This window comes from Carnobacterium sp. (assembly GCF_040274425.1).
Window position 1 is genome coordinate 1 of the sequence record NZ_JBEMBC010000005.1, and the last position, 57,671, is coordinate 57,671.

Here is a 57,671-nt window from a genome sequence, read left to right on the forward strand (position 1 = left end):
CCGGCGTGGCGGAACTGGTAGACGCGCTGGACTCAAAATCCTGTGCCCGCGAGGGCGTGCCGGTTCGATTCCGGCCGCCGGTATACTAAAGAGCACCAAGAACGATTTCGTTCTTGGTGCTCTTTTTTTGTTTGAAAAAAATTAGTGCTCAAATTTCACTTTTCTAACATCTTTGATGGTACAGAGAATCATCTTTTTTTGTAATATAAGGATACTTTATTCATTATTTTTATGCTATCTGTTATGATGATGGTGTAAATATCGAATGTTTTCTTTTGATGTAAGCGTTTGGATGTTCGAGTAAATTCTATTGATTATATGTATAGTCCGTTCAATTTATCACCCAAAAAGGAGAGGATAATATGTCAACAAAATCTACTTTTTCAAAAGCCGAAATTAGGAAAAACAACCCTCTATTTTCGCCATTACGTGTGGTAGTAGAAACAACTATGTATGGGAACAATATTAATGAAGTGGGAACGATTGAAGAAGCATACTTACTGGCTAAAGAATCAATGCATACTGTTGTAACAGATTTATTAGTTAAACATCCAGAAAAATTAGGTTTACCATTTGGAGCGAAAGTTCTGGTTGAGAATGGCGGAGCTGTAGTAGGGCGTACAGCCGCAGCAAAGCGTATTCTAGGAGAAAATCCTGAAGAAGATGCTAAATTGGCTCCAATCATTCGAGAAGCTATTTATCAAGGTGAAAATAACATGCGCTATAAAGGAACAGCCTATGTTGGTTTAGATCCTGAATTTATGGTGAAAGCTCATTTGAGTGTACCTGTTGGCCAAGAAAACAACTTATATTCTTGGTTATTAAATTTTCAAATTTGTAATGAATTGTACGACGAAATGTATCTCGAATCAAGACCAATAAACGAAGGCGATATCTTTATTTATCAAGATCCAGAATGGCACCATCCGGATTATCCGATGGGACTGGCTTATTTTGATTCAAAGCATAACACAGCGGTCATTTTAGGCATGAATTATTTTGGAGAGTTAAAGAAAGCAACGTTAACACTTGCTTGGGGTACAGCTCACCGATTAGGATACGTTGCATGTCATGGTGGACAAAAAAAATTCACCTTATCTAATGGAAAAAATTATGTTTCAGCATTCTTTGGACTATCCGGATCAGGAAAGTCTACATTAACACATGCTAAACATGAACATAAATATGAAGTGGAAGTTTTGCATGATGATGCATTCATTATTTCCTTAAAAAATGGTTCATCTATTGCATTAGAACCCGCTTATTTTGATAAAACACAAGATTACCCTTCGGACCATGTTGAAGTTGATTATTTTGTGACGGTACAAAATGTAGCTGTCACGCTAGATGAAAATGGCGATAAAGTTTTACTGACAGAAGATTTACGTAATGGTAACGGTAGAACTATAAAATCACGTTACTCTACTTCAAATCGTGTAGATAAATTTGATGAACCCATAGATGCGATTTATTGGATTATGAAAGATGACAGTTTGCCACCTGTAATCAAAGTAACTGACCCGATACTTGCTGCAACATTTGGCGCTACTCTAGCTACGAAACGTTCCACAGCTGAACGTTTGAAAAAAGGAATCGATGTCAATAAACTTGTGATTGAACCGTATGCAAATCCATTTCGTATTTATCCGCTTGAAGAAGACTATCATCATTTTAAAGCATTATTTACTGACCAAAATATTGATTGTTATATTTTAAATACAGGCTATTTTGGAGAAAAAAAGGTAACTGCAACGGTCACGTTAAGCAGTATTGAATCAATCGTTGAGGAAACAGCAGAATTTAAACCTTTTGGAACCCTAAATGATTTGAGTTACCTAGTGGTTGATGGATATGAGCCCGAATTTGACGATCAAGAGTATCATCAGTTGGTTCAAGAACGTCTAAACATGCGAGTAGCTTATATTCAAGAACAAAAGGAAAAAAATCAAATGAATGTTTTACCAGACGAAGCATTAGAAGTCATGCAAGCATTGATTGAATAAAAAGATAGCACTTGCATTAAAGGTCAGTTGTTTTATTTGTTTTACCTAATCCTTTTCATTTACTAGAAAGGAGTATGCAAAAATGGAAGAACATACGGTTGAAATTACGGAAACCGTTTTGAGAGATGCTCATCAAAGTTTGATGGCTACAAGAATGTCGACGCAAGAAATGTTGCCTATTATTGAAAAAATGGATCAGGTCGGGTACTATTCACTGGAATGCTGGGGAGGAGCTACTTTTGATGCTGCGATTCGTTTTCTAAATGAAGATCCATGGGAAAGGTTAAGAGCCATCAAAGAAAGAGCACCGCATACAAAGTTACAAATGCTGTTAAGAGGCCAGAATCTATTGGGATATCGACATTATGCAGATGATATTGTAGAAAAGTTTGTTGAAAAAGCTAGTGAAAATGGCATAGATATTTTTAGGATTTTTGATGCATTAAATGATTCTAGAAATTTGGAAGCATCTTTAAAGGCAGTAAAAAAATATGGAAAACATGCCCAATTGACCATTTGTTATACTATAAGCGAAGTACACACAATAGAGTATTATACTCAGCTAGCTCAAGAGTTGGAAAAAATGGGCGCAGATTCGATTTGTATAAAAGACATGGCTGGTATATTAACACCATTTGTGGCAAAGGAACTTGTGCACGCGCTGAAAAGCGTTCTTACTGTACCGCTTAGTTTGCACACTCATGCTACGAGCGGTGTTTCGCAAATGACGTATTTAATGGCTGTTGAAGCTGGTGTAGATATGATTGACACTGCTATTTCACCTTTTTCAGAGGGAACTAGTCAACCGCCTACTGAATCAATGGCTATTGCATTAAATGAAGGATTTGCAGCAACAAAATTAAATCTCCAACTGTTGGAGGAAATTGCTGATTATTTTAAACCTATTCGAGATAAGTATCTAGCTAATCAGCAATTGGATCCAAAAATGATGACTGTAGACCCGAAAGCACTGTTGTATCAAGTTCCTGGAGGGATGTTATCAAATCTGTATTCACAATTAAAACAAGCCAATGCGACTGAAAAATATGAAGCTGTCTTGAAGGAAGTCCCGCAAGTTCGCAAAGATTTAGGATATCCACCATTGGTAACGCCTATGAGTCAAATGGTGGGCACGCAAGCGGTCTTTAACGTCCTAGCGGGAGAGCGTTACAAGATGGTTCCAAATGAAATCAAAGAGTATTTACATGGTTCATATGGACGTCCGCCAATGCCAATCAGCGATGATTTTAGAAAGAAAATTATTCATAATGAACCAGTTATCACGGATCGACCAGCTGATCACCTTCAACCAGAATTTGAACGTTTGAAAAAAGAGATAGGAAAGAGTGCTAAAACGGATGAAGACGTATTAACATTTGCATTATTTCCACAAGTTGGAAAAGAGTTTCTAATCAAAAAATACTTGACCCAAAAAGCTGATCAAAAACAAGAGACCATAGATGAAGAACAAACAATTAGAATATCTGGCTATCTTTAAAAAATGAGGTGAGGAAATGGAAAGTTTTTCTTATTTGGATATAGTTGTGGTTGCCGTTGTTGGATTTTTAGTCTTATTTGTACTGCTTATTGGATGGCAATTGTTTCGTCAGCTGATTCAATTGCGATCAAATCAACATAAAGTCAATCATCAAACAGAAACATCTGTCCAAACAAACAAAGATGTCCCAACACTTGATGATAAGGATGAAGATGAAGAAACAAAAATAATTGCAGTTTTAATGGCATTGATTCTAGCCAATGAAGATCGACAAGATAGGAGCTATCAAGTAACAAAAATTGAGCGAATTCGATAAAGGGAGTGCGCTGATGAAAAATTATGAGATAACAGTAAATGGCAGAGTATATCAGGTTTCAGTAAAGGAAATTGAAAGGAAACAGGATAAAAATATAGAAAATGAACCTGCAAGCTCTGCCAAAAACAACACGAGTCAATTGGATGGAGTAATGATTACATCTCCTATGCCAGGAAGGATTTTGTCTGTTAAGGTACAAAAAAATCAATCCGTAAAAGCTGGAGAAACAGTCTGTTTATTAGAAGCAATGAAGATGGAGAATGAAATTGTAGCGCCAGTTGATGGTGTCGTCTCACAAATAAAGGCTCAATCTAATCAATCGGTAGAAGCTGGAGAAGTTTTAATCTTGATTACTCCAAATTAAGGATAAATTATTTCCGTTTCAAATTCCTAGTGAGGGAGGAGATTTTTTGAGTACTTTTTTTTCTGGCTTACTCTCCATTTCAATTGGACAAATCATTATGATGGTCATTGGGGCATGTTTAATGTACCTAGGCATTAAGAAAAAATACGAACCGACTTTGCTGGTTCCTATGGGAATTGGAACACTGTTGGTTAATTTTCCACAATCTGGCTTGATTACTCAACTAGTAAATAATCAAGAACAAGAGGGCATTCTCAATGTTTTGTTTGATTTTGGTATTGCGACAGAGGTATTTCCGTTGTTGATTTTTATTGGGATTGGAGCGATGATCGACTTTGGACCATTGCTGCAAAAACCGATTTTATTGCTATTTGGAGCTTCTGCTCAATTTGGGATCTTCTTTACTATTTTAGTTGCGATTATTTTTGGTTTTGATATTTTAGAAGCTGCTTCGATCGGCATTATCGGCGCGGCAGATGGACCTACCTCTATTTTTGTAGCATTGCAATTAGCCCCACAATTATTAGGTCCTATTACCATAGCCGCGTATTCTTATATGGCTTTGGTGCCTATCATCCAACCATTAGCGATTAAAGCTGTAACAACAAAGAAAGAACGGTTGATACGGATGCACTACACCTCATCATCTATCTCAAAAACAGTTCGTATTCTTTTTCCTATTGTTGTTATCATTGTATCCGGATTTATAGCGCCAGTTTCTTTACCATTAGTTGGGTTTTTAATGTTTGGAAACTTGCTAAGCGAATGTGGGGTCTTAGATCGATTAAGTCATACTGCTCAAAATGAGTTAGTAAACATTGTTAGTATCTTACTAGGTTTAACCATTTCAGTTAAAATGACGGCAGAATTATTTTTAACTGTAGATTCGTTATTAATCATTGGATTTGGTTTGATTGCATTTATTATGGATACCGTTGCTGGGGTACTATTTGCCAAATTTATTAATCTGTTTCGTAAAGAAAAAATTAACCCTATGATCGGCGCGGCTGGTATTTCTGCATTTCCAATGTCTGCTCGAGTCATCCAAAAAATGGCTCAAGAAGAAGACAAAGAAAATTTTGTCTTGATGCATGCGGCAGGAGCAAATGTTTCAGGACAGATTGCTTCGGTAATTGCCGGAGGTCTATTACTAGCTTACTTTTCATAAAGTTTTAAGAAGAGAGTGGTGAAAAGATGTTTGATATTGACTATACAGCCTTACAACAAGGTTTGGAATTAATGGGGTATGGAATGTTTGGTATTTTTATGGTATTAGGGATTCTTTTCTTAGCTTGTACGGGTTTAGTCAAATGGTTTTCCAATAAGAATTGAGGAAAGCAATACAGAGTTCATCTCGAACTTTGTTTTGCTTTCTTAATTGTTCTTCGCTATACTTTTTTAGAAGAGTAAAAGCGAAAGGAGACAAAGATATGAAACAGTCAGCAGAAGAGTTAAAAAAATATTATGATTACTTAAAAATAAGTTATGACAAATATGTAGCGCATCCTTTGAATTTAAATATAAAAAGAGGCATACCGAGTAAGGAACAATTACAATTATCAGAACCAATGTTGGACGTATTTTCTTCCTCATCAGATTTTATGAGTCAAGGCAACGTAGATATTCGCAATTATGGAGAATTAACTGGTATTTTTGAAGCTAAAAAGTTGTTTTCTGAACTTTTAGAAACCGACTTGGATGAGATTTTGATTGGAGGAAACTCTAGTTTAAGTTTAATGCACTTAGCAATCACTTCTCATCTATTTTCCAGAAAGAAAGAGCATCTTTCTAACGAAACAATTAAGTTTTTATGTCCCAGCCCAGGATATGATCGTCATTTTTCAATGACAGAAAACTTAGGCATTGAAATGATATCGATCGAATTAAAAGAAGATGGACCTGATATGGATGAAGTAGAAAGACTTGTAAAGAATGATGCTGCTATAAAAGGAATTTGGTGTGTTCCTACTTATAGTAATCCAACAGGTATAACCTACTCAGATGAAGTGGTTGACCGCTTAGCTAATATGAAGACAGCAGCAGAGGATTTCATGGTTCTTTGGGACAATGCCTATCTTGTGCATCATTTGACGAAAGATAAACATTCAGCTAAAAATCTATTAACTGCTTGTAAAGCTGCCGGGAATCCAAATCGTGCATGGATGTTTTGTTCAACATCAAAAATCACTTTTCCAGGTGCTGGTGTATCAGCTTTAGGAGCCAGTAAACGTAATATTGACATAGTGGCAAAAGAACTTTCTTTTCAAACTATTGGATTTGATAAAATCAATCAAATGCGTCATGTGAAGTTTTTAAAAAATAAAAACCACATTTCTGAACATATGGAAAACCATGCACATATTTTAAAACCAAAATTTGATTTGATCAATCAGAAATTAACCATTTATTTTGCGGATAAAAACTATGTAAAGTGGACAGAACCAAAAGGCGGTTATTTTGTTCATTTAACTACCAAAGTTGGATGTGCAACTGATATCGTCCATGCATTAGCTGAAATTGGTGTTGCCGTAACAGAAGCAGGTGCAACCTATCCATACGGTAATAATCCTAAAGATAACAGCATTCGCTTGGCACCAACACCGGTATCATTAGAGGATTTAGATGCAGCAATGGATGCCATTTGTTTATGTATTGAATTTGTTAGTTTGAAAAAAGAATTATCTTTGTAAAAAAGGAAACAATAAAGGGTAACTTTTGTTATATTGATTCTAAAAATGTAGAATGATAGTAGAGGTAAATGAAGTCTAAATTTTTTTAATAGGTAGCTTCAATTTTAGTTTTATCACAGAAAGGAAGATGACAGATGTCAAAAGGAACATTTTTATTTGGAGCAGCAATAGGAGGAGCGGCAGCATATGTAGCAGCTTACTTATTCGCACCTAAATCTGGAGAAGAGTATCAGTTAGAGCTGAGAGATAAAGCAGAAACGCTTAAAGAATCTTCTAGCGATTACATGTCGATTGCTAAAGAACGTGGCGGAGATTTTAAAGCCATTGCAACAGATGCAGCAGTTGGTTTGAAAACAGATATGCAATTGGTCTCAAAACAATTAGCAGAACAACTTAAAATGGACTCTCAAATTCTAAAGGCAGATTTGAAAGATGTTAAGAATGGCGTACCCGGAAGCAAAGAAAATTTAAAAGCTAATTTAAGTGAGGCTGTAAACGAAGCAAAATATACTGCAGTAAGTTTGAAAGATCAAGTTAGTCAAACAACTTCAGAAGCAAAAGATATTTCAAAAGCGGTTGTGGATGAAGCAAAAATGGAAATTGATGAAACTAAAGCTGAAAATAATCCAGTAGATACTTTTTAAAGAATGGCATATAAAAAGATAAGACACTTGTGATAGGAAAAGCTCATCACAAGTGTCTTGTTTTTTTATTGTCGAGTGCCATCTTTTTTATAAATAATGACTTCAGAGTCTTTATTTGCAGCAATTTCTTTAGCTCGATTTACGGCATCGGTTTTTTTATCAAATGTATCACTGGCTCGTTTGGCTTCTTTTGTTTTGACCGACCAATGATCGTCTTCATAAAAAACTTCAACAGGATTATCTAATAACTTGGGATTAGCACTTGAAGTATCGTGCTGATCATTTTTTTTAGGGTTGTTTTCTTTATCAAAAGCTTCTTTTTCGTCTTTAGAAGCATCTTCCATCCACGATTTAGCTTGCGAGATCGCAATTGGAATCGCACGGTCATCTTCATATCCATTAGCTAAAAGAGCATTAGCAATTTCAATTGTTTTTTTTCGTAACAGTGGGTCAAAATTTTTTAATGAAGCAGGGTAGTCATTCATATCCCATGGCATAAAAATTAGCCTCCTTTTAAATGTTTGTTTAAGTCTGTTATACCACTCTTCGATTAATCAAACAAATAAAAAGATTGAATGACTATTTTTATAGTAATTATGAAATAATCGGTTAATAATGGTATATTGTTAGATGGGTATTTAAACATTGTACTGGATAAGAAGGTAAATACTATCTTACATGAAAGAAGGCTATATATGAAGAAAATAGAAGCAGCTGCATTGTTTATGAAAGAAAATAGCGAGATGTTCCAGTGTCCAATTTGTGAAGAAGCATTTAGTGATATGAATGGAAATAGTTTAAGTTGTATAAATGGACATCTTTTTGATATTTCAAAAAAAGGTACACTTTATTTCTTATTAAAAGGAACAAAAAATGAGTATGACAAAGAAATGTTGTCTTCACGATTTAACATTGCAACTGCAGGCTTATTTCATCCCTTATTAGATGAACTTTATCTAAGCATTGCTGAAAAAGAAAATGGACATACTTTAGATGTTGGCTGTGGAGAAGGTTCTCAACTAGATTATTTAACAGAGTTAGGGTTAAAAGGCCAAAAAATTGGCTTTGATATCTCTAAAGATGCTATTCAATTAGCAGCTACTCATTTTTCTAGTGCCTTTTGGTGTGTTGCGGATTTAGCACAATCACCGTTTGCTACACAACAGTACGATACGATATTAAATATTTTTTCACCTTCAAATTACAAAGAATTTGATCGTCTTTTAAAAAAAGGCGGCCAAGTGATTAAAGTGGTTCCTGAAAAAGAGTATTTGATTGAATTAAGACAATTGCTTTACCGTGATCAAGAAGAAAAGCAAACTTACTCGAATGAGGTCGTGATTGCGAAATTTAAAGAACATTTTCCATCAATGGAAATAAAAAAAATCAAGTATTCATTTGATTTAACGCCATCATTATTTGCAGACCTAATGAAGATGACACCATTAAGTTGGGGCGCAAGTCCAGAGTCTAAAGAATATGCCATGGATCATCCATTAAAAAAAGTCACCATTGATGTTTGTGTCTTAATTGGACAAAAATAAGTGCATTGTGAACGAATTGTGAACTTTTGTGCTAATATATACCGTTTTCATGAATAATCTCAGCCGCAGACACTTGCAACAATACCACAGCGATGTTATATTACCTATAAGTTCTTAAACGTCATTCGTTTTTATCAGGAATCCATCAGATTTTGATAAAAGTTAATGAATTGTAATAGGCTTAACTAACGTATCGTTTCGCAGTGCTGGACACCGAAGCGATGCGTTTTTTTGTGCTCTTTTTTACCTCGTTGGTCTATCTTTTAGTGTAGTTGAATTTTTACGAAAGATTTTTTGTCTTTAAAGTGAAAATACGCTAAAATAGACGAGAAGATTGAGTTTATGGGAGTGAATCTTATGGTTGGGGAAGCAACTTCATTAAAAGAAAAAATTATTGAAGAAAGTAAACGAATTGGAATAGATAAAATTGGATTTACAACCGCCGATCCATTTGATGAACTAGAAGAAAAATTAGAGAAGCAGCAAGAACTTGGGCATCATTCTGGTTTTGAACATAAAGTCATCAAAGAACGGATCTACCCAGAGTTGATATTTAAAAATCCTCGTTCGATTATTTCGATTGCTTTAGCTTATCCTACAAAAATGGATGCTCCACCGCCTCGGGTGAAGGGAGAACGCCGTGGAGAATTTGCACGAGCTTCTTGGGGAACCGATTATCATGATATCTTACGGGGAAAAATGGATCAATTGATTGCATATATCCGTAGTGAAGCGGGAGAAGTAGCTACGTATAAACCCATGGTTGACACCGGAGAACTAGTAGATGTAGCTGTTGCGCAGCGAGCAGGTTTAGGTTTTATCGGAAAAAATGGTTTACTGATCACCGAAGAATTTGGTTCCTATGTTTACTTAGCAGAAATTATTACGAACCTTGATTTTTCAGCAGATACTCCTGTCCCTTTTGGATGCGGAGATTGTACGCGTTGTGTGGATGCTTGCCCTACCGGAGCGTTACTGGGTGATGGACGAATCAATGCTAAACAATGTCTCTCATACCAAACCCAGACAAAAGGGATGATGGAAGAACAATTCAGACGGAAAATGGGGCATGTTATTTATGGATGTGACATTTGTCAAATTGTCTGTCCTTATAATAAAGGGAAAAATGCTCTTTTTCATCCTGAGATGGAACCAGATCCTGAGAGTGTTATGCCAAAGCTCAAACCATTGCTGACCATCAGTAATCGTGATTTTAAAGAACGATTTGGTCATATGTCCGGTTCGTGGCGTGGGAAAAAACCACTGCAACGTAATGCCATTATTGCATTAGGAAACTACCGAGACAAATCGGCTTTACCAGATTTATTGCGCTGCATTGATGAAGATGTTCGACCTGTGATCCGAGGAACAGCAGCTTGGTCAATAGCAAAAATCGTTTCTGCTAGAGATGAATTGGTCATTGAATTTCTAGAAGAGGCATTAACAAAAGAAGAAGACAAAGAAGCCTATTATGAAATACAACAGGCTATTGAGACGATTAAAAGTAAAAGAGAGAAAAAAAGATAATTTATTTGAAAGTTATTTTAGGAGGAACTTGATTAACATGGCAAACCATATTGCTTTATTTGAACCGCAGATACCTGCAAATACAGGAAACATAGCTCGAACATGTGCAGCAACAAATACACATTTGCATTTGATCGAACCTTTAGGATTTCAAACGGATGATAAACATCTAAAAAGAGCCGGATTGGATTATTGGAACGAAGTCCATATCACGTACCATAAAAATTTAGCAGCATTTATGGAAGTCGCACAAAATGGTCAGTTGCATTTGATCACAAAATTTGGTCATCGTGTCTATAGTGACGTTGATTATGCAACTACTGAAGGCGATCATTATTTTCTTTTTGGCAAAGAAACAACTGGTTTACCAGAAGAATTTATGCGCGAACACGAAGAGGATTGTTTGCGTATTCCAATGAACGACGAGCACGTACGTTCATTGAATTTATCCAATACAGCAGCTATCTTAATCTATGAAGCTCTTCGTCAGCAAGATTTCAAAGGGATGGAATTAGCTCATCATTATGATAACGACAAACTGGATTAATGATAACCTTAAGGATCAAATTTATTTGATCCTTATTTGTTGAATAAATGACAATGATTATCCTAAAGGTAAAGCTTTTCTTAATATTGCTTAAATAGGACAATGTAGTTTGATAATCTTTTTTGCAAGAATTATAATGAATAAGAATGCATCCCTATAAGTTAAGGAGAGGTTTAATTTATGCCAAGATTTAAAACTGATGACCCCATTGTTATTGTTGGAGCAGCACGTACACCAATTGGTGCTTATTTAGGAGGATTAAAAACGGTTCCTACAGGAGAGCTAGGAGCAATTGCGCTCAAAGAGGCCATTAAACGTGCTGGACTGACGAATGAAGAGATAGATGAAGTCATTGCTGGACAAGCAATGGGAACACAAGAGGAAAGCAATATTGGGCGTGTCATAGGATTGAAGGCGGGCTTGAGACAACAATCAACGGGAATGACGGTAAATCGCATTTGTGGTTCAGGTATTCAATCCGCTATTTCAGCAGCGCAAGAATTGATGACAATGGATGTTGATTTTATTGCTGCTGGTGGAGTAGAAAGTTTGTCTCGCTCAGAATATTATTTGCCACTTGAATCGAGATGGGAAGGCTTTAAAGCCGGAAACTTTAATATTATTGATGCAAACTTAGCACTTCATATGCATGCTCAACCCAATGCTGAATACCCTGAAGTTCATCACATGGGAGATACTGCAGAAAAAATTGCTGAAAAGTATACAATTACTAGAGAAGAACAAGATGCTTATGCGATGGATAGTCAACGCAAAGCCGCACAAGCCAGTGAAAGCGGACGTCTTGCTCAAGAGATTATTTCAGTTGAAGTTAAAGGACGCAAAGGCAACATAACTGTCATTGATGCAGATGAACACCCTAGGCCAGGAACAAATATGGAGAGCTTAGCTAGGTTAAAACCGGCTTTTCGTAAAGATGGCAAGGGTACGATCACTGCAGGGAATGCTTCTGGATTAAATGATGGGGCAGCTTTTGAGATTTTTACTAAAGCTTCTATTGCTAAAGAGCGCGGACTAGATGTAATGGCTAAAATCGTTGATTTTGCAATAGCTGGGTGTGACCCAAATGTAATGGGATTGGGCCCTGTTTATGCGATCAATAAAGTTTTGGCTCAAAATGATTTGAAACTTGAAGATATCGATATTTTAGAAATCAATGAAGCTTTTGCCGCTCAAATACTGGGTTGTATGAAAGAATTAGGCATTGAATCTGGTTCAAAAGTGTACAATCGATTGAATCCAAATGGTGGAGCTGTAGCGTTAGGTCATCCTTTGGGAATGTCTGGGGCCCGTATCATTACTTCACTTTGTTATGAATTTAAAAACCATCCTGAAAAAAAATATGCCATTGCATCAGCTTGCATTGGCGGCGGTCAAGGAATCGCTTTATTATTAGAGAATGGATCTGTTTAAAGATGAATGAAAAAAGACTTGTAAAAAGATGTCGCGAATCATTAGTGGTTCAAACACATAGCATCTTCCCAAATCAATTGAACAATCACGGAACATTATTTGGAGGAGAGCTTATGAGTATGCTGGATGTCGCAGCTTCGATTGCCGTGACCAGGCATGCTCGTACACAATCCGTAACAGCTTCAACGGATTCAGTAGATTTTTTGCATCCAATTCAACGAAATGATGCTATTACTATTGAAGCCTATGTTTCAGGTGTTGGAAAATCATCTGTAGAAGTTTTTTGTAAAGTTATCGGAGAGAATTTACTTACCGGAGAACAATATTTAGCGGTCACAGCTTTTTTAACATTTGTGGCCTTTAAAACCGATAAAAGTAAAGCGATTGTACCTTTGATCGAACCTGAAACTGAAGAAGAATCATTTATCTGCAATGGGTACGAAGAGCGGAATAAAAATCGCTTTATTAAAAGAGAATTCAACAAACAATTTGCTCAAAAGATTACATTAACGAACTCTTGGATGGATGAAGATTAAAAAATAAACAAACAAAAGGGATCAAGACAAAATAAAATGTCTTGATCCCTTTTTGTTGTTTATTACATTTGATCGGGTGCTTGAACACCTAATAATCTTAGATCTTCCTTTAAAATGGTTGCAACAGATTGAACGAGTGCTAAACGAGCAGGTTTTTGAGCATCGTCAGCAAGTACTTTACTATTTGCATAATATTTATTGAACGCTTGAGCTAAATGAATAGCGTGTTTAGCGATAACTGAAGGTTCAAATTTTTCATAGGCACGTTGAACATCATCTGGGTAACTTTCTAGCAATTTGATAATTTCCCAGCTATAAGTATCATCTAAAGGATAGTCAACGGTTGTATCGATCCCAGCAATCCCTGATTTTCTTAAGATACTCATTGCACGAGCTCTTGTGTATTGAACGTAAGGACCTGTTTCTCCTTCAAAACGAACAACTTCTTCAATAGTAAAGTCAAAATTGTTTAAACGATCATTTTTTAAATCGTGGAAGACAACAGCACCAATACCAACTTGGTCAGCAATGATTTCTTTATTTGGCAAATCTGTATTTTTCTCTTCAATTTGTTCAAGTGCTGATGCAACAGCATCATCTAAAACTTCTTCAAGTAAAACGATTTTTCCTTTACGTGTAGACAATTTTTTACCGCCTTGTGTAATCAAACCAAATGGAATGTGGTGCATATCATCTGACCAGTCATAACCCATTTCTTTTAACACGGCTTTTAATTGTTTAAAGTGATTGCTTTGTTCATTACCAACTGCATAGAGAGACATTGCAAAATCATACGTGCGTTTACGATAGATAGCTGCAGCTAAATCACGCGTGATGTACAATGTTGCGCCATCAGATTTTTTGATCAATGCAGGATTTAAGTTGTATTTTTCTAAATCAACAATAGTAGCACCATCATTAACCGTTAACACATTTTTTTCTTCCAGTAATTCCATAACTTCTTGCATTTTGTCGTTATAGAAAGCTTCTCCATCAAAAGAATCAAAAGTAATGTTTAAACGTTCGTAGACATGATTAAACTCTTTAAGAGACTCTTCACGGAACCATTTCCATAATTTTTGAGCTTCTTGATCGCCATCTTCTAATTTTTTAAACCATTCGCGAGCTTCATCATCTAATTCGGGTTTTTCTTCTGCTTCTTCATGGAATTTTACATATAAGCGTAAAAGTTCGACAATTGGATCTTTTTTTACAGCTTCTTCACTGCCCCAAAGTTTATAACCAACGATCAATTTCCCAAATTGAGTTCCCCAGTCTCCAAGATGATTGATTTTAATAGGTTTAAAACCTACTTTTGTTAGAATATTTGCTAACGCATTTCCGATAACAGTCGAGCGTAGGTGGCCCATTGAAATGGGTTTGGCAATATTGGGTGATGACATATCAATAGGAACATTTCTGTTTCCACCAATCTCAGCATCTCCATAGTGAGGGCCTTTTTCAAGAATTTCTTTTAATACGGCCGCACTAACTTCCTTTTTATTTAAAAAGAAGTTTAGATAAGGTCCAACGACCTCAACTTTTTCAACAATAGGTGAATGAACCGTTCCTCCTAAATCAGTTGCAATTTGTTGTGGAGCTTTACGAAAAGCTTTTGCTAAAGCGAAGGCAGGGAACGCAATATCACCATGTTCTGCAGATTTTGGATTCTCTAATAAACTGACAATTTTTTCAATTGGTAATGCATCACCAATTTGCTCTTTTAAAGCTTGTGCAACACCTAATTTATAATCCATATTTTTTCCTCCTAGATGAACGTCTTTTGACGATCAAAATTTAGTATTTTAGACATAAAAAAAACGCCCAATTTTGATTCTATGCTAATCAAAAAAGAGACGAGGTTTTCCCGCGGTACCACTCTTGTTGCTTCGTCCAATGACGAAACCACTTGTTTTTAGATAACGGCAAACAAAACCGAATGAGCTGATGGATACAGGTAAACTGTATTTTAAACCAGCTTTATTCTCTCCGAAGTGCGGTTCCTGAAAGTTTACATTGTTGGCTTACACCGTCCCAACTCGCTTGAAATGTTTCTTAACAGTACTCTTTTCATCATAGAGCAGATATAGTTGAACTTTATTTATTATAGCAAATTGTTTAGGAGAATACCAATCTTTTTAGATAATAGAATTTTTATTCACCTTTTTGTAAAAATATCGTAAAATATAAGCGTATACATCAATTGTTTGGTATACTACAAAGGAAGAATCGTTAAATTAGAAGGAGGCCTTGCAGTATGAAAAAATCAAATCGACAATTAGCAATCAAACAAATCATCACAAATCACGACATTGCTACACAAGAAGAGTTGTTGCATTATCTCAAACAAGAAGGGGTTGAGGCTACACAAGCAACCATTTCTAGAGATATCAAAGAGATGCATTTAGTAAAAACAACATCATCCAATGGTAACGTTAAGTATACGATATTCCAAAACAATCGAATGTCTAATGAGGAAAAGCTACAATCTACATTAGGAGATGTTGTGATTCGATTGACTCAAGTACAGTTTACGAATGTATTAATGACTATACCGGGTAACGCACATGTGGTGGCAGCATTGTTAGATGCCATTGATTTTCCAGAAATGGTTGGTACTGTAGGCGGCAATGACACTTGTTTAATTATTTCAAAAGATGAAGAAGATGCTAAAAAAATGCATGAGTACTTAAAAAGATGGGTCGAAGCGTAATCTTTAAAATTTCATAGGGAGTGGATGGATTGTGAAGTCTGAATTTAATTTAGCTTCGTTACAAAATGGATCTGACATTCGTGGGATAGCTATAAAAACGTCAGATCATGAAGTAACCTTAACAAATGAAATAATTGAAAAAATAGCTTATGGGTATGCTGTATGGCTAAAAGAAGTAAAAAAATTAGCTATAGAAGATGACAAAAAGCCACTGACCGTTTCTGTAGGTCATGATAGCCGATTGTCAGCTGATCGGATCAAAGCAGTCTTCATAGAAGGACTGAACAATGCAGGAGTAAATGTGGTCGATGTAGGATTGTCTACTACGCCTGCGATGTTTATGTCTACGCAGTATGACTCTTATAACTGTGATAGTGCTGTTATGATAACCGCTAGCCACTTACCATTTGAATACAATGGATTGAAGTTTTTCACTAAAGATGGTGGGGCGGAACACGAAGATATCGACTTTATTTTGCAACAGGCAGACTGGGAAAACGTTACTTGGGAAAACAACCAAGGAAAAGTTTCAACGGCTCCATTGTTGAATGATTATGCGAAAGATTTGGTAAACAAAATTCGAATCGGAATCAATGATCAAGACCAGTATGAAAAACCGTTGACCGGTCGCCATATTATTGTAGATGCAGGAAATGGGGCAGGAGGTTTTTTTGCTGAAAAAGTATTGGTTCCATTAGGTGCGGATATCAAAGGCAGCCAATTTTTAGATCCAGATGGTCATTTTCCTAATCATATTCCGAATCCTGATAATAAAGAAGCGATGAAGAGTATCCAAGAAGCCGTTCTGCAACACAATGCAGATATGGGTGTTATTTTTGATACAGACGTAGATCGTTCAGCCTTAGTAGACCGTAAAGGCGACACGCTGAATCGAAACAATTTAATTGCTGTTATTTCAGCTATTTTGATAAACGAAAATCCTGGTACGACAATTGTGACCAGTTCGGCTACTTCAGAACACCTAAAATCGTTTATTACTTCTTTAGGGGGGAAACAAGACCGTTACATTACAGGATATCGGAATGTCATCAATCGTGCGATCCAATTGAATAAAGAAGGTGTAACAACCAGCTTGGCTATTGAAACAAGCGGACATGCAGCACTTGAAGAAAATTATTTTTTAGATGATGGCGCATACTTAGTTGCAAAAATATTAATGGCCGATGCAAATTTAAAAAAAGATGGAAAAGACTTCTCTGATTTAATCACAACTTTAAAACAACCTGTTGAAACAGATGAAGTACGGTTTAAAATTTTGCCAGAAGATATCCTTGCGACTGGTAAGAAGGTTATGGAAGACTTCAGTCGTTTTATTGAAAAAGAATCCGATTTGTCAATTGAACCTGCCAATTTAGAGGGTGTACGCGTAAACACCTCTGGACAATATGGTACTGGGTGGATGTTGTTGCGTATGAGTTTACATGAACCTTTACTGGTTTTGAATATCGAGAGCGATCAAGCTGGGTCCATTAAAAAGTTAAGAGAAAAAATAAAAGACTTTTTTTATGAACAAGTTGACTTAGATTCGTCTCGCTTGTAAATACCAGTCAAAATGGTTTAAACTTATTAATGTAAAAATGATAGCGAAGGAAGTGTAGTAAATGGGTGAACCGTTAGTAGAAAGTATTGAATTATACAATGGAGTCAAAATTCCTAAATTAGGTTTAGGATTATTTTTAATGAAAAATGAAGCTGAATTAGTGGATGCTGTTAAATATGCAGTCGAAGTCGGTTACCGTCATTTTGATACAGCTAAAATTTACGGCAATGAAGAATATTTAGCCCGTGGATTAAAAGAAGCAGGAATCAAAAGAGAAGAAGTCTTTATTACTTCTAAAGTATGGAATTACGATCAAGGTTATGAACAAACAAAAGTAGCATTTCAAGAAAGTCTAGATCGTCTAGACACAGATTATTTAGATTTGTATTTAATTCACTGGGCTGCTCCAAAATATGTTGAAACATGGAAAGCCATTGTTGAATTGTATGAAGAAGGAAAAATCAAAGCGATTGGAGTGTCTAACTTCCAAATCCATCACCTTGAGGAACTTAAAAATCAAGGATTGATGCAACCAATGATCAACCAAATTGAAACACATCCAGAATTCCCGCAAAACGAATTGCATGAATATATGAAAGCAAATGGCATTATTCATGAAGCATGGGGTCCTTTAGGACAAGGGAAATCTGACCTCTTAAACCATCCAATACTATTGGAGATCGGTCAAAAATATTTCAAGACTCCTGCACAAGTTATTATCCGTTGGCATTTAGAACGAGGAGAAGTTGTTATTCCAAAATCAGTTCATGACAATCGTATTTTAGAAAATAGTGATGTATTCAACTTTTCTTTAACAACAGAAGAGATGGAACAAATTAACTCATTAGAAACTGGAATAAGATATGGTAGTGATCCTGATGATCAAGAAAGATTGTTAGAAACATCCGTTAGACCAGTATAATAAAAAAATAGACGAAAGCAAATTCTGCTTTCGTCTATTTTTTTATCTATATTGATATGATTATTTAGGTGTACTCGGGTTCCAATACCAGCTAAAGCCGTCTTTTGCTAACAAGGCATCACTTTCTGTCGGACCCATAGAGCCACTTGGATAGCTTGGAAGATTCGTCTTATCTTGGTCCCATTCATTACGAATAACATCAACAAATTTCCAAGAAGAAGCTACTTCATCCCAGTGCGTAAAGTTCGTTGCGTCTCCATTTAAACAATCAAAAATCAGCTTTTCATAAGCTTCAGGGCTATTTGCAACTGTTTCAACTGAATGTATGTGTTTAAGGTCAAAGGTTTCTGTTTCTAAACCGATGCCAGCTTTTTTAGTATTTAATTGAAGAGAGAATCCTTCAGTTGGTTGAATGAAAATGGTCAATACATTCGGTGGCAATTCTTCTTCAACATCTTCACTAAACAAGTTTAAAGGAACATTTTTAAAGACAACATTGATTTGGGTGCCTTTTTCGGCCATTCGTTTACCCGTTCGAATATAGAAGGGAACGCCTTTCCAACGGAATGTATCAATCAACACTTTACCTGCGACAAACGTTTCGGTTTGAGAATCTTCTGCAACGTTCACTTCATTTTGGTACTTGTTCAATAAACTATCTTTATTAGTGCCAACATCGTATTGGGCACGAACAAAATTTTCTTTCACTTCTTCAGGATTGAAAAGGCGAACAGCTCGTAACGCTTTAATTTTTTCATTGCGAATGTCTATGTCTGTAAGTTTGGCAGGAGGCTCCATTGCCAGAAGAGAGACGATTTGCAAGATATGATTTTGTACCATATCTCTTAAAGCACCGCTTTTATCATAATAACCACCGCGTTCTTCAACCCCTAGAGATTCACTCAATGTAATTTGAATATTATCAATGTAGCGATTATTCCACATAGATTCAATCATGTTATTTGCAAAGCGTACAGTAGAAATATTTTGTACCATTTCTTTGCCAAGATAATGATCTATACGGAAAATTTGATTTTCATCGAATACTTCTCGGAGTTGTTCATTTAAAATAGAGGCACTCTCATAATCATGACCAAACGGTTTTTCAATAATCAAACGATTGAATCCATTAGTTGATACCAATCCTTGTTGGTTTAATTGTTGTGTGATCGTGCCAAAAAAGTTAGGAGACATAGCTAAATAAAATAAACGATTGCCATTAATCTGGTAACGGTCATCTAATTCTTCGGCTAATTTTTTTAAGTTAACGTAATGTTCTGCATCATTAACATTATGTGATTGATAGTAGAAGTGACTGGCAAACTCAGTTGCAGCTTCTTCGGAAATAACTAGGTCACTTATCGTTTCTTTGATAATTTCTCGATAATAATCATTCGTCCATTCTCTTCTAGCAGTTCCAATCACAGCAAAATGTTCTTTCAAAAATCCTTTTTTATATAAGCGATAAAGAGATGGATACAATTTTCTCTTTGCTAAATCTCCGGTTCCTCCAAAGATTGTAAATAAAACATTCTGTTCAGTTGTCATCTATCTTTATACCCCTCTTCTAGAACAAAGACGTTCATCTTTTCTAAAACTATTGTACTGGTTTCTGCTTTTAGAATCAATCATTCATTGATTCTTTCTTTTAAAAAGTAAGAGCTCTTATTACACATTTTAAGTTTGTGCAATTAACAGTATACAATAGTACACAAAGAATGACGAATTGCTAGTTTAAAAATGGTAGAAATTTTATCCTTAATTTAGTGCAATAATACACATTGTTGTACTAAATTAAGTTGTTGACAATGGCTTCAAAATTACTATAATAAAGGATGTTAATCAAAACTTACAATTAAATAAACCTATCGAATAGGGGAGTAGCTAACATATATCATGTGTTTAAATCAACTAGTCTGTGTTAGTAAAACACTGGTTTAAACTTAAAAAGCAAGACCTATGCGTAATTTATAAGATTGCGTATAGGGCTTGCTTTTTTTGCACTGTTGTAAACTATACATATGAACACGGAAGGAACGGAACAGAAAAATGGAAAACAAATTAACCATTAAACAAAAAAAGAGGTTATCAATTTCTGGCTTGTTAGTAACCTTAGGTGTTGTCTATGGAGATATTGGAACTTCTCCATTATACGTTATGAAAGCTTTAATAGAAGGTAATGGAGGGCTTGCTTCCGTTTCGGATGAGTTTATTTATGGGGCTTTATCTTTAGTGTTTTGGACACTTACGTTATTAACGACGATTAAATATGTAATGATCGCTCTAAGAGCTGACAACCATGGAGAAGGCGGTATTTTTTCGCTTTATGCTTTAATTAGAAAAAAAGCTATTTGGCTAATTATACCGGCCATTATAGGAGGGGCTGCCCTTTTAGCGGATGGGATCTTAACACCAGCGGTTACAGTTACGACCGCAATTGAAGGATTAAGAACGATTCCGGTTTATGTTGCAATTTTTGGAACTGGTCAACAAACAGTGATTATGATCACGCTTATTATTATTACTTTTTTATTCTTGATTCAGCGATTTGGAACGGAATTAATCGGCAAATTGTTTGGCCCGTTAATGTTTCTTTGGTTCTTTATGATTGGAACAATCGGATTAGTGAATGTATTGGGAAATTTGGATATTTTCCGTTCACTTTCACCTGCTTACGGGGTTAAATTTTTATTTAGTGAAAATAACAAGGCCGGATTCTTAATATTAGGAAGTGTATTCCTAGCAACCACCGGGGCGGAAGCTTTATATTCTGACTTAGGCCATGTGGGTCGTAAAAATATCTACTTAACTTGGCCATATGTTAAAATTTGTTTGTTACTAAGCTACCTTGGACAAGGTGCATGGCTTTTAAAAGTAAAAGATAATGAAAAATTTCAAGCAATAGAGGGTTTTAATCCTTTTTTTGAAATAATGCCTGATTGGTTCAAGATGATAGGGGTAGCTGCAGCAACTTTAGCAGCCATTATTGCTTCGCAAGCGTTAATATCAGGATCCTATACATTAGTTTCTGAAGCCATCAAGTTAAAATTATTGCCACGTTTGAAAACCATTTATCCATCAAGTTCTAAAGGTCAATTGTATATTCCAGTTGTCAATACTATTCTATGGTTATCTTGTTTAGGAGTTGTCTTATATTTCAGAAATTCGGAACACATGGAGTCAGCTTATGGTTTAGCCATTACGATTACAATGTTAATGACGACCATTCTTTTATTTAATTACTTACTTGCTAAAAATATCCCTAAGTTATTAGCAGGAATGGTGATTATCTTCTTCGGTGTCCTTGAACTTATATTTTTCATTTCAAGTGTTTCGAAATTCTTCCATGGGGGATTTGTAACCATTATTATTGCGGCCGTTATTTTAATGGTTATGGTCGTATGGCACAAAGCAAATAAAATTGAAAAAAACTTTGTAAAAGAAGTGAGGATTGAAGACTATAAAGAACATTTAAGAAATATAAAAGATGAAAAATCCATTCCACTTTATGCTACTAATCTGGTTTATCTAACTAGCAAAGAAACTTCTGGAATGATAGACAATGAAGTTATCTATTCTATATTTGATAAACAACCAAAACGGGCGGACGTTTATTGGTTTGTAAATGTTCTTGTAACGGATCAACCAAGAACTATGGAATACACTGTAGAAACATTTGATACGAATTTTATTGTTAAAGTTCAACTGCTTCTTGGCTTTAGAGTTCCGCAACAAGTGAGCACCTATTTAAGACAAGTAGTTATAGATCTCATGATGGATGGAACGATTGAAAAACAACCCCAACGTTGGTCCACTAATAAATTTAATCAAAATATTGGAGATTTTTGTTTTGTATTGGTCCGAGAAGAGTTATCAGTTGAAACGGAGCTTTCAAATAAAAGTCGGTTTATTATGTCAATAAAATTAGCAATCAAAAAAGTCTCTGTTTCTCCAATAAAATGGTTTGGGCTTGAATACACCGATGTAAAAATTGAACACGTACCTTTATTGCTTGGAAATCGTAAAAAAACAAAATTGAAACGAGTAAATGTAAAAAAATAAGGAAGCATGCAAACAAAAAAGCTTACGGAAGAAAGTAAAGTTCTACGTAAGCCTTTTTGTTTGCTTTCATATAAAAGAGGTTTTTGAAAGCAAAATATATTTAAGTAACGAATCCTTCGTATTTATGGTATAATACAAAAGATGCAAAAGAGTATCAAGAGAAATGAGGCGATAAAATGGAACATACCTTTGAAAAGTTTGGGTTACAACCCTTTTTAATTGACGCAATAAATGAAATTGGTTTTACAAAACCAACGGAAGTACAAGAAAAGCTTATACCAGCTATTAAAAGCGGGAAAAGTGTTATTGGTCAATCACAAACGGGTTCAGGAAAAACTCATACATTTTTACTTCCATTAATAAACAAAATTGATCCATCACGCAAAGAAGTGCAAGTGGTGATCACTTCTCCTAGTAGAGAATTAGCAGAACAAATTTATCAAGCAGCACTTCAATTAGTTGAAAAAGCTCCTACTAAAATTATTGTACAAAATTTCGTAGGTGGAACAGATAAAAAACGACAAATGGCTAAATTAGCTGGAGTTCAACCACATATTGTGATCGGAACACCTGGGAGAATTTTAGATTTAGTAACTGAAAAAGCTCTATTGATTTATACGTCTCCAGTCTTGGTTATTGACGAAGCAGACATGACTTTAGATATGGGATTTTTAACAGATGTTGATCAAATCGCAAGTAAATTACCTGAAAAGTTGCAAATGCTTGTTTTCTCAGCAACTATACCTATTAAATTACAACCGTTTTTGAAAAAATATATGTCTAATCCTTTATTTGAACAAATTCAACCTAAAGAAATTATTTCACCAACAATTGAAAACTGGCTTATTTCTACAAAAGGAAAAGATAGAATTGACGTTATTTATGAATTGTTGACGATTGGACAACCGTATTTGGTTATGATTTTTGCAAATACTAAAACTAAAGTTGATGAATTAGCAGATGGTCTTAAATCTAGAGGAATCAAAGTAGCTAAAATTCATGGAGATATTCCTCCACGTGAAAGAAAACGTGTCATGAAGCAAGTACAAAATCTTGAATATCAATTTGTCGTTGCGACTGATTTAGCTGCACGCGGTATTGACATTGAAGGTGTTTCGCATGTGATCAATGCTGAGATTCCAAGAGACCTTAGCTTCTTTATTCACCGTGTTGGTAGAACTGGAAGAAACAATCTTAAAGGGACAGCCATCACTTTGTATGCTCCAAGCGATGAAAACTTAATTGTAGATATTGAAAAATTAGGGATTCCTTTTGAACCAAAAATGATCCAAAAGGGTGAAATAGTTGATACGTATGATCGTAAACGTCGTACAACTCGTGAAAATACTGCTACTGATAAAATTGATCCTAAACTAAAAAGTATGATAAGTAAGACCAAGAAAAAAGTTAAACCAGGATACAAGAAAAAAATGTCTCGTGTCATCAAAGAGAGTGGCTTGAAACAACGTCGTGTTGAACGTCGTAGTCAAGCTAATGCTATCAAAAAAGCAAACAAGAAAAAATAATTGCAAAAAAGGAGTTGAGAATCATTCTCAACTCCTTTTTACTATCTTTTTTTAGGATAGAAGTTTCGTTTTAGGTAGTGCTCGAATGGCTAAATAATAGATGAATAAAGTTACAATTGTCTTAATTTCCAGTTGAAAAGCAGGTATTAAATTAAAACTATTTAATAGTGCGATGAATAGAGTTGGCAATGTAGAAGCAACTAGGACGATTTTCCAATTATCGCCAAATTTTAACTTTCTTCCGGTAAGGATAGAGAGGATGTTTGCAAATAAAGTGTATAGTAAAGTATACAAAAATGTAATAAAAAGAGTAGACAACCATACAAGAATAAAGGTAATAAGTGGCAAATTAATACCAAATGCTTGAACATTTAAAATAAGGTCAATAAATGTTTCACTTGTTAAGCCGTTTAGCTGAGTATATGGCAATTGAATAGGGTAATCTGGAAGAACAAAATAAAGGCTGTCTTCTAAAAAAGCAATTCCCAATAAGTTTGCAACTAGATCTTGTTCTACGTCTTCAATGGTTCTTTCTCCGTTTGGATCAAATGTAAAGATAATCGAATTCGTTTGATAAATATAACTCTTTACAGGCTCAGTTGTAACAAGTTGATTATTTTCTATTTTAAAAGGCGGGATACTTTCCGCAATAATTTGACCATCTCGACTAAAATTATTGATTATTTGATTGCTTTGTATCCAAATTGGAATAGTTGCGATAAAAGCGATAAACAAAAAATAAAGAAATACTTTTCCTTTTTTCAACGTGATAGCTTGTGCTAGCTTTTCTGGATGAAACAATGAATCTTTAACTAATTTTATGAGTTGAATAGTAATCTCTCCTGACTTGATCTAACAAATGAATTTTCTATTACGTACTAAATAATGCTTAATTTTATTGTAGCGGTTAAATTTAATAAACTCAATAGGCTACAGGTACTAAAAAGTAATTGTGTTATTTTTTTAAAATAACTATCTGAATACTTTGTGTTTTTTATTGAAAGGTGTTACATTTATTAGGGAAAGCTTAAAAAAAGATAAATGGAGGAATTGATTATGACATACGAATTACCAAACTTACCTTATGCATATGATGCATTAGAACCACATATCGATCAAGCAACTATGGAGTTTCATCATGATAAACATCATGCGACATATGTTGAAAAAACAAATGCTGCTCTTGAAAAATACCCAGAGTTAGCAGAAAAATCAATCGAAGAATTAGTAGCGGGTTTAAATTCAGTTCCTGAAGAAATCCGTACAGCTATCCGTAACAATGGTGGTGGACATGCTAACCATAGTTTCTTCTGGGAAATTCTTTCACCAAATGGTGGCGGAGAACCAACTGGAGCTTTAAAAGAAGATATTGAAGCAACTTTTGGAAGTTTTGATAAATTTAAAGAAGCAATCGAAACTGCTGGAGCTGGCCAATTTGGTTCAGGTTGGGCATGGTTAGTACTTAACAATGGTAAATTAGAAGTAACTTCAACAGCTAATCAAGATTCTCCATTAACAGATGGGAAAACAACACTTTTCGGAGTAGATGTTTGGGAACATGCATACTACTTAAACTACCAAAACAAACGCCCTGCTTATTTAAAAGCAGTTTGGAATGTTGTTAACTGGAATGAAGTAGCAAAACGTTACGAAGCAGCTAAATAAATTTTTGATTTAAAAAGACAAGCACTCATGTGTTTGTCTTTTTTTTTAAAAGAATCTTACGTTACGAAGTTTTGTAATCGTTTTCTTTTGTGGTAAAATTAAGGTGTGAAAATAGGAGCACCTTAATCAGTGAGGAGTGGTGAAATGAGTAAACGGTTCATCGGTGTCTATCCGTCTATAGAATCATTGATAGAAAAAATAAACAAACTTTTAGGAGAGGGACAAGACATCAACCAAATGACACTCGTTACAAATAAAGACAGAGAAGATGTTTTACATGAATTCCAAATGGCTGTTCCACTTTACGAAAATCGCCCAATTCTGTTAGAAAAGACAACTTGGCTAGTTCACCACACAGAAACTGATGATATTTTCTCGTTAGAAAAATATGGACTATCTATTAAAGAAGAGCAAGTCCAATATAATCAAGCAATGTCTGAATTAACGTATGTTTTGTTGCTAGGTGAGAATCCAGATAAGGATTATTGGTATCCAAAAAAACGCTTAGGCCAACCTATTACAGATATTGAAGGAAATAAAGAGTTTAATCATCAATCTGATTTTATCAACTCGGGGTCAGCGAATAGCGATATCAGCAGTCCACGGTATAATGGTACGTACAATAATCAACCATGGTTTTCACCGGATTCAGATGATGATACCACCAGACGATGAAAATTTTTTAATGCTTTTAAAAAAGTAATCTTTTATTAGAAAAAAGAGACCCTGTTCCGTTTTAGGAACGGGGTCTCTTTAATTTCTGGAAAAATAGGCATGCTTGTAGCCATGTAAAGGATTCAATGTGAATGACAAAACGTTAACGTTTCAACGATTGCGATTTTTTTGATACTTGAAAGTCTGAAGATAATTTTAAGATTATACAATTAAAACACCTAACATATTGGCGATAACCAGAGCTTGTCCAGCGTTTAGTTTGCATCCTTTTACTAAATCAATGGATACAGATAAGTTTTCAAATTCAGAATCGCTAAAATTTAATCCGTTGAGGTTAGTTTGCATAATAGACAGTTGATTTAATTGACACCTTACAAAATCTAGTTTTTTCCAAGTAACTTCAAAAAACTCACTTTCGACCAGTGAACAATCTTGGAAACGAACTTGCTTCATTGAAGCATAATTGAAAGAACTATAATTCCCGATACAATGATCAAACTGAGCGTCAACAATAGACGATTCAGCAAAGTTGGTGCCCAGAAATTTCGTATCTTTGAACGTCGTACGATGGAAGATAGCCCCAATCCATTCATTGTTACTAATGTTGCATCCTTCAAACGTAACATCTAAACATTCAAAACGAGTAAATTGGCAATGTTCAAAGGTCACATTAACGAAAGAAACATGTTGGAAGCAGATGTTTTCTAGCTGCTTATTGGACAGGGTACAGTCTCTAAATTGACAATTTGTGTAGTAAGCTTCATGATCGATTTCATCAAAATGCGAAGCTGTTAGATTGGCAGGTATTCTAGGTTGAGCTATTTTTATTGATGCATTCATTGGTTTCCACCTTTAAGATTTTTTTTAAAGAAAAGACTTGTTACAAAAAGTAGCATTGTCGAAATGAGCGTTAAAATAGTTCCTTCAAAAAATAAGGGTGTCGTATAATTAAATTCAACAACGTGTTTACCTTCAGCGATAGGAATAACTAATAAACTGTCTAAAGCTTTCTTTGTTTGGATAGGAATACCATCAACTTTAACAGACCAGCCTTCACTATACGGAATAGTAGTCATTAAGACTTTCTGGTCTTGTTGAATGTCTACAGTGCCTTTAAAAGACGTGTTGCTATATTCTTCGATGGCTATGCCACCAGCTTTTAAAGATTGGATAGCTGACTCAAATGCGGTTGAATTTAAACGATACAGTTGAAAGTCTTTTAAGCGTATCGTAGATTCTTCTAATTCAATTTTAAACGTGAGCGTATCTCCTTTATTTTGACTGGCAATATTTAAAACTAATTGATCTCTATATGTCTCATATTGAGTGAACGGTTCTCCATTTAAAAATAAGTTAACGTCTTCTTCTTTAATATTTGGGCTAAGCGTTAAATAGAAGGAGTCATTCGTTTCCGGTGTAAATTGAAAACTCACGGATGCATCGTTATTCAAAACTTGTTTCCGGTAAATCTTCTCGTTAAGAGCATCAGAAAGGGTCACATTTTGGTATACGGTACTATCAAAATCGCTAGGCACAAAGAACTGCTCTGTGACACGATTATCGGTCAAAGCTTGTAAAATTGCTTCTTGTAACTGAATCGGCTGATCCTCTACTAAAGAAACAGCTAGGATAGAGTCAGAACTTCCAAAAGCAATTGGTAAGGCATTGGGATTTTCGTAAATAAACGTCTTATCAGTTTCGCCAATTTGTGTATAAGAGCGTAAATCAGGTTTTGTCTGCATGGCATTTAGTTTAAATTCCTCTTTTTTAGTATCTGAAACAGAAGGAATCAGTAAAGAATCTATTAATGAAGGTACTTGTTGGGTCCGACTAAAAGAATCTTTTAATCGAGTACTTTTGACGCCTAAAGGTTGGTTGGTTTCTGCAAGATAAAGATCATTTTTTTCGCTCATGTAATATTGAATATTAAATAAAGCATCAGTTACCAGCGTTCCGTTAGAATAGGCAAGAAAACCATCTCCTACAGGAAAACCAAGACTACCAAATAAGGCAGGTATTGTTCGCTCAAAAGTTGAACTGAAATGAGTTACACTCGGATAGTCAGCTTGAAAGCTATCATTTTTTGTTCGTAAAAATGTTTTTTCGACTCGATAAAAATTATCATCCATATCTTGTATGGCATCAATACTATCATCCAGCCCGGTTTGGTAAACCGTAAAGCTGTCTTGATCGACATAACTCAAACGAGATAAGTCTATTTGGGCATTTACACCCATTTCTACTGCGGTGAGAAGAAAGAGTGCAGCAGGTAGCCAAGTGTATTGTTGTGGTTTGATAATGAAGAAAAAGATAACCATACAGGTAAAAAGAACCGTTAAAATAATTTGTTCTGTATAAATAAAATCAAACTCACCATTATAGACGTAAAAGCTTACTAAGGCTGTTAATAGCATGCTGACAAGTGTACTAATAGGCCGCATGCCTTCATAGTGCATAAAACTTCTAAATCCATTGATTAACATAAAGAAGCAAACCACAAACGAAAAGCGATAAGGGTACCAGATAGGGTACTGCATAGCATGCCAGATTTTGTTGAAAGCTTCTAAATTCATAGAAACAACAAATAGAAACATCATTACTAAGGCGGTCAATCGTTCTTTTTTTGAAAAGTAACGGTTAAAGAAATAACAAAAGAATGAGACAAGCGCTAAGCTGCCAATAAATAAATTAGGATAACCAGAAGGCATTTGATCAAAATTAAAAGCGCCAATAAATAATTTGGATAACATTTCTGGAAACGGATAGGCTAATTCCCAGTCAAATTCAAATTTCGTGTAGCTGGCTTTACTTTCCATAAGAGAATGGAAAGTTGGTAGCAGTAAAATCCCTGCTAATCCTGCTCCTAATAGAGAATGCCAAATGAACAATCCAATCGAAGTGAGCGTGTCTGTAAACTTGATTTTCCATCGAGTTCCATTTGGATAAGAAACACCAGTCAAACGAAAAATGAAATAACATACTAGAAAGAGACAGATCATATAAGCAATGTAATAATTTGCAAATAACATAAGACCAAGAAAAAGAGAGTAAAATAATCCCTTTTTTTCAGCTATCAATTGTTCAAGTCCCATCACAATAAGCGGCAGAAAAATGAGACCATCTAGCCACATAATGTTTAATTGGTTAACAATCGTATACCCCATCAAAGCGTAACTAATTGAAAAAGCGGCTAAGATAAAGTCCGTTCCGCCGAAGGATTTCTTTAATAAATAACCAAAACTTAACCCTGCTAAACTAATTTTTAAAAGAGTCAAGCAAGTCACTGCTAACGTGATTTGAGTATGCGGAAAGAGTAAAAATAATAAATTAAAAGGGCTGGTCAAGTAATAGGCCCATAACCCTACCATATCTCCACCGATAGCTTTAGAAAAAGAATAAAAGAATGTAGTTGGATCATCAAAAAAGGTTTGTCGATAATACGAATAAAAATCAATGTATTGTTGACCTAAGTCGACTGTTAGTAGAGAATCATTTCCAAAAGGATAAACGCCTTGAAAAATGTAAATGAGCGACATCGTAAAGAAAGGAACAAAAAAAGCTAACAACAAGGGCCATTGTTTTTGAATAAAGGTCTGCATTGTTTTTTGCATAAGTTTCAACTCCAATAACGAACTAGTAATTCTTCCAAGTACTAGAATAGCATAGAATGAGATGAAATAATTAAAGTTTTCTTTAATCAGTAGTTAATTCAAAACAAATTTGATACAATGAGACAAGTAATTTGAACAGGAAGGTGTCTTTTTTGAAAACAACTAAAAACAATAATAAGAAGAAAAAATCGCATATTCCTTTTCGGTTGAATTTTTTATTCTTCACGGTATTTTTGCTGTTTGCTATGTTGATCCTTAGATTGGGTTATTTGCAAATTGTTAAGGGTGAAGAATTTGAAACAGAAGTTCAGCGAACTGAGACTACTTTAGCAACTGGAACCGTTCCTCGAGGTGAAATTTACGATAGTCAGCACCGTAAATTAGTCGGAAATGAAGCTCTTCAAGCGATTACTTATACTAGAGGTAAAGGTGTTTCTAGTGAAGATATGGCAAAAATCGCTGTGAATTTAGCGCAATACATCGAAATGCCGAATGTTACGGAATTTGAACAAGATAGTGATTTTGATTTGTCAAAACGAGACTTAAAAGATTTTTGGATCGCTCTGGATGAAAAAAAAGTGAATAAACGCATTAGTGAAGAACAGAAGAAATCTTTAAGTGGAGCAGAACTTTATCAACTTCAAGTAGATAGTGTGACAGATGAGGATATTCAATTCACAGAGGAAGAACAAGAAGCGGCAGCTATTTTTAAACGAATGAATGGCGGTTACGCTTTATCAACGATCAACATTAAAAGTGAAAATGTGACGAATGACGAAATCGCAAAAGTAAGTGAAAATCTTTTGTCATTACCAGGAATCGATACCGGTACGGATTGGGTCAGAACATATCCAGAAGGTAACATGCTTAGGAGTATCCTTGGAGATGTTACAAGCGAATCTGAAGGTCTTCCAGAGAACAAGGCTGCGACTTATTTAGCCCAAGGATATGCACGCAATGACCGCGTTGGGAAAAGTTACCTTGAGTTGGAATATGAAGAAGTGTTAAGCGGATCAAAATCAAAATCCGAAACTGAATCGAATCAAAATGGAGATATCGTCAATACGATCCAAAGTTATGCGGGTGAAAAAGGCGATAATCTTGTTTTAACAACTGACATGGATTTTCAAAAAATTGTTCAAGATATTGCTAAGCAATCTGTAGCTACTGAAAGCGAAGGGCTGAATAACAGTATATATGTTGTGGCAGCTGATCCAAACAATGGTGAAATTTTAGCGATGACTGGTCAAAAACGGAATGCAAAAACTGGTGAAATTGAGGATGCTACATTAGATATTATTAATTCGAGTTTTCAAATGGGTTCAGTAGTCAAACCGGCAACTGTACTGGCTGGATACATGGATGGAGCTATCACCCTGGCAGATAACACGTTAATTGATGAACCTTTAATGATTAGAGGTAGTAACACTATTAGTTCAGTTTTTAATCGTTCTGGCAGTGTCGCAGTAAATGATATTTCAGCACTGGAACGTTCTTCAAATGTTTATATGTCAAAAATTGCCCTGCGGATGGGCGGAGAGTACGATTACTATAGAAATATGGCGTTAGATATTGATTACAGAGCAGTTATAAAAAAATTGAGGAGTTATTATGCTCAGTTTGGATTAGGTATAAAAACGGGAATTGACTTGCCAGGTGAGGGTTCTGGATTCATAGGAACTGCAGAAAATCCAGGTTTAGCCTTAACATTTGCATTTGGACAGTACGATACGTATACTCCAATCCAAATGCTGCAATACGTTTCAACGATTGCAAATGGTGGAAAACGGATTGCCCCTCGTTTAATAGACGAAATTAGAGAGACGGATGCAAATGGAAATATGGGCGCTATTCAAACGCAATTAGAAACAGAAGTTTTGAATATTGTTGACGTTGGTGAAGAGGAAATGAATCGTGTCCAACAAGGGATGTATCAAGTGACAAATGGGGCTAACGGTTCAGCAACAAGTTACTTTGCGGGTACTGAATATACAGTTGCCGGTAAAACCGGAACTGCTGAAGCATTTTATGATGGAGTTGTTGAAGGTAGAAAAGGGGAAAGTGTAACAAACCGAACATTTGTCGGATATGCTCCTTATGATAATCCTGAAATAGCGGTATTTGTTATTGTTCCTTATCTGCCGAACACTAATAGCAATCATGAAAATACAATTGTTGCTCGAAAAGTTTTTGATGCTTACTTCCAAGTTGGCGATTATAAAGACCTTTCGGGAGAAATTGCTGAAGATCATGATGAAGACACTGAAGAATAAGAGGTTAAAATAAAAAGATGTCACCAGATTTTCTGGTGATGTCTTTTTATTTTACAAAAATCAGAAATGTACCTAATAATTGTAGATTCAAATGCTGGTTTTTCCTAATTCGGCAAGATACATTGCTAAATCATTAAATTATTAAGTTTATTTTACAAAGTATTTTTTTTAACTAAGGTATGTTAAACTTGAATTTGAGATTAAAAAGAAGAGGTGAATTTGATGGACTTATGGATAATTGTGATTATCTTATTAGTCATTGCGGTTGCATTAATTGGCTGGTCATTTTATAAAAAAGATAATGGCGAGAAAATTAAAGAAGAATTTGAAGAATTGTCTCTGCAATTGCTACAAGACATTTATAGTTTGAAAAAACGTGTTTCAATTTTAGAAGAAGAATTAAATATTCAAGTAACAGAAACGCCAACTTCAGCTAAGATTCATGATGTTTTGAAGAAACATGTAGTCAGTTTATACACACAAGGTGTAGCAGTGAAAGACATTGTTATGCAAACACGTTTATCTGAAGCAACTGTAAAAGTTGTTATCGATGAGTATGTTAAAAATAATTAATCCCTAATAAAGGAGAATAATAACATGAGTAAACCGGCATTACGTTACTTAGCATTAGGATTTTTAGTTTCTGCTATTGTTCTTGCAGGATATAGACTTTTCCTTTATGATGTTCAACCTATCGCCTCTGAAAATGAGAAGACTGAAGAAGCTGTCCCCACTAAAGAAGAAATATCCTATCAAGAAAAGTATGAAGCTTTGCTAGCTGATAGGGAAGTTGCTGATTTAGAAAAAGAAACGGCAACAAGTGAATCTGCTGTTGTCAACGAAGAAGCAACAAGCGAATCAGTGGAGAGTGCCGAATCGGAATCTTCTGAACCTAGTGAGAAAAAAATCACGGTTATTATTAATGATGGAGATCCAAGCAGTGTTGCTAGTCAGCAACTACAAGAGCAAGGATTAATTGAAGATGCTTTTGACTTTGATGGATTCTTAGAGGAGAATAGTTATGCTGCGCTTATTCGTCCTGGTTCTTATGAAGTATCAAGTGAAATGGATTATAATGAATTAGCTAGTGTATTGATGGATAATAATTAGGTTGGAATAAGGGGCGTAAAGTAAAAAAACTTTACAACCTCTAAAAAAATACTAGCATGTTTATACAAAAAGTGATATGATATTTAAGTCAGAAGACAACAACTATGTCTTCAAATACTGTTTAATGCTTGGAGGGAAAATCATGCGTGTAAACATCACATTGGAATGTACAGAATGTAAAGAACGTAATTACATCTCAAAGAAAAACAAACGTAACAGTCCGGACCGTGTTGAATTCAAAAAATACTGCCCGCGCGAACGTGTTGTAACTTTACATCGTGAAACAAAATAACATTTTTGTTATTTCAATTCGCAAAAAAATGAGATTTATATAGATAAAGCTGAAAGAAATTCTTTCAGCTTTTTTATATGGAGAAAATTAATTTGAAAGCATAGCATTAGGTTCAATGACTTCTATTTGCTATACTAAAAGCAATAAATGAAAAGGTGGTTTTGAGGATGGATAAAAGTGAAGTGCATTTAAGTAATGGAACGAATGTGATCTTTGATAGCTCTGCTGAACAATTGCTAAATAAAGTAACAGATGAAGATGGAGAATTGTTAGAAAGTTTTGTTTTGTTAGAAGATGAAAAAGGCGTTTCGTACTATTTAAATCCAGGCCAAATCGTTACCATTTCAATTCTTAAATCCGATTCAACTTCAAAAACAGATACGAATAAAGAAAATTTGGGTTCTGAAGATAATCATACGAAAGAAAACTTAGACGCTATCAGCAACTTAAGCAAAGACATTGGAAATATGGAATAAGCTCATCTGCTGATGTGTTTATTGATGAAGTACTGCTGAAATTTGGTTGACCACCTAAATTTCAGCAGTATTTTTATATGTCTATTTTTATAGCAAGAACTTAAGTATTGTTGTTAAGAATAAGCAGCTTTATGCTATAATAAATAGTAGAGGTTATTTGATAAGTTTGATGGTTAACTGATTCATTTAGTAATAGATTGGAGTTGATAGTTTGGAATACAACACCCAAATGAAATTAAAGCGTTTTTTTAGAAAACCAGTCGTAACCTATGCTTTTTTGATAATTCAAATTTTGGCATTTGTTTTAATGACTCTAGATGGTGGAAGCACCAATGTTGCTACATTAGTAAAATATGGAGCAAAGTTTAACCCGTATATTGTTTTAGGAGAATGGTGGAGATTGATTACACCGATGTTCTTGCATATCGGATTTATTCATTTATTAATGAATTCAGTAATTCTGTATTATTTAGGGGAACAATTAGAAGGTATGTTTGGCCATTTACGATTTGCTGGCATCTACTTACTTAGCGGTATAGCTGGAAATCTTGCAAGTTTTGCGTTTAGTGACGCTTTGTCTGCCGGTGCTAGTACAGCTTTATTCGGCCTATTTGGATCGACGATTATGCTTGGACAGACGTTTAAACACAATCCTGCAATCCAACAGATGGCAAAAAGTTTTGGTACGTTGATCATTATCAATATTGTATTTGGAATATTTAGTTCCTCTATTGATATGGCCGGGCATCTAGGGGGCTTGTTAGGCGGGTTCTTACTTGCCACAGCAATCAGTGTGCCTAATCCATTAAAAACATGGAGAAATAAGCGTTTGATTTATGGCGGCCTTTTTCTCTTAATGGTTATTGTTTTAGCCTATATAGGATACCTTAATACCGCTGTCCCTCTATTTGGACTTTAGGGAGTGAAGTAATGAGAACATTATATAATGTACAACAATTATTGAAACGCTTTGGTATTTATGTGTATATCGGAAAACGAATTTGGGATATTGAATTAATGATGGTTGAATTAAAAAAATTGCACGAAAATGGGCTGATAGAAAATGATGAATATTTGCCTGCGTTACTGATCTTAAAACAAGAGCATCGTAAAGAAGAAGAACAATCAAAAGAATAATAAGTTGAATGTGGAGGAAGAAGTATTATGACAAAAAAAATCATTGGAATCGATTTAGGTGGAACAACTGTAAAATTTGCAATTCTAACAAGTGAAGGGGATATTCAACAAAAATGGAGTCTTGTAACAGACGCAACGGAAAATGGATCACGAATTGTTCCAGCAATTGTTGAATCGATCAATGAGCAGCTTGAAAAATATCAATTAACTCCAAATGACTTCATTGGTATTGGAATGGGATCGCCAGGAACGGTCGATCGTAAAGTCGGAACTGTTATTGGTGCGTACAACTTGAATTGGAAAACAAGCCAACCAGTTAAAAAATTAATCGAAGAGGGCACAGGAATTTCTTTTGCTATTGATAATGATGCAAATGTAGCGGCTCTTGGAGAACGCTGGAAGGGTGCTGGAGCAAATGAAGAAGATGTTGTCTTTATCACTTTAGGAACCGGTGTTGGTGGTGGAATTATTGCTGGTGGCCGTTTGATTCATGGTGTTGCTGGTGCAGCAGGAGAACTTGGACACATTACAGTTGATCCAGAGGGGCATGATTGTACATGTGGAAAGAAAGGTTGTCTGGAAACTGTAGCAAGTGCTACAGGAGTTGTACGTTTAGCTAGAGATTTTTCAGAAGATTACGCTGGCGAATCACAGTTGAAATATAATATTGACGACGGTCAATTAATAACAGCCAAAGATGTTTTTGATCTTGCAAAAGAAAATGACAAATTAGCTGTTCGAGTGGTAGAAAAAGTAGCTTACTTTTTAGGTTTAGCATGTGCGAGTGTTGCAAATACGTTAAATCCATCTACCATTGTAATTGGTGGAGGCGTTTCTAATGCTGGAGTATTTTTAATTGATCAAATCAAAACCTATTTTGATAAATTTACTTATCCAACTATTCGTGAAACGACAAAAATTAGATTAGCTGAATTAGGAAACAATGCAGGAGTAGTTGGAGCCAGTTCATTAATCAAAGAACATTTAAATGGAACTCTTTGATTTAAGCATCCTTTTAGCTATTAAAAAGTAAGGCTATACTGAATAAAAAAGATGACTTCGGTAATTTACTGAAGCCATCTTTTTTATTCATCTAGAAGTGTGTTTTTGTATGGGGATACATTCATTGACGCTGTTATATAAAGGGTAATGAGTGTTTAAACGTATAGCGTATGTTATAATCTAACGAGATGACGAGAATGCTTTCGAGAGGGAGAACCCTAAATAAATCAAAAATAAGGTGATTAGAATGAAAAGAAAAAAGAAAAAGTATATCATTTTTAGCTTAGTTATTTTACTTTTTTCCGCGACCTTATTTTTAATAAGTTGCACTAAAAAACAACCGACTGAAGCTCCTGACCCAGAAAAAAATCCTTTGTCATATAAGGAGATCCCAATAGAGTATGAAAGTTTTAGAAAAGTAATTGGATGGATGTCAGATGAAGATGTTTTGCTACACACTGGTGAAATAAATAATGACAGCTTATCTATTTTTAATATTTTCACAGGTGAGATTCAGCCTGTCTATGAAGCAGATGGCATTATTTTAACCGCTGTTATTTCAGAAGATCAGCAACAAGTGTTGATTCAAGTTGTTGGTGAAGATGGTGGAGAGTTAAGAATAATTGATCTAAATGGAACGGTTATACAAAAATTGCCATTAGTAACTAAAGGATTTATTAATGTAAACTGGAACCCAGCAAATCAAAATCAGATATTCATTTCTTATTATCAGTCAGAAGAAGAAATAGTTGTTGGCAATTGGAATGTTGAGACTAATGAAGTTGTACCCGTTCCTTCTGCTTCGTTGACCCCTGCCTGGTATTCTTCCAATTTGTATTTATATGTAGATAATAAAGATGATTTTTCTCTTGAAACAGGTGATCTTTATATGGGGGATACTCGAACGAATGAATCTTTACGATTAAAGAATCAGGTTTCTGATTTTTTTGTTCATGAGGATACTTTCATTACCTACACACCTTCCGATTTTTCAGACGATGAATTACTCTTGAACTACCAATACCCTTTTATGGTGGATCAGTCATTTATGACAATTCCTAAAGTAACCATGAACGATCGTCTTGTTTTTCCTTATTTAAGTCAGGCTGCACGAAATACTCCCGTTTACGGAGTATTTGCAAAAGAAGCGGCGAAATTAGAACTTGAAACTGGTAATTTTGAATTTGGACAACTGGATTTCGATGAAAAAACGATTAAGCCTATTTTGGAGTTGCCGGATAATGCTCCGATTACCATGTCAAAAAACGGAAAATACAGCTTATATGGTTGGCGATTTGAAAGTATTATAGATATAGAAGCGAAAAAAGTCTATTCATTGATCAGTATGCCTAATTAAGTGCATAATAAAGTCTGTAAAAAACGCTGGTAATAAAAAAAGCTAGTAAAAGACCCCATTCTTGTGTACAATTATCCCTGTAGAACGAGTTGAAAGGGGTAAGTAAGAATTGGATATAGGTCAATTGATTAATATAGTTTTATGGATCATCATTATTGTATGGGCAGGTTACGAAATCTATAGTTATTTCAGACGTAAAAATGCTTCAGTAGAATTAACAGAGGAAGAATTTAAAAAAGACATGCGAAAAGTTCAGTTAATTGATGTCCGTGAGAAAAAAGATTATGACGCAGGACACATTTTAGGAGCTAGAAATATTCCTTATTCGACTTTGAAAACACGCATCGTTGAAATAAGAAAAGACCAACCTGTTTATCTTTATGATCATAATAAAGCAGTTAGTTTACGAGCAGCTGTCCGTTTGCGTAAGGAAGGTCACAAGGATATTCACCATCTTAAAGGTGGCTATCGTGATTGGACTGGCAAAACGAAAGCAACACACTAAAGTATAAATAAACGATTAAATTTAATAGTCAAAAAAACTTCCGCTAATAACTTATTAGTGGAAGTTTTTTTATACTTATTCTAACGGAATTGTTAGGGAATAGAACTGAGGGGCGCTTCCATGTTGGCTTAATCTTCGTCTTTTATATCAATGTCTTCAGGAATAGGTTCGTTTAAATAATCTTGTAAGTCTTTTTTATATTTTTCAATTTCCTGTAAATATAAATTGAATTGTTCTTTATAAATTAAAATGGTTTCGCCATCTGATAAGGTACGAATCTGTTTCTCGCGAATAAGTCGTGTAATATCGGTGATGGAAAGATCTAAATACTCTGCAGTTTCTTCAATCGTTAAATACATCTCAATTCCTCCTTCTGACAGACTCTATTGTACGTTACTTTAGAGAAAAAGACGACTGTTTCATAAGATGAAATAGAGCTATCTATAGGGCATAGAATAGAAATATGCTATAATTATTAAGAATGTAAGCAATGGAGGGACCATACGTTATGAACCAAACGAAAATTATTGCTCATCGTGGAAGCAAAGGAACACATCCAGAGAATACATTAGAAGCAATCGAAGAAGCTATTCAAGTGGGAAGCGATGGTATTGAAATAGATGTGCATTTAAGTTTAGATAAAGAAATAATCGTTATTCATGATGAAACGGTTGATCGGACAACAGATGGAAAAGGCAGAGTACAAGATTTAACGTTAATGGAACTGAAAAAAATGGATGCAGGCAGTTGGTTTTCTCCTGAATACACTAATTGTCGTATCCCAACCTTAAAGGAAGTTTTTTATTTTCTTGCAGAAATTGACTACAAAGGATTAGTCAATATCGAGCTAAAAACAGATCATTATTCATATCCCGGTATTGAGGAAAAAGTAATAACCTTTGCAGCTGAAAAAAAATGGCCCTTTACTGTAGAATATTCTAGTTTTAATTATCAAACATTGATCCGACTAAAAGAAGTGGATTCTTCTTGTAAGATCGCTCTATTATTTGAGAATAATGGTGAAAATGTTGCTTTTTTAGGTTCGGATATCCCAGTCAGGATGTGGCATCCTAAATTGAGTTGGTTCAAAAACAAGAGTCTTTTTGAAACTCCAGAGATCCCGGTACGTGTCTGGACCGTCAATAAAAGCAAAGATATTCAATATTGTTTAAGCAAACAAGTAGCAGGTATCATTACTGATTACCCTCAGAAGGCTCTTGAAATCAGAAATAAATGGTAGTATGAAGGAGAATAGCGTGAAAAAGAAAAAAATCATTATCATTGTAGGACCCACGGCTGTTGGAAAAACAAGCTTAAGCCTCTCTTTAGCTAAAGCTGTCAACGGTGAGATCATTAGTGGTGATTCTATGCAGATTTACCGCAACTTAACTATTGGGACAGCTAAGGTCTCCAAAGAAGAACAACAAGAAATCCCGCATTACTTAATTGACGAAGTAGATGTCGCAATGAGTTATGCAGTATCCGACTTTCAAAAGCGAGCGCGGTTTTTGATTGAGGAAATCTCTGCCAGAGGCAAAGTACCAATTATTGTGGGTGGTACGGGATTGTATATTGAATCTTTGCTATATGATGTAACCTTTGGCGGCAGTGGCGAGAATGATCCAGCTTTTCGTGAAGCGCAAGAAGCATTAGCTATAGAAAAAGGGAATCGCTATTTATGGGAACAGTTAGTTAAAGTGGACTCTATTGCTGCTGAAAATATCCATTTTAATAATCGTCGGCGTGTCATTCGTGCTCTTGAAGTGTATCATGTAACGGGTCAACCTTTTTCTAGTTATCAAGGTGAACGCAAAGAGAAAGAACGGCTTTATGATGCTAAAATTATTGGGTTAACGGCTGATAGAGAAGAATTGTATAAGCGAATCAATCTTCGTGTAGATCATATGCTTGAAGAAGGTTTGATTCAAGAAGCTGAGTGGCTGTATCAACAACAATTACCAGACGCCCAAGCTTCAAGAGGGATTGGGTACAAAGAATTGGTTCCTTATTTTGAAAAAAAAGCTACTTTACAAGAAGCGAAAGAAGCAATCCAACAGAACTCAAGAAGATACGCTAAACGTCAGCTTACGTGGTTTAAAAATCGATTAGAAAACGTAGAATGGTTTGATCTATTGGCTTCTCCGGAAGAAGAGGAACAAATCAAAAATGAAGTGAAAATATTTTTAAAAGAATAAGTTTATTCATGTCATTAAAATATTAGAATAGAAGGTGAACGGAATGGAAACAAAAGAAACAGCTGAAACAGTAGAGCGCGTCATCCTTGTGGGGGTACAAACAAGAGAAAACGATCAAGATTTCCGTTATTCGTTGACAGAATTAGCACAACTGACAGAAACAGCACTTGGAGAAGTAGTAGGGGAACTTACCCAAAAAAGAGATCGAGTCGATTCACGTACCTTTTTAGGCAAAGGGAAAATGGAAGAGTTGATTTCTTTGGTGGATGAACTAGAAGCAGATACTGTTATATTTAATCAAGGTCTAACACCTGGGCAAACAAGAAACATCCAAAAACTTCTTTTGGATGATGTGAAAGTAATTGACCGTATTCAATTGATTTTGGATATTTTTGCCATGCGGGCTAAAAGTAAAGAAGGTAAATTACAAGTTGAGTTAGCTCAATTGCAATACTTGTTGCCACGATTAGCCGGTCAAGGAATCAATTTGTCACGCTTAGGTGGAGGAATTGGAACACGTGGTCCAGGAGAAACAAAATTAGAAACGGATCGTCGTCATATTCGTGATCAAATTACCGATATCAAACGAGATCTAGCTGAAACTGAAAAACACCGCAGTCGTACGCGTGAACAACGTAAGGAGAGCGGAACCTTTCAAATTGGTTTAATGGGGTATACAAATGCTGGGAAATCTACCTTGTTAAATAAATTAACTCAAGCAGATACGTACGAAGAAAATCAATTGTTTGCGACCTTAGATCCGTTAACTCGTCAATTACTGCTGCCAAGCGGAATGACGGTAACCTTAACGGATACCGTTGGTTTTATTCAAGATTTGCCAACCCAATTAATTGAATCCTTTAAATCAACTTTAGAAGAAACGAAGGGTGTCGACCTATTGCTGCATGTAGTAGATGCTTCTGCTGAAAATATGGCGGGACATGAACAGACAGTAGTTCAGCTGTTGAAAGAATTAGGTATGGAATCTATTCCGATGATTACTGTGTACAATAAAAAAGATCTCGTTGAGGGAGCGTTCTATCCATCTCTTTTCCCTAATGTCTTTATCTCGGCGAATGTTCCTGGAGATATCGATCAATTACTGTCTGAGATCATGAACAAAATGAAAGAATTGATGGTCCCATACCGGATCGAAGTTGAAGTTAGTCGTGGAGAACAGTTGGTTCGATTAAAAAGAGAAACACTGGTTGATTCCGAAGAATACGATGAAGAAAAAAATGTTTATGTAGTAAAAGGCTATGCGAAAGCAGAGTCGAAATGGAATGGAGAGAATCAAACGTTATGAGTTGGAACAAGCACTATGCACCCGAATTAATTAATAAAATTAAAGCAGTAGAAGAAAAAATCAAGCCTATCCATGACCAGGTCCATGAAATAGCGTTATTCAATCAAAATAAAGTCTTGCAAAGTTTTAGAAATAAAAAAATTACAGAACAACATTTTACTCCCTCTACAGGATATGGGTACGATGATTTTGGAAGAGACGCTTTAGAAGAGGTTTATGCTGAAGTCTTTGGAGCTGAAGCGGGTTTAGTTCGACCGCAAATCATTTCTGGAACACACGCTATCTCAACGGCTTTATTTGGTGTGATGCGCCCAGGAGATGATTTGTTGTATATCACTGGGACTCCTTACGATACACTGCTTGAAATCGTGGGTGTTACAGGAAATGGCATTGGGTCATTTAAAGAATACCAGATGGGCTTTGATCAAGTAGATTTATTGTCGGATGGAACAGTGGATTTTGAAACAGTAAAAGAAAAAATAAATGCGAAAACGAAAATGGTAGCTATCCAACGTTCTAGAGGGTATGCAAGCAGACCGTCATTTACGATAAGCCAAATCAAAGAAATGGTTCAATTTGTTAAAGGAATCAATTCAGAAATTATTGTCTTTGTTGATAATTGTTATGGGGAATTCGTAGAAGAGCAAGAACCAATCGAAGTTGGAGCAGACTTGATGGCTGGATCATTGATCAAGAATCCAGGTGGAGGTTTAGCTAAAACAGGTGGGTACATTGTTGGAAAAACAGAACTGATTGAAGCTTGCGGGTATCGTTTGACCACTCCTGGTATTGGTAGAGAAGCTGGCGCCTCTTTATATAGCTTGCAAGAAATGTATCAAGGCTTTTTCATGGCTCCTCATACAGTGGGTGAAGCCATAAAAGGAGCTGTCTATACAGCTGCCCTTTTAGATGCTTGTGGTATTGCAAGTACGCCAAAATGGGATGATAAACGAACGGATTTAATTCAAATGATTTCGTTGAATGACAAAGAAAAAATGGTTAAATTTGCGCAGACGATTCAAAAATATTCTCCTATCAATGCACATGTTTCTCCTATTGGGGCTTACATGCCTGGTTATGAAGATGATGTCATTATGGCAGCAGGAACCTTTATACAGGGTTCAAGTATGGAATTAACAGCTGATGGCCCTATTCGAGCGCCGTATACTTTATACGTCCAAGGTGGGTTGACGTATGAGCATGTCAAGTTAGCAGTTAGTTCTGCTGTAGAAGAATTGTTTTTCCAATCTTAAAATAATCTAAGCGTTGATTACTCTTGAAATTGAATTCGGTGATGTAAGATTTTTGACATTTTAAAAAGAGATTGTTACTGTAGTAATATGCTAGATGGGAGGATCGTCATGAACGAGAAAGAGCTAAGGCGTTCCATGTCTGTATTTCCAATTGGAACAGTCATGACATTGACGGACTTATCTGCGCGTCAAATTCGTTATTACGAAGAACAAGAATTGATTTCTCCTGAACGTAATGAGGGGAATAGAAGAATGTATTCTTTAAATGATGTAGATGTTCTTCTGGAAATCAAAGACTATTTAGCAGATGGAATCAATATGGCAGGAATAAAACGTATCTATGAATTAAAAGAAAAAGAAGTTGAAAACGAAGAGCAATCTGTTTTAACGGATGAAGACGTTCGTCGAATTCTACAAGATGAATTTTTAGCTCTACGAGGAATGAGTCCGAAAGGTCCTTCACGTTTCTTTTAATTTTCCATAGTGAAAATATAAAAAAAACTATTACAAAAGGGAGTAAAGATAACCAAAATGAAGAATTTTACACGCGAAGAAATAGAAATTAGTGCCAAGGAACAAAATGTTCGTTATTTAAGATTGATGTTTACAGATATTGACGGAACCATCAAGAATGTTGAGGTTCCAATTAGTCAATTGGAAAAAGTTATGGAAAATAAAATGATGTTTGATGGTTCTTCCATTGATGGATTCGTAAGAATTGAAGAAAGTGACATGATTTTACGCCCTGATCTATCTACTTGGTTGATTTTCCCTTGGGAAGAAGTAAATGGAAAAGTTGCTCGTTTAATTTGTGATATTTACAACCCAGATGGTACGCCTTTCTCAGGAGATCCTAGAAACAATCTAAAACGCGTTCTGAAAGAAATGGAAGAACAAGGCTATACAGATTTTAATTTAGGACCTGAACCAGAATTTTTCTTGTTTAAATTAGATGAGAATGGAAAACCCACAACTGAATTAAATGATAATGGCGGCTATTTCGATTTTGCACCAACAGATTTAGGTGAAAATTGTCGTCGTGATATTGTCTTACAACTAGAAGAATTAGGCTTTGAAATTGAAGCTAGCCATCATGAAACAGCTCCAGGTCAACATGAGATCGATTGGAAATACGCGAGTGCAGTAGAAGCTTGTGATAATATCCAAACCTTTAAATTGATCGTTAAAACTGTTGCTCGTAAACATGGGCTACATGCTACCTTTATGCCAAAACCTTTATTTGGAGTAAGCGGTTCTGGAATGCACTTTAATATGTCTTTGTTTAACGATGAAGGAAATGTTTTGTGTGATGAATCGGATGAATTAGGTTTAAGTAAAACAGCTTATCATTTCTTAGCAGGTATATTGGATCATGCTTTGGGATATACAGCGATTTGTAACCCAACTGTAAATTCTTATAAGCGATTGATTCCTGGCTATGAAGCGCCTGTATACATTGCTTGGAGTGCTCGTAATCGTTCACCTCTCGTGCGTATCCCAAGTTCAAGAGGAATCTCTACTAGAATAGAGTTGCGGAGCGTAGATCCTAGTGCAAATCCTTATTTAGCAGTAGCGGTATTATTGCAATCGGGATTAGATGGTGTGAAGAAAGAAAGTAAAGTCCCTCAACCGATCGACCGTAATATCTACCGTATGTCTTCAGAAGAAAGATATAAAAAAGGCATAAAAGATCTCCCTTCTACTTTACACAATGCTGTAAAATATTTGCAAGAAGATAAAGTTGTGCAAAATGCATTAGGAGACCACATTTATAAAAGTTTTGTCAGTGCCAAACATGTAGAATGGGCTGCTTATCGTGAACAAGTTTCTGAGTGGGAAAAAGATAAGTACCTAACGTTATATTGACCTATTTAATAAAAATCCGAAAAGAACCTGTGAATAAGCTATTCACAGGTTCTTTTTTAGCATTTTATAATTGGTATAGTTCGATTTTTGTGTTTTAATCGGAACGAATTATTTTTATATAAATTGAACGTTCGTTATATCGTGTTAGGTTTTCTTACATTTGGTTCATTTTTTTGTTGACATTGAAAAAAAAGACTGATATTCTATAAAAGTAATCGAAAGGAGGACTAGAATGAGTGAGAAAGAACTACGACGTTCACGATCGGTATTTCCGATTGGTACAGTTATGAAGCTGACTGATTTATCTGCTCGTCAGATACGTTATTACGAAGAGCAAGATTTGATTCATCCATTACGTAATGAAGGAAACCGGCGAATGTATTCTTTGAATGACATTGATGTTCTTCTTGAGATCAAGGATTATTTATCTGATGGAATCAATATGGCAGGAATCAAACGGATATATGAATTGCAAGAAAATAAAGAAAAAGCTAGGGAACAAGAAGTGGCTAAAGTGATGACAGATGATGACGTCCGTAAAATACTGCACGATGAGTTTTTAGCAGTAAGTGGTTTGAGTGTTAAGACCGCCCATTCATTTCTAGATCAAAATCGAATAGGATAAATTAAGATAGTGGAAACGCTAATCAAAAGGAGAGAAAAAGTGTATGGTTAAGTTTACGAGAAAAGAAGTAGAAGAAACATCAAAGAAAGAAAACGTCCGTTTCTTGAGACTGATGTTTACTGATATTTTAGGAGTCATCAAAAATGTTGAGGTACCCATTAGTCAATTAAAAAAAGTATTGGATAATGAATTGATGTTTGATGGCTCTTCAATTGAAGGGTTTGTACGGATCGAAGAAAGCGATATGTATCTAAGACCTGATTTAGATACTTGGTTGATTTTTCCATGGGAAACGACTGAAGGGGCTGGTAAGATCGCTCGATTAATCTGTGATGTCTACAATCCGGATGGTACTCCTTTTGCTGGAGACCCTCGTTCCAACTTAAAGCGTACACTAAAAGAAATGAAGGCATTAGGGTTCACAGATTTTAACTTAGGACCTGAACCTGAATTTTTCCTTTTTAAATTAGATGAAAAAGATGAACCAACTTTAGAGTTGAATGATGCTGGAGGTTATTTTGATTTAGCTCCGACAGACTTGGGTGAAAATTGCCGTCGCGATATCGTATTACAATTAGAAGATCTAGGTTTTGAAATTGAAGCGAGTCACCACGAAGTTGCGCCAGGGCAACATGAAATTGATTGGAAATATGCTAATGCAATAGAGGCGTGTGATAATATTCAAACCTTTAAATTAATTGTCAAAACAGTCGCTCGAAAGCATGGATTACATGCTACTTTTATGCCTAAGCCACTATACGGTGTTAACGGATCAGGAATGCACTTTAACTTGTCACTATTTACTAAAGATGGAAATGCATTTTATGATAAAGATGGTGACATGGAACTAAGCGAGACAGCACGTCAATTCTTAGCTGGAATTTTAGACCATGCTAGAGCTTTTACAGCAATTGTGAATCCTACAGTGAATTCATATAAACGTCTTGTGCCAGGTTATGAAGCACCAGTCTATATCGCTTGGAGCGGTCGCAACCGTTCGCCGTTAATACGTGTGCCGCAATCAAGAGGGATGTCTACACGTGTGGAATTGCGCAGTGTCGATCCTAGTGCAAATCCATACCTTGCTATGGCTGTTCTATTAAAAGCAGGATTAGATGGCATTAAAAAGGAAATGAAAGCACCAGAACCTATCAATCGTAATATCTATGCAATGAGTGAGAAAGATCGTCATGAAAACGGCATTTATGATCTGCCGGGAACATTACATGATGCTTTAGGATATTTGGCAAATGACAGCATTGTAAAAGATGGATTAGGTGGACACATCTACGAAAATTTCATGAATGCAAAGAAAATTGAGTGGTCTGCATTCCGTGAGCAAGTCACTGAATGGGAAAGAGATCAATACTTAAAAATGTATTAAAATAAAATAAACAAGAGGAGCTAGGAAAAAATTCCTAGCTCCTCTTGCCGCCTATTTAGGTCTAAACGCTTTATGACAGTATTCTAGAGGACAGCGACAGCCAATGCTTGTTGAATAGTAGTAATGTGTTTATCATTTGTAAATTGTAATGTGATAGCTGGTTCATTGGCGCTAGAAATAAAAATTTTTAATTCAGCATCTAAATCAAAATGTCCGGTTGTCTCGACTAAAAATCGACTGATCGATTTATAAGGTAAGGAATGGTAAGTTGTTTTTTTACCCGTAACTCCTTGTTTATTGATGATAATTAGCCGTTTATTTGTAAATATGATCAAATCACGGACTAACTTAAAAGCTAAATCAATTTCTTCAGACTCTAAAATAACTCCAACTAATTTTTTTCTAGCTTCGTTCTCACTGATATTTCCAGCATTTCCTAAAAGGCCACCAATTAATCCCATGAAAACCCCTCCTTGTCTATTCTATTGACTCATTGTAAACTGAGTTTTTTTTTAATACAACTAATTAAAATAACGTTCTTTGTTAAAAATTAAATTAATTCGTAAAAAGTGTTGACTTTTTATTCATTATTACCTATAATTAATTTTGTTGCTAGTACATGTCTCAGTAGCTCAGTTGGATAGAGCATCCGCCTTCTAAGCGGACGGTCGGGAGTTCGAATCTCTCCTGAGACATCAAATGAAAAGTTAGAAAAGTTGAACAGTCAGCTTTTCTAACTTTTTTTCATGTAAAAATAAAAAAATATGTCTTTTAAATTGTTCACTAAATAATCGATACTCTCATCTAGGTACTTCTAAAACGGTTTAAAAGAATTATTCAGAAAAATGTAAAAATATTCTATATTTTTTTAAAATGATGAATTAATGTACAGCCAAAAAAAATTTTTTATCTTTTTATTTTTTACTCTCTTTTTTTCAAATGTGAAAAGTACACGAAACTGTTTTGGGATACAATTCTACTCAAGGTTTTTCACGCTTTAATATTCACAAGCAACATTTTGGAACACTACATATAGAAAAAAACGAATATGTCAATAGGAAAACCACTATATATAGTGGTTTATTTATTTGCCAGTAGGTAAGAATAAGTGTAGAATACAAATAGAGAAATAGAAAAAAGTTTATTAAAAAAGAAGACCAAAGGAGAATGTATGATGACTAAGAAAACGATTATCGTTTACTCTAAACCAAATTGTATGCAATGTAACTTCACTAAAAAATATTTAGAAGATAAAGGTGTATCTTACGAAGTAAAAGATATTTTTGAATCAGAAGAAGCATTAAATGAAGTCAAAGAACTTGGGTTCAGCTCTGTTCCAGTTATTTCAGTTGAAGGACAAGAAGCATTTAATGGATTTCGTCCAGATCTCCTTGATCAATTAGTATGAAGGTTGTTTACATTAGTTTGACAGGCCAAACACGAAAGTTTGTTAAAAAATTAGATATGGATTCGCTGGAATTAACGCCAACGAATCCATATCTTGCTTTAAATGAACCGTTTATCATCATCACCCCTACCTATGATAAAGAAGCGACAGACCTATTAAATGATTTTATTGAAACAGCTGATAATAAAAACTACTTTAAAGGAGTAGCGGGTGGTGGGAATTTAAATTTTGGTAAGCTTTTCGCTTTTACAGCCAAAGATCTAGCTCATGATTATCAAGTTCCATTACTACATACCTTTGAATTCCAGGGTAATGAAGAAGATGTTACACAACTAAAGAAAGCGGTGAATGAAATTGGATAAACCTAAATTAGCAACAAAGCCAAAAGAAGTTACGTATTTTAAGTTAAACAATGAACTGAATAGACCTGTAGATGGAAAAATCCCTTTGAATAAGGATCGTGAGGCTGTACGAGCTTATTTTTTAGAACACGTGAATCCGAATACAGTTTTCTTCTACACTCTAGATGAAAAATTAAATTATCTAATTGAAGAAGATTATATAGAAGAAGAATTTCTATTAAAATACGACAGAGCATTTGTGCGTGCGTTATTTGATGATATCTATAGCCGTAAATTTAGATTTCGTTCATTTATGTCTGCATTTAAATTTTATACTCAATATGCCCTTAAAACAAATGATGGACAACGTTTCTTAGAACGCTATGAAGATCGAATCGTATTCAATGCGTTGTATTTAGCAGATGGAGACACGGAATTGGCGAGCAGACTTGCCGATGAGATCGTAAATCAACGATACCAGCCAGCTACTCCAACATTTTTAAATGCTGGACGTAAAAGACGTGGAGAATTGGTTTCTTGCTTCTTGATCCAAGCAACAGATGACATGAACAGTATTGGTCGTGTTGTGAACAGTGCGTTGCAATTGTCTCGTATTGGAGGCGGAGTAGGAGTGAACTTATCTAATTTACGTGCTTCTGGCGATCCAATCAAAAAAATTGACAATGCTTCAAGCGGAGTTGTTCCAGTAATGAAATTACTAGAAGATAGTTTCAGTTATTCTAATCAACTTGGTCAACGTAATGGAGCAGGGGCCGTTTATTTAAACGTCTTTCATCCAGATATTGTTTCGTTTCTTTCAACAAAAAAAGAGAATGCGGATGAAAAAATACGTGTAAAAACTCTTTCTCTTGGACTAGTTGTGCCGGATAAATTCTATGAATTAGCAGCACACGATGAGCAGATGTATCTGTTTAGTCCGTATGATGTTGAACGTATCTATGGAGAGCCATTTGCTTATATCGATATCACTAAAGAATACGACAATATGGTGAACAATGAAGAAATACGCAAATCTAAAATCAGTGCCCGTGAATTAGAAAATGAAATTTCTAAATTGCAACAAGAATCTGGATATCCTTATATTATTAATGTCGATACAGCAAACCGTGAAAACCCAGTTTATGGAACCATTACAATGAGCAATTTGTGTAGTGAGATTTTACAAGTTCAAGAACCTTCAATGATCAATAACGATCAAACGTATGAGCATTTAGGAACAGACATCAGCTGTAATCTTGGTTCAACTAATATTGTAAACTTGATGAAATCACCTGATTTTGGAAACTCGATTGACACAATGGTACGAGCTTTAACGATGGTTACCGATCAATCAAGTATTGATGCTGTACCGTCAATTAAAAATGGGAACGATAAGTACCATACGATTGGTCTTGGCGCAATGGGACTGCACACGTATCTAGCATTAAATCAAATACACTATGGTTCACCAGAATCAGTTGAATTTACAGATGTGTACTTTAAATTATTAAATTACTATACGTTAGTATCTAGTAATAAAGTAGCAAAAGAAAGAGGCACAACATTTTATAATTTTGAAAAATCATCGTATGCGAATGGTACTTATTTTGATAAGTACATCAACGAAAATTTTGTTTTTTCAAGTGAAAAAGTTCAACATTTGTTCGATGGAATCCAAGTGCCTACTATAGAAGACTGGGCAGCTTTAAAAGAAGTGGTAATGAGAGATGGTTTATACCATCAGAACCGTTTAGCTGTAGCGCCGACAGGTTCAATCAGTTATGTAAATGAAACATCATCTAGTTTGCATCCCATCACACGTTTGATTGAAGAACGTCAAGAGAAAAAGACCGGTAAAACTTATTATCCAGCACCTTTCTTATCAAATGACACAATGCCTTATTACAAATCAGCTTATGATATGGATATGCGTCAAGTGATTGATGTTTATGCAGCAGCCCAAAAACACATTGATCAAGGTATGAGTTTAACGCTCTTCTTACGCTCTGAAATTCCTGAAGGGTTGTACGAGTGGAAAAATGGACGCACAACCAAACAAACGACTCGTGATTTAAATATTTTACGTCATTATGCTTGGAAAAAAGGTGTGAAATCTATTTACTACGTTCGTACATTTACTGAAAATTCAGAAGAAATTGGTTCAAATGCTTGTGAGAGCTGCACCATTTAAAAGGAGAGAACTAGAATGACAACGAACTATACAGCTATTAACTGGAACAATATTGAAGACATGATTGATAAGTTAACATGGGAAAAATTAGTAGAACAATTTTGGACAGATACACGTATCCCGTTATCGAATGATCTGGATGATTGGGCACGACTTCCGAAAATCGAAAAAGACATGGTTGGTAAAGTATTTGGCGGATTAACTTTATTGGATACTCTTCAATCGCAAGATGGGGTTCAGTCGTTAAAACAATCTATCCGTACTCAACATGAAGAAGCGGTATACAACAATATTCAGTTTATGGAATCGATGCATGCGAAGAGTTACAGTGCGATTTTTAGTACGTTAAATAGCAAATTTGAAATTGATGAAATTTTTCAATGGACAAATACAAATGAGTTATTGCAATTAAAAGCATCCACCATTAATGATATCTATCATAATGGAACAGATTTGCAACGAAAAGTTGCGAGTGTGATGTTGGAATCTTTCTTGTTCTATTCAGGATTCTTTGCCCCATTGCATTATTTAGGAAATAATAAGCTACCAAATGTAGCAGAAATCATTAAATTGATTTTACGAGATGAATCTGTTCATGGAACCTATATTGGGTATAAGTTCCAAATTGCGTTTAATCAGTTACCGGATGATGAAAAAGAAGAGATAAAAAATTGGACTTATGAATTGCTTTTTAAACTGTATCAAAATGAAGTGAAGTATGCAGAATATTTGTATGATGAAATTGGATGGACAGAACGTGTGAAAGTCTTTCTTAGATACAATGCAAATAAAGCATTGCAAAACCTTGGATTTGATCCGTTATTTCCAGATACAGCCAATGATGTAGATCCAGTTATTATGAATGGAATTTCTACTGGTACATCTAACCATGACTTTTTCTCGCAAGTCGGGAATGGGTATCTGCTTGGTATGGTTGAATCTATGGAGACAGAAGATTACGAAAAATGGACGGTTTAACAATTAAATAAACCTTCATTCGGAATTTTTGAATGGACAAAATTAAACAGAGAACACCCTTATTGAATTCAATAAGGGTGTTTTTTTCTTTGGAAATGGACACACATTTTTGGCTAGTGGTTAATAATTGTGAAGAAATAAAGTTTCAGTTATGATAAGCTTATTATTAAGGTGGGAAAAAAGGAGGATAAAAAATGGAAAGACGTGAAATAAAAAGAAACGCAAAGAAGTTGTTAAAAGGAAATTGGAAAGTTGCTATTTTAAATTTAATTATTATTTCTGTTTTGACAGGTGCCATTAGCCAAGGTATTTTTACTTTGATTGGTTCTGGAAGCTCTCTTGCAATGCTTGATTCTGTCATGCAAGGAAATTTAGATAATTCAACAATGGGTGTGGAACCAACTATTACAGTTAGTTTATTAACTTCACTTGTTAGTATATTGGTCAGCTTTATTTCTGGATTGTTGAATGCTGGTTACGCTTGGAATATTTTAGACATGGTAGATGGAGCAAAATTGTCTATCGAAGGTATGTTTCAAACATTCAAGAAAGAGCGTATCTTTAAAACAACAGGTTTGATTATTGTAATGACTATTTTAATTACGCTATGGTCATTATTATTTATCATACCAGGTATTATTAAAAGTTATAGTTACAGCCAAGCATTGAACTTAATGAAAGATAATCCTTCCATTAGTATTATGGAGGCATTAGATCAAAGTCGTAAAATGATGAAAGGGAATAAATGGAAACTTTTCCTATTACAACTGTCATTCCTTTGGTGGTACATTGTGCCGTTTGTTCTGTTTGGTTTATTTATATTAGGAAGTATTCAAACGATTAATTCGAGAATGGAAGCAAATCCGAATGAGGGAATCTTTGTTATTTTAGGTTTTCTATTAGCCTTTTTAGCGATCTTACTATTCGTTATTCTGATTTCTTTTTATATTGAACCTTATCGTATAACTTCTGAACAAGTCTTTTACCGTTCGTTAACAGATGGAGATGCTTACAATACTGAACATCCAACTACCCACGAAAATGGTGACAATCAGTATAATGAGGATTACGAAGGCAAACAATTAGATGATGTCGACTTTTAAAAAGCTTAACCGATTATGTTTACTCTAAATAGAGTACTATAAAGGCAAAAATTAAAAGACTAGCAAGGAATAAATGTTGGAAACATTCATTTCTTTGCTAGTCTTTTTTGTTAAATAGCGGTTGTATGACAAATGATGTGGATGCTTCAAAATAAAATTTCTTCTGGAATGGACGGGTTTGCTTGTGGAGCCTTGGGACCGCCTGTAAGCCTGTAATCTTACAGACTTTCGAGCTTTAAATAAACCATAATCGCTGAAGCGTTAACGGTTTATAATTCTCATTGAATCCTATACAAGGCTACAAGTCACCCTACTTCTCCAGAAATTTTTGGTGAGTAAGTTGATTAACCTATCAACACTAAAAATTATAGACCCTAAATAGTGAGATTATTGAATAATTTGAAAATAAATAACGCTATTTATGAGTATATCTTTTTGTTATCAAAGAAAGATAGGATACAATAAAATTAAGTATAAAAGTCTACAAAGATGTACTTATAAAAATATACATCCGTTAGTTTCAAAATTTAAAAAGAATGGAGGGAAGGTTAATTAGCTAAAGATCATTTCTTGATGCTACTCAGTACTTAAGAAAGGAGTAGAGAAAGAATGAAAAAGTTGGGATTTCTACTCATTTTCGTTGTTGTTTTGGCCGGATGCGATGTTGGTAAATTGGCAGATAAACTAACAGAAGAAATTATGTCTAGTTCTGTGAGCAGTGGAAGCACTCACTCAGCTGCTTCTAGTGGAGAAGATTCAGTTGAGATTGAAAGCGCTGTTGAAGATAGTGAAGAGTTTCTGTCCGAACAAATCTCATCAGATTTAACGGATAAAGATAATTCGAATGAATTAACCTTAGTTCCGCAAGATGATGAAATCGACAAAGGGTTAACTGTTGAAACAGATGATACATTAGCTATGCTAGAAGATTATGTAAAAGAAAATCCGAATATGGGTTATGAAAATGACGTAACCATTATCTATACAGGAGAAACATATGGGGAGTCACCCAATCTTGCAGGAATATTTTTTATAATCAATCGAACAGATAGCGCTATGAAAGATATTCGTTTTACGTACACATTTGGTAAATCAGATAGTGAATTGGTTTTTGATAAGCAATCGTTTACATTGACGGGAGATAGTTTTGGTACACTAGAGCCGAACACAGTTATGCCCATGTATCTAGTAGTTGATCCTTCTAAGGAAACGCTCTTGAAGGGGATGAACACTAGTCAATTGGTAGAAGAAATACACGTATTTGATTATACAGATGCTGGTAAGTCAGACCAACCAACTCAATCAGAGGAATCAGCTGTTGAAACAAGCGAAGATGAATTGAGTCTTGTCATTCCGAAACAAAATGCTGACAATGGCCAAACATTTGATAATAATCCGTTGATGGCTGAATTTCAACAACTCGTAGCGGAACACCCAGATATGGGATTTAATAATGATGTTACAGTCATGTATTCTGGTTTATATGATAAGGCGGATGGCGACACATTGGCTTACTTTTTTGTCATTAATAAAACAGGTATTGAGATGAAAAATATTCGTTATCAACTGAGCTATGGTAATAAAGATGGGGAAATGGTATGGGATAAAGAGGCTGTGATTTTGAGAGAAGATATATTTGGTCCATTTAAACCAAATACCGTTCTCCCTCTAACAATGGCAGTTCCAAAGGAAAAAGTAGATTTATTTTTTTCCATTACAAATGAGAATCTTTCAATTAAGTTGGATGAATTTACTTTCGAAGAGTAAAAGTGCTTAGAATAATTGGGGCTATAGGGTAATAGAGTTAAAAAAGGGGAAGGATGATTAAAATGAAAAAAATATTAACTCTTTTAGGAGCAGTAGTTTTATTGGCAGGTTGTGATTTTATTGGAGGAGGTAGTGAAACAACACCTTCTAGTGAAGCAAGTACGACAGCAACGAGTGAAAGTATCATGAGTTCCGAAATGTCCTCAGAGTCTTCTGCAGTTGCTTCTTCTCAATCAAGTATTATTGGTACAGAAGAATCTATGGTAGATTCTAGTGCAACAGGTGCGACAACTACAGATATGGCTATTCCACTTGTACCTCAAAAAATGGAGTTAGATCAAGGTTTGACACTTGAAAGTGATTCTGTATTACAAGAAATAGAAATGAGAATGGCAGAATCACAAGATATTGGTATTGAAAATGATGTAGCTATACACTTCACTGGCATGTATTTAGGTGAGGCTGGCGAGATGCAAGCTATTTTTATTATCGTTAACAGAATGGATGTAGCTATGACAAATATTGACATCACAATAAGTTTTAGTACTGTCGATGGCGATGTTATATTAGATAAAGCACCCTTCTATCTAACAGAAGAATCTTTTGGAGTATTAGAACCGGATACTGCGATGCCAATTTATTTAAATATTCCACCTGAAAATGAAGATGCATTTTTCAGTACTTCTGATATAAATAATTTAGTTTATACAATTGACGAGTTTGATTTCGAAGAAAAATAATCTATTATTTTTAAACTAAAAGCGCCCGACTGAATGCTATGTCTTAGCATTCAGTCGGGCGCTTTTTTTTATTGACTAGAAGTTTTTTAAAAAGATTCATAAAAGTAGTCTAAGTGGCAATAAAAGTGGTAGGATTAACTTAATACATAAGCAGTTATGCTATGTGAGAGGTGATGTTAAATGAAACTACAGGCAAAAGATTTTCTCACTCTTCCAAACATTTTATCATATGTTCGTTTATTGCTCATTCCAGTTTTTATGATGCAGTACTTGACAGCTACAGAGATTGGCGATTACTATATTGCAGGAATAATCATTATTTTTTCAGGATTGACGGACTTGCTAGATGGATATATTGCTCGGAAATTTAATCAAATTACTGAATTAGGAAAATTACTCGACCCGATTGCTGATAAACTAACTCAGGTAGCCGTCATTATTTGTTTGCTAGTTCATTATGAAAAAATGTGGATCATTATTACCTTGTTTGTAGCCAAAGAATTATTTATGGCAGTAAATGATTTTTTGCTTTATCGGCAAGGTAAGAAACTTGATGGTGCTAAATGGTTTGGGAAAATATCAACTGCGGTATTCTATGCGTGTATGACATTTTTGGTGGCATTTCCTAGTATCCAAACAACGACTGCAAATAGTCTAATGATTATTACTGGTTTTTTCTTAACACTCTCATTTGTCTTATATGGGCGTGAATTCTTTACAATGTATCAAAAAAATTAAAAGTACACTTAATGTGAAATTAAATCACGGAAGGAGAACAAAATGAATAATGCAGAACGCTTTATTGCGAGTTTTAATCGCATCCATAACTTCTTAAGCTTTTCAGATAACGAAAAAGAATATAAACAGCCATTTTACCGTTTATTAGATGAAAATGAATACCGCAATCCTGCCGTAAAAAAGTATAAAAACGATTTACAAATTTTTGCGGATCTTAGAAACGTTATGGTACACAAAAAATTAATTCCGAATAGTTATATTGCTCAACCGACAGATAATGTAGTTAAACACATTGAACAAATTGAAGAAGAAATAAAAAGTCCTGAGAGAGTGTATCCTTTATTTAAACGTGACGTCGTTCAATTTAATTTTGATGATTTATTTACAAAAGTATTAACAACTATCAGTGAAAGAAAATTCACTCATTTTCCGGTGTACAAAAATAAGAAATTGATTGGTTTATTAACGGAAAAAGGGATCACGATGTGGTTAGCGAGTCAATTAGAAGACGAAACTATTTATTTGAAGAAAACGATGGTGGAAGAGATCATTTCAGAAGATACGAGAAGAAATAATTATTTGTTTATAAAAAAAAGTATGTCTATTGAAGTCGCTGCAGATCTATTAAAAAATGATCGGCGTTTGGATGCTTTACTCATAACAGAAAATGGAAATGTATCAGAGTTGCCTTTAGGTATTATTACTCCTTCAGATTTATAATAGGTCTTTAGGGATTATTAGAAGAAAACATTTAACATAGTAATGAACGAAAATGATCTGCGGAGGAAATTCATGAAATTTGTACTTATATTTGGGCCTCAAGCTGTAGGGAAAATGACTGTAGGACAAGAGTTACAAAAGAAAACGGATTTAAAATTATTTCACAATCATATGACAATTGAATTACTAGAACCCTTTTTTGGATTTAGTACTGAAATGTGGAAACTATCAGATTTATTTAGAAGAGAAATTTTTAAAGCAGTATCTGAAAGTAAACAAGAGGGTTTGATATTCACATATGTATGGGCATTTGATCAACAAGGAGACTGGGATTATATAGACAGTATTTGTGAACTATTTGAATCGAAAGGAGCAACAATTTATTTTGTTGAATTAGCATCCGAAATTGAAGAGAGATTAGAACGAAATAAAAGTTCACATCGACTAGAGCATAAACCAACAAAAAGAAATGTTGATTTGTCAGAAAAAGAATTAAAAGCAACGATGAAAATACATCGCTTGAATTCGTTAGAAGGTGAAATCAAAAGAGAGCACTATATCAAGCTAACGAACACTACGTTAAGCGCTGAAGAAACAGCAGAAATAATCAAAGGTAGATTTAATCTGTAATCGATTAAATCAAATTAGTTGCTGCATAAAATAGTTTGCACTATAGTTAATTTAAGCTAGTGAATTAACTGTGTTCATTTAGTGTTTTATTGCTAAGTAAGCTGTTAGACAAAAAATAAGGAGGAGAATTAAATGTTAAAAATTGGAATCATCACAGGTAGTACACGTCCTGGACGTAATAGTTTACAAGTAGCCCAATGGGTAAAAGAATTAGCTGACAAACGCGGAAATGCAGAATATGAAATTGTAGACATTGCAGAATACAATCTGCCTTTATATAATGAACCGATCTCAGCAGCATATAGTCAAAACTATGTTACACCAGAAGCCATTCCATGGTCTAAAAAAATAGCTGAGTTAGATGGCTATGTCTTTATTACTCCTGAATACAATCATGGCATAACAGCAGCTTTAAAAAATGCAATTGATTATCTTTATC

The 57,671-nt window shown here is 35.0% G+C and carries 57 protein-coding genes, 2 tRNA genes and 1 other annotated feature (1 of these 60 running past the window's edge); of the genes, 51 read left to right on the forward strand and 8 right to left on the reverse strand.

Annotated elements, in window-relative coordinates; translation table 11 throughout:
• The 9 genes from ABS911_RS01705 (at position 1) to ABS911_RS01745 (ending at position 7,515) form a co-directional block, all read left to right on the forward strand.
• Positions 1 to 83: transfer RNA gene (locus ABS911_RS01705), tRNA-Leu, on the forward strand.
• 279 nt (positions 84 to 362) lie between these two features.
• The gene (locus ABS911_RS01710) at positions 363 to 2,003 is read left to right on the forward strand and encodes a phosphoenolpyruvate carboxykinase (ATP) (protein WP_350465999.1); all 1,641 of its coding nucleotides are present in this window, start codon (positions 363 to 365) and stop codon (positions 2,001 to 2,003) included.
• Between the two features lie 82 nt (positions 2,004 to 2,085).
• Positions 2,086 to 3,501, forward strand: a complete 1,416-nt coding sequence (locus ABS911_RS01715; protein ID WP_350466000.1) for an oxaloacetate decarboxylase subunit alpha — start codon at positions 2,086 to 2,088, stop codon at positions 3,499 to 3,501.
• Positions 3,502 to 3,517: 16 nt separating this feature from the next.
• The gene (locus ABS911_RS01720) at positions 3,518 to 3,817 is read left to right on the forward strand and encodes an oxaloacetate decarboxylase (RefSeq protein WP_350466001.1); all 300 of its coding nucleotides are present in this window, start codon (positions 3,518 to 3,520) and stop codon (positions 3,815 to 3,817) included.
• A gap of 13 nt (positions 3,818 to 3,830) precedes the next feature.
• The gene (locus ABS911_RS01725; protein WP_350466002.1) at positions 3,831 to 4,181 is read left to right on the forward strand and encodes a biotin/lipoyl-containing protein; all 351 of its coding nucleotides are present in this window, start codon (positions 3,831 to 3,833) and stop codon (positions 4,179 to 4,181) included.
• A 46-nt stretch (positions 4,182 to 4,227) separates the two neighbouring features.
• A complete protein-coding gene (locus ABS911_RS01730; RefSeq protein WP_350466003.1) occupies positions 4,228 to 5,349 on the forward strand; it encodes a sodium ion-translocating decarboxylase subunit beta in 1,122 nt (373 codons plus the stop codon).
• Between the two features lie 26 nt (positions 5,350 to 5,375).
• On the forward strand, positions 5,376 to 5,513 hold the full coding sequence (locus ABS911_RS01735; protein WP_350466004.1) for an OadG-related small transporter subunit: 138 nt from the start codon (positions 5,376 to 5,378) through the stop codon (positions 5,511 to 5,513).
• Between the two features lie 98 nt (positions 5,514 to 5,611).
• A complete protein-coding gene (locus tag ABS911_RS01740) occupies positions 5,612 to 6,871 on the forward strand; it encodes an aspartate aminotransferase type Ic (protein WP_350466005.1) in 1,260 nt (419 codons plus the stop codon).
• A 134-nt stretch (positions 6,872 to 7,005) separates the two neighbouring features.
• Complete coding sequence (locus ABS911_RS01745) at positions 7,006 to 7,515, forward strand: YtxH domain-containing protein (protein ID WP_350466006.1); 510 nt, start codon at positions 7,006 to 7,008, stop codon at positions 7,513 to 7,515.
• Positions 7,516 to 7,580: 65 nt separating this feature from the next.
• Here ABS911_RS01745 and ABS911_RS01750 read toward each other — a convergent pair whose 3' ends face one another.
• The gene (locus tag ABS911_RS01750; protein ID WP_350466007.1) at positions 7,581 to 8,012 is read right to left on the reverse strand and encodes a DUF2188 domain-containing protein; all 432 of its coding nucleotides are present in this window, start codon (positions 8,010 to 8,012) and stop codon (positions 7,581 to 7,583) included.
• 198 nt (positions 8,013 to 8,210) lie between these two features.
• On the opposite strand from ABS911_RS01750, the gene ABS911_RS01755 reads away from it, so the two are divergent.
• The 5 genes from ABS911_RS01755 (at position 8,211) to ABS911_RS01775 (ending at position 13,100) form a co-directional block, all read left to right on the forward strand.
• Positions 8,211 to 9,059: a methyltransferase domain-containing protein gene (locus tag ABS911_RS01755; protein ID WP_350466008.1), complete on the forward strand. Its 849-nt coding sequence runs from the start codon at positions 8,211 to 8,213 to the stop codon at positions 9,057 to 9,059.
• Positions 9,060 to 9,416: 357 nt separating this feature from the next.
• A complete protein-coding gene (queG, locus tag ABS911_RS01760) occupies positions 9,417 to 10,586 on the forward strand; it encodes a tRNA epoxyqueuosine(34) reductase QueG (RefSeq protein ID WP_350466009.1) in 1,170 nt (389 codons plus the stop codon).
• A 37-nt stretch (positions 10,587 to 10,623) separates the two neighbouring features.
• The gene (gene trmL / locus ABS911_RS01765) at positions 10,624 to 11,133 is read left to right on the forward strand and encodes a tRNA (uridine(34)/cytosine(34)/5-carboxymethylaminomethyluridine(34)-2'-O)-methyltransferase TrmL (RefSeq protein ID WP_350466010.1); all 510 of its coding nucleotides are present in this window, start codon (positions 10,624 to 10,626) and stop codon (positions 11,131 to 11,133) included.
• Positions 11,134 to 11,313: 180 nt separating this feature from the next.
• The gene (locus tag ABS911_RS01770; protein WP_350466011.1) at positions 11,314 to 12,564 is read left to right on the forward strand and encodes a thiolase family protein; all 1,251 of its coding nucleotides are present in this window, start codon (positions 11,314 to 11,316) and stop codon (positions 12,562 to 12,564) included.
• A gap of 2 nt (positions 12,565 to 12,566) precedes the next feature.
• Positions 12,567 to 13,100 carry an acyl-CoA thioesterase gene (locus tag ABS911_RS01775; RefSeq protein WP_350466012.1) on the forward strand — a complete coding sequence of 178 codons (534 nt, stop codon included), beginning with the start codon at positions 12,567 to 12,569 and terminating at the stop codon, positions 13,098 to 13,100.
• A 62-nt stretch (positions 13,101 to 13,162) separates the two neighbouring features.
• On the opposite strand, the gene argS is transcribed toward ABS911_RS01775, so the two are convergent.
• Positions 13,163 to 14,857: an arginine--tRNA ligase gene (gene argS / locus ABS911_RS01780; protein ID WP_350466013.1), complete on the reverse strand. Its 1,695-nt coding sequence runs from the start codon at positions 14,855 to 14,857 to the stop codon at positions 13,163 to 13,165.
• A 92-nt stretch (positions 14,858 to 14,949) separates the two neighbouring features.
• Positions 14,950 to 15,186 (reverse strand) — a binding site (T-box leader).
• A gap of 171 nt (positions 15,187 to 15,357) precedes the next feature.
• On the opposite strand from argS, the gene argR reads away from it, so the two are divergent.
• The 3 genes from argR to ABS911_RS01795 all read left to right on the forward strand — a co-directional run bounded on the left by argR (position 15,358) and on the right by ABS911_RS01795 (position 18,296).
• Entirely contained in the window at positions 15,358 to 15,813 is a 456-nt protein-coding gene (gene argR, locus ABS911_RS01785) for an arginine repressor (RefSeq protein ID WP_035023287.1), read from the forward strand.
• Positions 15,814 to 15,844: 31 nt separating this feature from the next.
• Positions 15,845 to 17,374: a phosphohexomutase domain-containing protein gene (locus ABS911_RS01790; RefSeq protein ID WP_350466014.1), complete on the forward strand. Its 1,530-nt coding sequence runs from the start codon at positions 15,845 to 15,847 to the stop codon at positions 17,372 to 17,374.
• Between the two features lie 61 nt (positions 17,375 to 17,435).
• Complete coding sequence (locus ABS911_RS01795) at positions 17,436 to 18,296, forward strand: aldo/keto reductase (protein WP_350466015.1); 861 nt, start codon at positions 17,436 to 17,438, stop codon at positions 18,294 to 18,296.
• Positions 18,297 to 18,356: 60 nt separating this feature from the next.
• On the opposite strand, the gene zwf is transcribed toward ABS911_RS01795, so the two are convergent.
• On the reverse strand, positions 18,357 to 19,844 hold the full coding sequence (gene zwf / locus ABS911_RS01800; protein ID WP_350466016.1) for a glucose-6-phosphate dehydrogenase: 1,488 nt from the start codon (positions 19,842 to 19,844) through the stop codon (positions 18,357 to 18,359).
• 501 nt (positions 19,845 to 20,345) lie between these two features.
• Between zwf and ABS911_RS01805 the strand changes: the two genes are divergently transcribed.
• Together ABS911_RS01805 and ABS911_RS01810 are read left to right on the forward strand one after the other, a co-directional pair.
• The gene (locus tag ABS911_RS01805) at positions 20,346 to 22,358 is read left to right on the forward strand and encodes a KUP/HAK/KT family potassium transporter (RefSeq protein ID WP_350466017.1); all 2,013 of its coding nucleotides are present in this window, start codon (positions 20,346 to 20,348) and stop codon (positions 22,356 to 22,358) included.
• Positions 22,359 to 22,534: 176 nt separating this feature from the next.
• Positions 22,535 to 23,884, forward strand: coding sequence for a DEAD/DEAH box helicase (locus ABS911_RS01810; protein WP_350466018.1), 1,350 nt, complete (start codon positions 22,535 to 22,537; stop codon positions 23,882 to 23,884).
• A gap of 51 nt (positions 23,885 to 23,935) precedes the next feature.
• Here ABS911_RS01810 and ABS911_RS01815 read toward each other — a convergent pair whose 3' ends face one another.
• Entirely contained in the window at positions 23,936 to 24,685 is a 750-nt protein-coding gene (locus ABS911_RS01815) for a DUF1189 domain-containing protein (protein ID WP_502880487.1), read from the reverse strand.
• Between the two features lie 255 nt (positions 24,686 to 24,940).
• On the opposite strand from ABS911_RS01815, the gene ABS911_RS01820 reads away from it, so the two are divergent.
• Both ABS911_RS01820 and ABS911_RS01825 read left to right on the forward strand, forming a co-directional pair.
• Positions 24,941 to 25,549 carry a superoxide dismutase gene (locus tag ABS911_RS01820; protein WP_350466019.1) on the forward strand — a complete coding sequence of 203 codons (609 nt, stop codon included), beginning with the start codon at positions 24,941 to 24,943 and terminating at the stop codon, positions 25,547 to 25,549.
• 144 nt (positions 25,550 to 25,693) lie between these two features.
• Positions 25,694 to 26,224: a hypothetical protein gene (locus ABS911_RS01825; protein WP_350466020.1), complete on the forward strand. Its 531-nt coding sequence runs from the start codon at positions 25,694 to 25,696 to the stop codon at positions 26,222 to 26,224.
• 201 nt (positions 26,225 to 26,425) lie between these two features.
• On the opposite strand, the gene ABS911_RS01830 is transcribed toward ABS911_RS01825, so the two are convergent.
• Together ABS911_RS01830 and ABS911_RS01835 are read right to left on the reverse strand one after the other, a co-directional pair.
• Positions 26,426 to 27,064 (reverse strand): pentapeptide repeat-containing protein, encoded by a 639-nt coding sequence (locus ABS911_RS01830; RefSeq protein ID WP_350466021.1) that lies wholly within the window; start codon positions 27,062 to 27,064, stop codon positions 26,426 to 26,428.
• Positions 27,061 to 29,835 (reverse strand): YfhO family protein, encoded by a 2,775-nt coding sequence (locus tag ABS911_RS01835; protein WP_350466022.1) that lies wholly within the window; start codon positions 29,833 to 29,835, stop codon positions 27,061 to 27,063. The genes ABS911_RS01830 and ABS911_RS01835 overlap by 4 nt, the downstream gene beginning before the upstream one ends.
• Positions 29,836 to 29,987: 152 nt before the next feature.
• Here ABS911_RS01835 and ABS911_RS01840 point away from each other — a divergent pair, with 152 nt between their 5' ends.
• From ABS911_RS01840 to ABS911_RS01885, 10 genes are all read left to right on the forward strand, one after another.
• Positions 29,988 to 32,108: a peptidoglycan D,D-transpeptidase FtsI family protein gene (locus tag ABS911_RS01840; RefSeq protein WP_350466023.1), complete on the forward strand. Its 2,121-nt coding sequence runs from the start codon at positions 29,988 to 29,990 to the stop codon at positions 32,106 to 32,108.
• A 222-nt stretch (positions 32,109 to 32,330) separates the two neighbouring features.
• Positions 32,331 to 32,681 (forward strand): hypothetical protein, encoded by a 351-nt coding sequence (locus ABS911_RS01845; protein ID WP_350466024.1) that lies wholly within the window; start codon positions 32,331 to 32,333, stop codon positions 32,679 to 32,681.
• 24 nt (positions 32,682 to 32,705) lie between these two features.
• Positions 32,706 to 33,218, forward strand: coding sequence for a hypothetical protein (locus ABS911_RS01850; protein ID WP_350466025.1), 513 nt, complete (start codon positions 32,706 to 32,708; stop codon positions 33,216 to 33,218).
• Between the two features lie 142 nt (positions 33,219 to 33,360).
• Positions 33,361 to 33,510 (forward strand): 50S ribosomal protein L33, encoded by a 150-nt coding sequence (rpmG, locus tag ABS911_RS01855; protein ID WP_007724164.1) that lies wholly within the window; start codon positions 33,361 to 33,363, stop codon positions 33,508 to 33,510.
• A 167-nt stretch (positions 33,511 to 33,677) separates the two neighbouring features.
• A complete protein-coding gene (locus tag ABS911_RS01860) occupies positions 33,678 to 33,986 on the forward strand; it encodes a hypothetical protein (protein ID WP_350466026.1) in 309 nt (102 codons plus the stop codon).
• A 229-nt stretch (positions 33,987 to 34,215) separates the two neighbouring features.
• The gene (locus ABS911_RS01865) at positions 34,216 to 34,905 is read left to right on the forward strand and encodes a rhomboid family intramembrane serine protease (protein WP_502880488.1); all 690 of its coding nucleotides are present in this window, start codon (positions 34,216 to 34,218) and stop codon (positions 34,903 to 34,905) included.
• A gap of 11 nt (positions 34,906 to 34,916) precedes the next feature.
• Complete coding sequence (locus tag ABS911_RS01870; RefSeq protein WP_350466028.1) at positions 34,917 to 35,123, forward strand: YqgQ family protein; 207 nt, start codon at positions 34,917 to 34,919, stop codon at positions 35,121 to 35,123.
• A gap of 27 nt (positions 35,124 to 35,150) precedes the next feature.
• A complete protein-coding gene (locus ABS911_RS01875) occupies positions 35,151 to 36,125 on the forward strand; it encodes an ROK family glucokinase (protein WP_350466029.1) in 975 nt (324 codons plus the stop codon).
• Between the two features lie 247 nt (positions 36,126 to 36,372).
• On the forward strand, positions 36,373 to 37,482 hold the full coding sequence (locus ABS911_RS01880; RefSeq protein ID WP_350466030.1) for a YqgU-like beta propeller domain-containing protein: 1,110 nt from the start codon (positions 36,373 to 36,375) through the stop codon (positions 37,480 to 37,482).
• 109 nt (positions 37,483 to 37,591) lie between these two features.
• The gene (locus ABS911_RS01885) at positions 37,592 to 37,987 is read left to right on the forward strand and encodes a rhodanese-like domain-containing protein (protein WP_350466031.1); all 396 of its coding nucleotides are present in this window, start codon (positions 37,592 to 37,594) and stop codon (positions 37,985 to 37,987) included.
• 128 nt (positions 37,988 to 38,115) lie between these two features.
• Here ABS911_RS01885 and ABS911_RS01890 read toward each other — a convergent pair whose 3' ends face one another.
• Positions 38,116 to 38,346 carry an excisionase family DNA-binding protein gene (locus ABS911_RS01890; RefSeq protein ID WP_013710950.1) on the reverse strand — a complete coding sequence of 77 codons (231 nt, stop codon included), beginning with the start codon at positions 38,344 to 38,346 and terminating at the stop codon, positions 38,116 to 38,118.
• 149 nt (positions 38,347 to 38,495) lie between these two features.
• Here ABS911_RS01890 and ABS911_RS01895 point away from each other — a divergent pair, with 149 nt between their 5' ends.
• The 8 genes from ABS911_RS01895 (at position 38,496) to glnA (ABS911_RS01930) (ending at position 46,616) form a co-directional block, all read left to right on the forward strand.
• On the forward strand, positions 38,496 to 39,227 hold the full coding sequence (locus ABS911_RS01895; RefSeq protein ID WP_350466032.1) for a glycerophosphodiester phosphodiesterase: 732 nt from the start codon (positions 38,496 to 38,498) through the stop codon (positions 39,225 to 39,227).
• A gap of 1 nt (position 39,228) precedes the next feature.
• Positions 39,229 to 40,182: a tRNA (adenosine(37)-N6)-dimethylallyltransferase MiaA gene (gene miaA, locus ABS911_RS01900; protein WP_350466072.1), complete on the forward strand. Its 954-nt coding sequence runs from the start codon at positions 39,229 to 39,231 to the stop codon at positions 40,180 to 40,182.
• A 43-nt stretch (positions 40,183 to 40,225) separates the two neighbouring features.
• Positions 40,226 to 41,488 carry a GTPase HflX gene (hflX, locus tag ABS911_RS01905; protein ID WP_350466033.1) on the forward strand — a complete coding sequence of 421 codons (1,263 nt, stop codon included), beginning with the start codon at positions 40,226 to 40,228 and terminating at the stop codon, positions 41,486 to 41,488.
• Positions 41,485 to 42,741: a methionine gamma-lyase family protein gene (locus ABS911_RS01910; protein WP_350466073.1), complete on the forward strand. Its 1,257-nt coding sequence runs from the start codon at positions 41,485 to 41,487 to the stop codon at positions 42,739 to 42,741. The genes hflX and ABS911_RS01910 overlap by 4 nt, the downstream gene beginning before the upstream one ends.
• Before the next feature lie 108 nt (positions 42,742 to 42,849).
• On the forward strand, positions 42,850 to 43,215 hold the full coding sequence (locus tag ABS911_RS01915) for a MerR family transcriptional regulator (RefSeq protein WP_350466034.1): 366 nt from the start codon (positions 42,850 to 42,852) through the stop codon (positions 43,213 to 43,215).
• A 57-nt stretch (positions 43,216 to 43,272) separates the two neighbouring features.
• On the forward strand, positions 43,273 to 44,607 hold the full coding sequence (glnA, locus tag ABS911_RS01920; protein WP_350466035.1) for a type I glutamate--ammonia ligase: 1,335 nt from the start codon (positions 43,273 to 43,275) through the stop codon (positions 44,605 to 44,607).
• Between the two features lie 232 nt (positions 44,608 to 44,839).
• Positions 44,840 to 45,232 carry a MerR family transcriptional regulator gene (locus ABS911_RS01925; RefSeq protein ID WP_350466036.1) on the forward strand — a complete coding sequence of 131 codons (393 nt, stop codon included), beginning with the start codon at positions 44,840 to 44,842 and terminating at the stop codon, positions 45,230 to 45,232.
• A 43-nt stretch (positions 45,233 to 45,275) separates the two neighbouring features.
• Complete coding sequence (gene glnA, locus ABS911_RS01930; protein ID WP_350466037.1) at positions 45,276 to 46,616, forward strand: type I glutamate--ammonia ligase; 1,341 nt, start codon at positions 45,276 to 45,278, stop codon at positions 46,614 to 46,616.
• 83 nt (positions 46,617 to 46,699) lie between these two features.
• On the opposite strand, the gene ABS911_RS01935 is transcribed toward glnA (ABS911_RS01930), so the two are convergent.
• Entirely contained in the window at positions 46,700 to 47,077 is a 378-nt protein-coding gene (locus ABS911_RS01935; protein ID WP_350466038.1) for a PH domain-containing protein, read from the reverse strand.
• 160 nt (positions 47,078 to 47,237) lie between these two features.
• On the opposite strand from ABS911_RS01935, the gene ABS911_RS01940 reads away from it, so the two are divergent.
• The 12 genes from ABS911_RS01940 to ABS911_RS01995 all read left to right on the forward strand — a co-directional run.
• Positions 47,238 to 47,311 (forward strand) — tRNA-Arg (locus ABS911_RS01940).
• Between the two features lie 479 nt (positions 47,312 to 47,790).
• The gene (nrdH, locus tag ABS911_RS01945) at positions 47,791 to 48,024 is read left to right on the forward strand and encodes a glutaredoxin-like protein NrdH (RefSeq protein WP_350466039.1); all 234 of its coding nucleotides are present in this window, start codon (positions 47,791 to 47,793) and stop codon (positions 48,022 to 48,024) included.
• Positions 48,021 to 48,386 (forward strand): class Ib ribonucleoside-diphosphate reductase assembly flavoprotein NrdI, encoded by a 366-nt coding sequence (gene nrdI, locus ABS911_RS01950; protein WP_350466040.1) that lies wholly within the window; start codon positions 48,021 to 48,023, stop codon positions 48,384 to 48,386. Before nrdH ends, nrdI begins: the two co-directional genes overlap by 4 nt.
• Positions 48,373 to 50,556: a class 1b ribonucleoside-diphosphate reductase subunit alpha gene (gene nrdE, locus ABS911_RS01955; protein ID WP_350466041.1), complete on the forward strand. Its 2,184-nt coding sequence runs from the start codon at positions 48,373 to 48,375 to the stop codon at positions 50,554 to 50,556. The genes nrdI and nrdE overlap by 14 nt, the downstream gene beginning before the upstream one ends.
• A 15-nt stretch (positions 50,557 to 50,571) precedes the next feature.
• The gene (nrdF, locus tag ABS911_RS01960) at positions 50,572 to 51,534 is read left to right on the forward strand and encodes a class 1b ribonucleoside-diphosphate reductase subunit beta (protein ID WP_350466042.1); all 963 of its coding nucleotides are present in this window, start codon (positions 50,572 to 50,574) and stop codon (positions 51,532 to 51,534) included.
• Positions 51,535 to 51,728: 194 nt separating this feature from the next.
• Positions 51,729 to 52,637 carry a DUF975 family protein gene (locus tag ABS911_RS01965; protein WP_350466043.1) on the forward strand — a complete coding sequence of 303 codons (909 nt, stop codon included), beginning with the start codon at positions 51,729 to 51,731 and terminating at the stop codon, positions 52,635 to 52,637.
• A 609-nt stretch (positions 52,638 to 53,246) separates the two neighbouring features.
• On the forward strand, positions 53,247 to 54,404 hold the full coding sequence (locus tag ABS911_RS01970; protein ID WP_350466044.1) for a hypothetical protein: 1,158 nt from the start codon (positions 53,247 to 53,249) through the stop codon (positions 54,402 to 54,404).
• A 62-nt stretch (positions 54,405 to 54,466) separates the two neighbouring features.
• Positions 54,467 to 55,144, forward strand: a complete 678-nt coding sequence (locus tag ABS911_RS01975) for a lipoprotein (RefSeq protein ID WP_350466045.1) — start codon at positions 54,467 to 54,469, stop codon at positions 55,142 to 55,144.
• Between the two features lie 180 nt (positions 55,145 to 55,324).
• On the forward strand, positions 55,325 to 55,882 hold the full coding sequence (locus ABS911_RS01980; protein ID WP_350466046.1) for a CDP-alcohol phosphatidyltransferase family protein: 558 nt from the start codon (positions 55,325 to 55,327) through the stop codon (positions 55,880 to 55,882).
• Positions 55,883 to 55,924: 42 nt separating this feature from the next.
• On the forward strand, positions 55,925 to 56,602 hold the full coding sequence (locus ABS911_RS01985; RefSeq protein WP_350466047.1) for a CBS domain-containing protein: 678 nt from the start codon (positions 55,925 to 55,927) through the stop codon (positions 56,600 to 56,602).
• A gap of 72 nt (positions 56,603 to 56,674) precedes the next feature.
• A complete protein-coding gene (locus ABS911_RS01990; RefSeq protein WP_350466048.1) occupies positions 56,675 to 57,232 on the forward strand; it encodes an ATP-binding protein in 558 nt (185 codons plus the stop codon).
• Between the two features lie 132 nt (positions 57,233 to 57,364).
• Positions 57,365 to 57,671: the 5' portion of an NADPH-dependent FMN reductase gene (locus tag ABS911_RS01995; RefSeq protein ID WP_350466049.1), read on the forward strand. Its footprint extends 260 nt past the window's final position; 307 of the gene's 567 nt are visible here — the first part of the coding sequence; its start codon is at positions 57,365 to 57,367; its stop codon lies off the right edge, out of view.

Bases quoted from the DNA above. Each gene is read 5' to 3' on its own strand.
- ABS911_RS01935 (WP_350466038.1), bottom strand. From the start codon at position 47,077: ATGGGATTAATTGGTGGCCTTTTAGGAAATGCTGGAAATATCAGTGAG.
- ABS911_RS01965 (WP_350466043.1), top strand. From the start codon at position 51,729: ATGGAAAGACGTGAAATAAAAAGAAACGCAAAGAAGTTGTTAAAAGGA.
- queG (WP_350466009.1), top strand. From the start codon at position 9,417: ATGGTTGGGGAAGCAACTTCATTAAAAGAAAAAATTATTGAAGAAAGT.
- ABS911_RS01975 (WP_350466045.1), top strand. From the start codon at position 54,467: ATGAAAAAAATATTAACTCTTTTAGGAGCAGTAGTTTTATTGGCAGGT.
- ABS911_RS01725 (WP_350466002.1), top strand. From the start codon at position 3,831: ATGAAAAATTATGAGATAACAGTAAATGGCAGAGTATATCAGGTTTCA.
- ABS911_RS01990 (WP_350466048.1), top strand. From the start codon at position 56,675: ATGAAATTTGTACTTATATTTGGGCCTCAAGCTGTAGGGAAAATGACT.
- ABS911_RS01890 (WP_013710950.1), bottom strand. From the start codon at position 38,346: ATGTATTTAACGATTGAAGAAACTGCAGAGTATTTAGATCTTTCCATC.
- zwf (WP_350466016.1), bottom strand. From the start codon at position 19,844: ATGACAACTGAACAGAATGTTTTATTTACAATCTTTGGAGGAACCGGA.
- ABS911_RS01795 (WP_350466015.1), top strand. From the start codon at position 17,436: ATGGGTGAACCGTTAGTAGAAAGTATTGAATTATACAATGGAGTCAAA.
- ABS911_RS01875 (WP_350466029.1), top strand. From the start codon at position 35,151: ATGACAAAAAAAATCATTGGAATCGATTTAGGTGGAACAACTGTAAAA.
- ABS911_RS01770 (WP_350466011.1), top strand. From the start codon at position 11,314: ATGCCAAGATTTAAAACTGATGACCCCATTGTTATTGTTGGAGCAGCA.
- ABS911_RS01710 (WP_350465999.1), top strand. From the start codon at position 363: ATGTCAACAAAATCTACTTTTTCAAAAGCCGAAATTAGGAAAAACAAC.
- ABS911_RS01980 (WP_350466046.1), top strand. From the start codon at position 55,325: ATGAAACTACAGGCAAAAGATTTTCTCACTCTTCCAAACATTTTATCA.
- ABS911_RS01830 (WP_350466021.1), bottom strand. From the start codon at position 27,064: ATGAATGCATCAATAAAAATAGCTCAACCTAGAATACCTGCCAATCTA.
- ABS911_RS01835 (WP_350466022.1), bottom strand. From the start codon at position 29,835: ATGCAAAAAACAATGCAGACCTTTATTCAAAAACAATGGCCCTTGTTG.
- ABS911_RS01970 (WP_350466044.1), top strand. From the start codon at position 53,247: ATGAAAAAGTTGGGATTTCTACTCATTTTCGTTGTTGTTTTGGCCGGA.
- ABS911_RS01715 (WP_350466000.1), top strand. From the start codon at position 2,086: ATGGAAGAACATACGGTTGAAATTACGGAAACCGTTTTGAGAGATGCT.
- ABS911_RS01810 (WP_350466018.1), top strand. From the start codon at position 22,535: ATGGAACATACCTTTGAAAAGTTTGGGTTACAACCCTTTTTAATTGAC.
- ABS911_RS01745 (WP_350466006.1), top strand. From the start codon at position 7,006: ATGTCAAAAGGAACATTTTTATTTGGAGCAGCAATAGGAGGAGCGGCA.
- ABS911_RS01820 (WP_350466019.1), top strand. From the start codon at position 24,941: ATGACATACGAATTACCAAACTTACCTTATGCATATGATGCATTAGAA.
- ABS911_RS01880 (WP_350466030.1), top strand. From the start codon at position 36,373: ATGAAAAGAAAAAAGAAAAAGTATATCATTTTTAGCTTAGTTATTTTA.
- ABS911_RS01915 (WP_350466034.1), top strand. From the start codon at position 42,850: ATGAACGAGAAAGAGCTAAGGCGTTCCATGTCTGTATTTCCAATTGGA.
- argS (WP_350466013.1), bottom strand. From the start codon at position 14,857: ATGGATTATAAATTAGGTGTTGCACAAGCTTTAAAAGAGCAAATTGGT.
- trmL (WP_350466010.1), top strand. From the start codon at position 10,624: ATGGCAAACCATATTGCTTTATTTGAACCGCAGATACCTGCAAATACA.
- glnA (WP_350466035.1), top strand. From the start codon at position 43,273: ATGAAGAATTTTACACGCGAAGAAATAGAAATTAGTGCCAAGGAACAA.
- ABS911_RS01845 (WP_350466024.1), top strand. From the start codon at position 32,331: ATGGACTTATGGATAATTGTGATTATCTTATTAGTCATTGCGGTTGCA.
- ABS911_RS01985 (WP_350466047.1), top strand. From the start codon at position 55,925: ATGAATAATGCAGAACGCTTTATTGCGAGTTTTAATCGCATCCATAAC.
- ABS911_RS01805 (WP_350466017.1), top strand. From the start codon at position 20,346: ATGGAAAACAAATTAACCATTAAACAAAAAAAGAGGTTATCAATTTCT.
- ABS911_RS01740 (WP_350466005.1), top strand. From the start codon at position 5,612: ATGAAACAGTCAGCAGAAGAGTTAAAAAAATATTATGATTACTTAAAA.
- ABS911_RS01925 (WP_350466036.1), top strand. From the start codon at position 44,840: ATGAGTGAGAAAGAACTACGACGTTCACGATCGGTATTTCCGATTGGT.
- ABS911_RS01865 (WP_502880488.1), top strand. From the start codon at position 34,216: ATGAAATTAAAGCGTTTTTTTAGAAAACCAGTCGTAACCTATGCTTTT.
- glnA (WP_350466037.1), top strand. From the start codon at position 45,276: ATGGTTAAGTTTACGAGAAAAGAAGTAGAAGAAACATCAAAGAAAGAA.
- ABS911_RS01750 (WP_350466007.1), bottom strand. From the start codon at position 8,012: ATGCCATGGGATATGAATGACTACCCTGCTTCATTAAAAAATTTTGAC.
- miaA (WP_350466072.1), top strand. From the start codon at position 39,229: ATGAAGGAGAATAGCGTGAAAAAGAAAAAAATCATTATCATTGTAGGA.
- nrdI (WP_350466040.1), top strand. From the start codon at position 48,021: ATGAAGGTTGTTTACATTAGTTTGACAGGCCAAACACGAAAGTTTGTT.
- ABS911_RS01775 (WP_350466012.1), top strand. From the start codon at position 12,567: ATGAATGAAAAAAGACTTGTAAAAAGATGTCGCGAATCATTAGTGGTT.
- hflX (WP_350466033.1), top strand. From the start codon at position 40,226: ATGGAAACAAAAGAAACAGCTGAAACAGTAGAGCGCGTCATCCTTGTG.
- nrdF (WP_350466042.1), top strand. From the start codon at position 50,572: ATGACAACGAACTATACAGCTATTAACTGGAACAATATTGAAGACATG.
- nrdH (WP_350466039.1), top strand. From the start codon at position 47,791: ATGACTAAGAAAACGATTATCGTTTACTCTAAACCAAATTGTATGCAA.
- nrdE (WP_350466041.1), top strand. From the start codon at position 48,373: ATGAAATTGGATAAACCTAAATTAGCAACAAAGCCAAAAGAAGTTACG.
- ABS911_RS01870 (WP_350466028.1), top strand. From the start codon at position 34,917: ATGAGAACATTATATAATGTACAACAATTATTGAAACGCTTTGGTATT.
- ABS911_RS01895 (WP_350466032.1), top strand. From the start codon at position 38,496: ATGAACCAAACGAAAATTATTGCTCATCGTGGAAGCAAAGGAACACAT.
- rpmG (WP_007724164.1), top strand. From the start codon at position 33,361: ATGCGTGTAAACATCACATTGGAATGTACAGAATGTAAAGAACGTAAT.
- ABS911_RS01735 (WP_350466004.1), top strand. From the start codon at position 5,376: ATGTTTGATATTGACTATACAGCCTTACAACAAGGTTTGGAATTAATG.
- ABS911_RS01720 (WP_350466001.1), top strand. From the start codon at position 3,518: ATGGAAAGTTTTTCTTATTTGGATATAGTTGTGGTTGCCGTTGTTGGA.
- ABS911_RS01910 (WP_350466073.1), top strand. From the start codon at position 41,485: ATGAGTTGGAACAAGCACTATGCACCCGAATTAATTAATAAAATTAAA.
- ABS911_RS01860 (WP_350466026.1), top strand. From the start codon at position 33,678: ATGGATAAAAGTGAAGTGCATTTAAGTAATGGAACGAATGTGATCTTT.
- ABS911_RS01825 (WP_350466020.1), top strand. From the start codon at position 25,694: ATGAGTAAACGGTTCATCGGTGTCTATCCGTCTATAGAATCATTGATA.
- ABS911_RS01850 (WP_350466025.1), top strand. From the start codon at position 32,706: ATGAGTAAACCGGCATTACGTTACTTAGCATTAGGATTTTTAGTTTCT.
- argR (WP_035023287.1), top strand. From the start codon at position 15,358: ATGAAAAAATCAAATCGACAATTAGCAATCAAACAAATCATCACAAAT.
- ABS911_RS01755 (WP_350466008.1), top strand. From the start codon at position 8,211: ATGAAGAAAATAGAAGCAGCTGCATTGTTTATGAAAGAAAATAGCGAG.